Below are 55,344 nucleotides of genomic sequence, written 5' to 3' on the forward strand. Positions count from 1 at the left end.
ACCGTGCACCAGGGTGGTCAGCTCCTCGGCGAGTGCGCGCTGAGCGAGACGGGCGGCCGGTCGCTCGGCGGTATCGCGCTCCAGCTCCTCGATCTCCTCCTTCGAGCGGAAGCTGAAGATCCGCAGGAAGTTGGAGACGTCGCGGTCGTCCGCGTTCAGCCAGAACTGGTAGAAGGCGTACGGGGTGGTCAGCTCGGGGTCGAGCCAGACCGTGCCGGACTCCGTCTTGCCGAACTTGGTCCCGTCCGCCTTGACGATCAGCGGCGTGGCCAGCGCGTGCACGGACTTGCCGTCGGCCTTGCGGATCAGGTCCGTCCCGGCGGTGAGGTTGCCCCACTGGTCGCTGCCGCCGGTCTGCAGGGTGCAGCCGTAGCGGCGGTTCAGCTCCAGGTAGTCCATGCCCTGGAGGATCTGGTAGCTGAACTCGGTGTAGCTGATGCCGGCGTCGGAGTTGAGCCGTCGGGCGACGGCCTCCTTGGCGATCATGTTGTTGACGCGGAAGTACTTGCCCACGTCGCGCAGCAGGCTGATCGCGGACATCCCGGAGGTCCAGTCCAGGTTGTTGACCATGCGCGCCGCGTACGGGCCGTCGAAGTCGAGGAAGCGCGAGATCTGGCCACGCAGGCGGTCGACCCAGGCGGCCACCGTCTCGGGGTCGTTGAGGACGCGCTCGGCGGTGGGCTTCGGGTCGCCGATCAGGCCGGTGGCGCCGCCGACCAGGCCGAGCGGGAGGTTGCCGGCCTGCTGGATGCGGCGCATGGTGAGGATCTGCACCAGGTTGCCGAGGTGCAGGCTGGGGGCCGTCGGGTCGAAGCCGCAATAGAACGTGACCGGGCCGTCCGCGAACGCCTTGCGCAGTGCGTCCTCGTCGGTGGACAGGGCGATCAGCCCACGCCACCGCAGCTCGTCGACGATGTCCGTCACGGTCACGCTTCTCCTTCGATCGGGCGTCCGCCCGTCTCGGGCCCGGTTCGGTCGGGCCCCGGTGCGGAACGACTCCAGCGTGTAGAGCCTACGCGGTCCCGGCCAGCGAGTTTCCGCGGAGGCGGCCGGCCGGAGTCCGCCGGCCCCGCTCGACCGGCCCGCGCACCGGCCCCCGACCCGTGAGCACCGCGGGCGTACCCCGCGTCGGCGGCGCGGCCGCCGGCCCGCCGCCCCCGCATGGCCACAGGTCCGTCGCCACTCCGCCGCCGCGCGGCCACCGCCCTTGTCCGACACCGGAAATTCCGTTGTTCGTCGGCCCGGAGCCCCTTCAGAGTGGTCCCACCGCCGCGCGGCGGCAGTGACGTGTGTGGAGACGGTCGTGCCGCCGTGGCACGCCCGCGGAAAGGGTTGGCCGAGGTGCGCAGCACGCTGGTTCTGAATGCAAGCTACGAGCCCCTGACGACGGTGTCGCTCCAGCGTGCCGTCGTCCTGGTGCTCCAGGACAAGGCGGTGGTGGAGCAGGCGCATCCGTTGCGCACGGTCCGCGGTACGGGGGTGACCGTGCCGGTGCCACGGGTGATCAGACTGCAACGGTACGTACGGGTGCCGTTCCGACAACAGGCCCCGTGGTCGCGTCGCGGTGTCCTGGTCCGTGACCAGCACCTCTGTGCCTACTGCGGGCGCCGGGCCACCACGGTGGACCACCTGCAGCCGAAGTCGCGGGGTGGGGCGGACAGCTGGATGAACACCGTCGCCGCGTGCGCCGAGGACAACCAGCGCAAGGCCGACCGGACTCCGGAGCAGGCGGGGATGCGGCTGCTGCGCAAGCCGTTCGTGCCGACGCCGCAGGCCACCCTGATGATGGCGCTGGGCCTGCGGGGCTCGGAGGTCCGGGAGCTGGCCGACTGGCTCCCGGCGGCCCCGATGGCGCCCGCGCCCTCCGCCGCCTAGCGAACGCGCGCACGCGACTCCCGCGAGGCCGGGACAGCGCGACGTCCGCCACTCCCGCGCCTTCGCGACGCGAGCCCTGCGGCCGGGTGCCGGGCCTCAGCCCCTGGCTTGGTACCCGGCCGCGGTGCCGAAGTTGGCCGCGTGCTCGGGCACCGCGACGACCTGGCCGCCGCCGACGAGCACCCGGCCGGAGACCAGCAGCGAACCGGTGCCCTGCGGGAAGTTGCCGCCGACGCTCTCCTGGCCGCCTGCCAGGGCGAAACGGCTGAGGTGGGCGGGCTGGTCGCGGCGCTCGTCGACGGCGAGCAGCAGCGCGCTGCCGTCGACGCCGACCGCCCGGACCTCGCCCTTCTCGCTCGCGGCGGTCTTCCAGCGCTGCTGCCCGGTGTCGAGGTCGTATCCGACCACCGAGGCCGGGCCGCCGGCGTTCACCGGGACCAGCAAGGTGACCATCGTCCGATCCTGGAAGAACACCCCGGGCGTGGCCGAGAACGTACCGTGGCCGACGTCCAGCCGGCCCTCCCCCGCGGCGACCGGGATCTCGGCGGCCGGGTCGCCTGAGGCGCCCCAGGCGAAGACCTTGTCGTCGGTGGGCTTCTCGCCGGTGGTGAGGACGACGGCCGGCTCGGCTGAGAGCACCGTCACGGTCTTCGGCTGGTTGTTCAGCCCGCGCCACCAGCTCACTTTCCCGTCGGCGGTGTTGAGCGCGACAGCCTGGTCGGTGGGGGTGGAGTCGGCGCAACTGCTGGCGATCACCACGGTCTTGCCCGCGGCGCCGCCGGAGAGGCTGCAGAACTTGCCCTGGCCGGTGTACTGCCAGACGTCCTTCCCGTCGGCGGACTCCCAGGCCACGGCGCGGTCGTCGCCGACGGCGATCACCTTGTCCTCGGTGACGCCGACGTGGGCGGTGTAGGCGCCCTTGGCGTCGGTGACGGACTTGGTCCAGGCGGTCTTGCCGGTCTTGGTGTCGACGGCGACCACCGAGGTACAGGGACTCTTCGGGTCAGCCTGAGGACGGAACAGGGCCGCGCCGACACCGGCCGCGTTGACGCTCGGGGACAGCCCGCAGGGAACGGCGCCGGCGGCCGGGGGCTCGACCGACCAGGTGGGCTTGCCGTCCGCCCGGTCGTAGGCGTGGACGCCGGTGGCGTCGGCGCGCACCACCGCGTCGGACAGCAGCCAGCTGCCGACCAGGGTGTCGTCGGTGCCGGACTGGAGAGCAGCGGCCGGCTGGGCGGACCAGGCCTTGGCGTGAGCGACCGCGAAGCCCGGCTCGCTGCCGGTGCCGTCGGCGGAGTCGGTACCGCCGTCCTCGGTGGCCACCAGAAGGGCTGCGGCGAGCAGCACGCCCAGCGCGGCGACGCCCGCTCCCGCCCGGATCGCCAGGGACCGCCGGCTCGGCGCGTGCTCTGCGGAGACCACCGAGTCGGCGGCGGCCCGGGCCCTCGCCGCAAGGCCGGTCCGGCCGTCGCCGGTGCGGGCCGGCTCGGCGACGGGCGCAGTCGACCCGCCGGACCCGCCGGACCCGCTCGCACTCCCGGAGCCGGCGCCCCGGTCCGGGCCCTCGTCGACGTCCCGGCCGGAGCCCCGGTCGGTGTCCGCCGCGGGCTCGGACTCCTGCTCGGGGTCGGGACGCAGGTATCCGTCGGCGGTGTACTCGGCGCCCACCGGGGCGTAGAGGTCGGCCCCGGCCGGGTGCTGCGGGACGGCGTAGTCGGCGTACTGCGGCTGTTGCTGCTCGTAGTCGGTGTACTGGTAGTACAGCTGCTGGTCCGCGCCGTAGACGCCCTGTCCGTAGACCGTCTGCCCGTAGCCGGTCTGCCCGTCCGACGCCGCGTATTCGGACGCGCCGTGGCCGGCCGTGCCGTAGCCCTGTTCGCCGTAACCGCCCTGCCCGTACGACCCCTGCCCGTACGCGGACCCGTGCCCGTACGCGGCCTGCCCGTCCCCGTGCCCGGTGCCGGCCTCGTACGGTCCGCTCCCCTGCCAGGGCTGCTGCTCGGGGTCGGCCGCCGGCCAGTCCTGCCGGTGGTCGGTCTGCTCCGGGTACCAGGGCTGCTGCTGGGCGCCGCCGAGGGGATCCTGAGCCATCCGTTCCGTCCCTCCCGCCGCCCGCCGTGGAGGGGCCAGCATCTCACGCCACCCGGAGCGTCCCGTTCCGCCCCGGGGAGAAGCCCCGGGAGAAGGGGGCCGGGACACCGTGCGGAGCGGGACCGCGGGCGGGACGGAGCCGGAGCCGGACCTCCGCGGTCAGGCGGACTCGGCGCGCAGGGCCGTGTCGATGCGTGCGGCGAGGGTGAAGTCGAGGGCGGTCAGGCCGCCGGCGCTGTGTGTGGAGAGGACGAACCGCAGGGTGCGCCAGCGGATGTCGATGTCGGGGTGGTGGTCCAGCGTCTCGGCCTCGCCGGCGACGGCGACGACCACCCGGATCGCCGCCGGGAAGTCCCGGGCGTCGGCGGTGCGGCTGATGGCGTCGCCGTCCCTGGTCCACTCCGGCAGGGCGGCCATGGCGGCGGCGATCTCGTCCTCGGTCAGGCGTGCTCTGCTGCTCATCGGACCGCTCCCACGGGTCGGAGTGTTGGGTGGCACCGCCCGCGGCGGGGCGTCAGGCCTTCCGGCGCGGACGCGGCACCAGTTCGCCGCCGCAGTTGGGGCAGCTGGCGGCCATGGCGTCGGTGCAGTCCGGACAGAAGGTGCACTCGTAGGAGCATATGGAGGCGGGGCCGTCCGCGGTCAGCGACACCTCGCAGCGCTCGCAGATCTCACGCATCTCCAGTGCCATGACGTCCTCCGGGTCGGTCGGTACAACTCTGCAAAGGCCGAGGTGTGACGGTCGATCAGCTGATCAGCAGCTTGGTGACGGCGATCAGGCCGACCACCACGATGACGCCCCGCAGCACCGGCGCCGACAGCCTGCGGCCCACCTTGGCCCCGACCAGGCCGCCGACCAGCGAGCCCGCCGCGATCAGACCCGCGGCGGCCCAGTCGACCGTCGAGGTGAACAGGAAGAAGAGGGCGGCGACGGCGTTGACGATCATCGCCAGGGCGTTCTTCACGGCATTGATGCGCTGCAGCTCCTCCTGGAGCAGCATGCCCATCAGGGCCAGCAGCAGGACGCCCTGGGCCGCACCGAAGTAGCCGCCGTAGATGCCGGTGAGGAAGACGCCGACGAGCAGTGCGGCGCCACCGTCCGGATCCCCGCCGGGACGGCGGCGGGCGGCGACCGCCTTGGCCACCCTCGGCTGGATCACGACCAGGACCAGGGCCAGCAGGATCAGTACCGGGACGATCGCGTCGAAGGCGGCGCTCGGCAGTTCGATCAGCAGTACCGCGCCGACCAGCCCGCCCAGCAGCGAGGCGGTGCCGAGGCGCAGCAACCGGCGGCCCTGGTCGGCCAGCTCGCGCCGGTAGCCGATCACGCCGCTGAGCGAACCGGGCACCAGGCCGAAGGAGTTGGAGACGTTGGCGGTCACCGGCGGGATGCCCACGGCGAGCAGGACGGGGAACGTGATCAGGGTTCCGGAGCCGACGATCACGTTGATCATCCCGGCTCCGACGCCCGCGACCAGGACGGCGATCGCCTCCCAGAGCGTCATGGGCCACCTCTCGTCTCGGTCCTGTCCGACGATCATGCCGGACTGCGGGCGCGGCCCACCAGACCCTCCCATCATTCGGGACGCACACCACATGCCGCCGCGCACCGAGCCCGCACGCCGAACCCGCACCGCCCGGCCGGGAAGCAGGCGTCCGCGGGAACGGCGACGGGCCCGCCCCCGGGTGGGGGCGGGCCCGCGCCGCACGGGTGGTCGGCCGGTCAGGCGGTCGACCGGCCGGTCGGACCGGTCACTCCGGGTCGATCTTGCGGTACTCGCGGGCCGGGTCGACCCGGGGGCGGGCGGCGCCCTTGGTGTCGGTGTCCAGTGGGCGCGGACCGGCCGCCGGGTCCAGCGGCACCTGGGTGGCGGCCGGTGCGACGGCGCTGGGGGCCGCGACGGCGGCACCGTTCACGCCACCGTTGCCGGTCAGACCGGTGAAGGCGCCGCCGAGGCCCTTGAGCGCGTCGCCGACCTCGCTCGGGATGATCCAGAGCTTGTTCGAGTCGCCCTTGGCCAGCTCGGGCAGGGTCTGCAGGTACTGGTAGGCGAGCAGCTTCTGGTCGGCGTCGCCGTCGTGGATGGCCTCGAAGACGGTCCGGATGGCGGCGGCCTCACCGTCGGCGCGGAGCACCGCGGCCTGGGCCTCACCCTCGGCCTTGAGCACCTCGGCCTGCTTCTCACCCTCGGCCTTGAGGATCTGCGCCTGCCGCTGGCCCTCGGCGGTGAGGATCGCGGCGCGCTTGTCGCGGTCGGCGCGCATCTGCTTCTCCATCGAGTCCTGGATGGAGGTCGGCGGCTCGATCGCCTTCAGCTCGACGCGGTTGACGCGGATGCCCCACTTGCCGGTGGCCTCGTCCAGCACGCCGCGCAGGCCGGCGTTGATGACCTCACGGGAGGTCAGAGTGGACTCCAGGTCCATCGAGCCGATGATGTTGCGCAGCGTCGTGACGGTCAGCTGCTCGATCGCCTGGATGTAGCTGGCGACCTCGTAGGTGGCGGCGCGCGCGTCGGTGACCTGGTAGTAGATGACCGTGTCGATGTTGACGACCAGGTTGTCCTGGGTGATCACCGGCTGCGGCGGGAACGGCACGACCTGCTCGCGCAGGTCGATCCGGTTGCGCACGCGGTCGATGAACGGGACGACGATGTTCAGCCCTGCGTTGAGCGTCCGGGTGTAGCGGCCGAAGCGCTCCACGATCGCGGCGCTGGCCTGAGGGATGACCTGAATCGTCTTGATCAGCGCGATGAATGCCACCACGACCAGGACGACCAGGACGATAAGGACGGGTTCCACGGACTCTCCCCTAGACGACCAGGGCGGTCGCGCCCTGGATTTCGACGACGTCGACCTGCTGCCCCGGCTCGTACACGCTGCCGGGGTGGAGCGCGCGGGCCGACCAGATCTCGCCGTTGAGCTTGATCCGTCCGCCCTCCCCGTCGACGGTTTCCGCGACGACCGCGGTGGCGCCCTGGAGCGCCTCGATGCCCATCTTGACCTGCGGGCCCTTCTGCAACTGCCGGTAGGCGATCGGCCTCACCACCACCAGCAGCCCGGTCGAGACCGCGACGAAGGCCAGCACCTGCCACACCACGTCGGCTCCCAGGCCGGCCAGGCCGGCGGCGGCGAGCGCGCCGACCGCGAACATGGCGAGCTCCGGCATCGCGGTGAGCACCAGCGGTATGCCGAGGCCGACGGCGGCCAGAAGCCACCAGATCCAGCTGTCCACGTGTCCATCCTAAGGAGGGCGGGCCTTCGAGGCGGAAGGTTCCCGCAGGTGGAGGGGCGGAAACCGGTCGCGCGTGCGACCGGTTCGGGACCGGCGGCGTTCGGCGCCCCCGGCGCGGGCCCGGGCGGGCGCCCCGCAGGGGCGCTGCGAGGTCCGGCAGGAGTGCGGCCGGGCTCGCCGACGGCCGGTCAGCGGCCCCGGCGGGGAACGGCGGTGGCTCAGCCGAGCGGCAGGCCCTGGGCCGACCAGCGGTCGCCGTGGCGCTCCAGGGTCAGCGGCAGGCCGAAGCACTTCGACAGGTTGCGCGCGGTCAGCTCGGTGTCGATCGGGCCGGCGGTGAGCACCTTTCCCCGACGGATCATCAGGACGTGGGTGAAGCCGGGGGCGATCTCCTCGACGTGGTGGGTGACCATCGCCATGGCCGGCGCGAACTCGTCCTGGGCCAGCGCGCCGAGGCGGCGCACCAGGTCCTCGCGGCCGCCGAGGTCGAGGCCGGCGGCGGGCTCGTCCAGCAGCAGCAGCTCGGGGTCGGTCATCAGGGCGCGGGCGATCAGGGTGCGCTTGCGCTCGCCCTCGGAGAGGGTGCCGAACTTGCGGGCGGTCATGCTGGACATGCCGAGCCGGTCCAGCAGGGCCAGGGCGCGGGACTCGTCGGACTGCTCGTACTTCTCCTGCCAGCTGACCGTCATGCCGTACGCGGCGGTGAGCACCGTCTGCAGGACGGTCTGCTCGGCCGGCAGCTTGTCGAACATGGCCGCGCCGGCCAGGCCGATCCGGGAGCGCAGCTCGAAGACGTCGATCTCGCCGAGCTTCTCGCCCAGGATGGTCACCTTGCCGGCGGTCGGGAACAGGTACGAGGAGGCGATCTGCAGCAGGGTGGTCTTGCCGGCGCCGTTGGGGCCGAGGATCACCCAGCGCTCGCCCTCGGAGATGGACCACGAGACCTGGTCGACCAGCGCGCGCTCCTCCCGGACCACGGATACGTCCACCAGCTCCAGCACGTCGCTCATGCCTACGCCTTCCCCAAAACAGAAATCACGGCCGTCGGTGCGGGCGGGCAGCCTACCCCGGCGGCCGGGTGGCACGGAGTGGGTGCGCCGCACACGCATGGGCAAACCTACGCCACGCGGATGACCGCCGATTCCGTAGGCTGGCCGGATGCTCTCGACTCCTGCCGACAATCCGTACGAAGAGCCCCGTTCGGGGAGGCTCACCGCCTGGGGCAACGCCCTGCTGGCCGGGCTGGCGGCGCCCGACGACGCCGCCGCGGCCGTCCTCGGGGCGGACGAGAGCCACCGCGTGACCGGGCTGCCCGGGGACGCGCCCGGCGAGCAGCACGGGCTGACCTGGGCGCTGGGGCGGCTCCGGGTGCTGGGCGTGAAGGGCCTGCGGCTGGCCCTGCCGACCGCCGGGCACCCGCTGGGGCTGACCGGCCCGGCGCCGTTCAACGAGCGCGCGATGGGCTCGGGCGAGGCGGTGCTGGCGGTCGGGCTGCCACTCGGGCTGGTGCCGGAGACCGAGGTCTTCGGCCCGGCCGGGGACCGCTCGGCGACGGTGTTGTGGCGGTGCTCCGAGGTGAACGACGCGCCGCCGGCCGACGTGCCGTCGCTGCACGAGGCCGAGCGCGAGCTGGCGGACGGGCTGCGCGAGGCGACCGTCCTGCTCACCCGGCTCGACGTGGCTGGTGCCGGGCCGGAGGCACTGCGTGCGCTGGACGCTTACCGGCGGCGCGGGAACGCCGAGCTGCTGGCACCCGGCTACCCGCCGCGGGCCGTGCGCGTGCTGGAGTCGGCCCGGCAGGTGTCGGCGCTGCTGTCGATCGCCTCGGGCGGCCACGGCGCCGCCGTCAGCGCGTCCGAGATGGCGGCGCGGCAGTCCGTCCTGGCGCCGCTGTGGCGCACCGCCCGGCGGGCCCAGGTGGCCGCCTACAACGCCCTCGTCGACGAGCGCGAGGACCGCTGACCGCTGACCGCTGACCGACCGCCGGCGCCGTGCGGGTGTTGCTAGGGTTCCCGGACGGCTCCGTTGCGCACGGCCCAGAGCGCCGCCTGCGTCCGGTCCGCGAGGTCCAGCTTCATCAGGATGTTGGAGACGTGCGTCTTCACCGTCTTCTCCGACAGGTGCAGGCTCCGGGCGATCTCCCGGTTGGAGCGGCCGTCGGCGAGGTGGCCGAGGACCTCGCGCTCGCGCTCGGTCAGGCTGCCGCCCCGCCCCTGCGGCGGGCGGGGCCCGTCGTCGGCGAGCAGGGCCTCGGCCAGCTCGGGCTGGAGCAGCACGTGGCCGGCGTGGACGGAGCGGATGGCGCCGGCCAGCGCCTCCGGGTCGACGTCCTTGTACACGTAGCCGGCGGCGCCGGCCCGCAGGGCGGGGACCATCGTGCGGTGCTCGGTGAAGCTGGTGACGATCAGGATCCGGGCCCGGCTGCCCTCGCCCTTGAGCGTGCGCAGCGCCTCGATGCCGTCGACGCCGGGCATCTTGAGGTCCATCAGGACGACGTCCGGGTCGAGCTCGCGGGCCCGGTCCACGCCCTCGGCCCCGTCGGCGGCCTCGCCGACCACCTCGATGTCGTCCTGCACCTCCAGGAAGGTGCGCAGGCCTCGGCGGACCACCTGGTGGTCGTCGACCAGCAGGACGCGGATCGCCGGCGTGGTGTCAGGCACCGGGGACCTCCATCTCGACGAGCGTCCCCCGGCCGGGGGCCGAGTCCAGGGTGAGCGTGCCGCCGACGGCGGCGGCGCGGTCGCGCATCGAGGCCAGGCCGAGGTGGCGGCCGGCCCGGCGGACCGACTCGGGATCGAAGCCGCGGCCGTCGTCGCGCACCCGCAGGACGGCGCCGCGCGCGGGGGTGCCGGCCAGCGTGACGGTGACGCGCCGGGCGTCGGCGTGGCGCAGCGCGTTGTGCAGGGCCTCCTGGGCAACCCGCAGCAGTGCCGCCTCCTGGGCCGGGGGCAGGGCACGGACGCCGTCGGCGGTGAAGGCGACGTCGGCGGTGTGGGCGCGGTCGAGAACCTGCACCTGGGAGGCGAGGGTGGCGCTGAGGCCGTCCTCCTCCAGTGCGGCGGGGCGCAGCTCGACGACGACGGCGCGCAGCTCGTCGGCGGCCTCGGCGGCGAGCCGGGCGACCTCGGCGAGTTCGGCGCGGGCGCGGGCCGGGTCGCGGTCGACCAGCTTGGCGGCGGCCTGGGCGGTGAGGCGCAGCGAGAAGAGCTTCTGCGAGACGGCGTCGTGCAGGTCGTGGGCGATCCGGGCGCGCTCGCCGGCCAGCGTGAGTTCGCGGCTGCGCTCGTAGAGGCGGGCGTTGGAGAGGGCGAGGGCGGCGTGTGCGGCGAGTATCCGCAGCAGTTCCTCGTCGTGGTCGGTGAAGAGTCCGCCGCCGCGCTTGTTGGCGAGGAAGATGACGCCCATGACCTGCGGTTCGTCCTCGGCGGCGTCGGTGTCCAGGATCGGCATGCCGAGGAAGGCGTCCATCTCCGGGTGGGCGGCGGGCCAGCCGCCGAAGGAGGGGGCGCGGCGGACGTCGGTGAGCCGGGTGGGGCCGGTCTCGTGCAGCATCGTGGCGAGGACGCCGTGCTGACGGGGCAGCGGGCCGATGGCCTTCCACTGCTCGTCGGTGATGCCGTCGACGACGAACTGGGCGAAGCCGCCGTGGTCGTCGGGCACCCCGAGGGCCGCGTACTCGGCGCCGAGCAGGCCGCGGGCGGAGGCGGTGATCCGGCGCAGGACCTCGCGCACCTCCAGGTGGCGGCTCATCGCGAGCAGGGCCCGGCTGACCGCCTCGATGCCGGCCAGGCAGGGGTCGCAGGCGGGCATCGGACCGCCGGAGGGCGGGCCGACCCGGAGGTGGGCGGTGGACGGGGTGGGCATACCGCCAAACTACCGCCGCCCGCCCGCCGCCCGCTTCGGTCGGTGGGTGTGCGGGCCGCAGGACCGCAGACCTAGGCCACGGGCCCCACGGGGGCGGGAACGCCGAGGGGCGGCCCTCCCCGTCTCCGGGGAGGGCCGCCCCTGGTGTGCGAGCGGCGAAGGGCTCAGCCCTTCTGCATGACCTCGGGCTCGTGGCGGCGCTGCAGGCGCGTGATGATGACGCCGAGGACGACCGAGATCACCACCAGCGCGCCGGCGTCGATCAGCAGCTGGGCGACGCTGTGGTCCCACAGCGGGTCGTAGTCGGGGTGGTTGAAGTCCTTGTTCCACGGACCGAGCAGGTGCGAGAGGTCCAGCGTGGTGGCGACCATGGCGGTGCCCCAGCGGGCCGGCATCAGCCAGGCGACCTGCTCCAGACCGGGCTTGCCGAAGATCTGGAAGAGGCAGCCGGTGAAGACGACCTGGACGATGGCGAACATGACCAGCAGCGGCATGGTCTTCTCCGCGGTCTTGACCAGCGCGGAGATCATCAGGCCGAACATCATCGCGGCGAAGCTCAGCAGGATCATGCCGACGGTCATCTCGATGATCGGCAGGTCCTTGACGATCAGGCCGTGCGCGGGAAGCTTGCGCGGCAGGAAGCCGACGGCGGAGATGATCGCGCCCTGGATCACGCTGAAGACACCCAGCACGATGATCTTGGACATCATGTACGCCGAGCGGGAGAGCCCGGTGGCTCGTTCTCGCTCGTAGATCGCGCGCTCCTTGATCAACTCGCGGACCGAGTTGGCCGCGCCGGAGAAGCAGGCGCCGATCGCCAGGATCAGCATGATCGTCGCGGCCCCGCTGTTGATCCCGAGCTGGTTCTTCGGGTTCGGCGCCAGGCCCGCCGCGTTGGGGATCAGCACGCTGACCGCGCCGATGACCGCGGGCAGCAGCACCGACAGCGCGAGGAAGCCGCGGTCCGAGGCGAGCACGGACATGTAGCGCCGCATCAGCGTCCACAGCTGGGAGCCCCAGCTCTGCGGCTTCGGCGGCCGGACGGCCTCCTGGGCCACCTGCACGTGCTGCACCTCGCCCGCCTCCACGGTGGGGGCGGAGTACTGCTGGTAGTGCACCGAACCGCGGTAGCGGCCGGCCCAGTCGTGGTCCGGGTAGTTCTCGAAGGCCTGGAAGACGTCGGCCCAGGTCTCGTAGCCGAAGAAGTGCAGCGCCTCGTCCGGGGGACCGAAGTAGGCCACCGAACCGCCCGGCGCCATCACCAGCAGCCGGTCGCAGAGGGCGAGTTCGGCCACCGAGTGGGTGACGACCAGGATGGTGCGGCCGTCGTCGGCGAGGCCGCGCAGCATCTGCATGACCTCGCGGTCCATGCCCGGGTCCAGGCCCGAGGTGGGCTCGTCCAGGAAGATCAGCGACGGTTTGGTGAGCAGCTCCAGGGCGACCGAGACGCGCTTCTGCTGGCCGCCGGAGAGCGCAGTGATCTTGTTGTCGGCGCGCTTGTCGAGGCGCAGCTCGTACAGCACCTCGTCGATCCGGGCCTCGCGCTCGCGAGCCTCGGTGTCGCCGGGGAAGCGCAGGCGGGCCGCGTACTTGAGGCCGGTGCGGACGGTCAGCTCCTTGTGCAGGATCTCCGACTGCGGCACCAGGCCGATGCGCGAGCGCAGCTCGGCGAACTGCTTGTACAGGTTGCGGCCGTCGTAGAGGACGTCGCCGCGGTCGGCCGGGCGGTAGCCGGTGAGGGCTCGCAGCAGGGTCGACTTGCCGGAGCCGGACGGGCCGATGACCGCGACCAGGGACTTCTCCGGGACGCCGAAGCTGACGTCGTTGAGCAGGACCTTCTTGCCGCTCTTGAAGTCGACCTCGACGGTCAGGTGGCGGGCCGAGAAGGAGACGGCGCCGGTGTCGACGAACTCCTGCAGCTGGTCGCCGACCAGGACGAAGCTGGAGTGACCGACGGTCAGACGGTCCTGCGGGCCCATCAGCTGGCGCTGGACGCGCTGGCCGTTGAGGAAGATGCCGTTGTGGCTGCCGAGGTCGACGATCTCGTAGCGGCCGTCGGGCAGCTGGCGCAGCTCGGCGTGGTGGCGGGAGACCTGGAGGTCGGAGACCACGATGTCGTTGTCGAGCGCGCGACCGATCCGGACGGTGTTCATCCCGGCGGTCAGGTTGCGGATCATCGTGGGCTGCGGGCCGCCGTCGTGCCGCGGGGCCGGCTGCTGCGGGCTCTGCTGCTGCGGGAAGGCGCCGTGCTGCGGGGCGTGTTGGGGGAAGCCCTGCTGCTGCGCGAAGGGCTGCTGCGGCGGCTGCTGGCCGCCCCACTGCTGCTGTGCCTGCGGCGGGACCGGCGGCTGCTGCGCGGGCGCCTGCTGCTGCGGTCCCGGCGCGTGGCTGCGGCTGGTCGCGGCCTCGTGCCAGGCGGGGGCCGGGGCGGCGGCCCGGGCCGGCGCCGAGAAGCTCAGGCGCGGGCCGTTCTCGGCGTTGCCGAGGCCGACCACCGTGCCGGGGAAGAGCTGGGCCTGCTGCGTGCGGGCACCGCCGGTGTAGGTGCCGTTGGTGCTCCCGTGGTCGTCCAGCTGCCAACCGGCCCCGTTGAAGGAGATGGTGGCGTGGTGCCAGGAAACCCGCGCGTCCTCGAACGGGAAGTCCGACTGCGGGTTGCGCCCGATGGTGTAGGACCGCCCCGGCTCCAGAGTCCGCTGCTGTCCGTTGATCTCAATGACGAGTTGCGGCACTGCGCGCCTGCCCCGCTCTCTCGGTCCCCCGATTTCGGCCCCCGACCGGGGCGGTGTCCTGCAATCTGACGGGGGAATCATTCCAGCCCGCCGCGTGTCGGTGAAAGTCACCCCCGGTGACTGTGACCGGTCGGCAACGATTCGCAGACGCCCCCACCACCGCTCCCCGATGTCACCTCTGCGCAACCACGCGGTCACCACGATCGTGCGCACACTTTCCACCGCCCCCGACCCGACCGGTCCACGACGCGGACGGGTGCCGTGGCCTCGCCGGACGCCCGGTAGCGTGGGAGGCATCATGAACGCATCGCCCTTGGCCGCCGAGCCGTTCCCCGCCCCGCAGCCCCGGACCGAGGACGAGCGCACCCTGCTCGTCAAGGTGTTCGGCAAGGACCGCCCCGGCATCACCGCCGGCCTCTTCGCCACGCTGGCCGGGTTCGACGTCGACGTGATCGACATCGAGCAGGTCGTCACCCGTGGCCGGATAACGCTGTGCGCCCTGGTCACCCCGCCGGCCGCCGGCGCCCCCGGTGCCGAGGGCGAGCTGCGCTCGACCGTGCACCGCTGGGCCGAGGAGCAGAAGCTCCAGGCCGAGATCATCTCCGGCATCGGCGACAACCGGCCGCGCCGCGAGGGCCGCTCGCACGTCACCGTGCTGGGCCACCCGCTGACCGCCTCGGCGGTCTCGGCGCTGACCTCGCGGATCACCGGGGCCGGCGGCAACATCGACCGCGTCTTCCGGCTGGCCAAGTACCCGGTGACGGCGGTCGAACTGGCCGTATCCGGGGTCGCCACCGAGCAGCTGCGTGCCGAGCTGGCCCAGGAGGCGGCCACGCAGCGGGTGGACATCGCCGTGATGGCGGCCGGGCTGGAACGCCGGGCCAAGCGGCTGGTGGTGATGGACGTCGACTCGACGCTGATCCAGGACGAGGTGATCGAGCTCTTCGCCGCCCACGCGGGCTGCGAGCAGCAGGTCGCCGAGGTGACGGCGGCCGCGATGCGCGGCGAGCTGGACTTCGCCGAGTCGCTGCGCGCCCGGGTGGCGCTGCTGGCCGGCCTGGACGCCTCGGTGACCGAGAAGGTGCGCACCGAGGTCCGGTTCACCCCGGGCGCGCGCACCCTGATCCGGACCCTGCAGCGGCTGGGCTTCCAGGTCGCGGTGGTCTCCGGCGGGTTCACCCAGGTCACCGACCACCTGGTGGAGCAGCTGGGCCTGGACTTCGCCGCGGCCAACACCCTGGAGGTGGTGGACGGCAGGTTCACCGGCCGGGTGGTCGGCGAGATCGTGGACCGGGCGGGCAAGGCGCGCTGGCTGGCCCGGTTCGCCGAGCAGGCCAAGGTGCCGCTGGAGCAGACGGTGGCCATCGGCGACGGCGCCAACGACCTGGACATGCTGAACGCGGCCGGGCTGGGTGTGGCGTTCAACGCCAAGCCGGTCGTCCGGGAGGCCGCCGACACCGCGGTGAACGTGCCCTTCCTGGACACCGTGCTCTACCTGCTGGGCATCACCCGCGAGGAGGTCGAGGCGGCCGACGCGCTCGACGGCACGCCGACCGAGTAGCCGCAGCCGAACGGGCGGGAGGGGCGCGCGCGGACGATCCGCGCGCCCCTCCCCCGTTCCGGTCGACCCGTCGCAGGCGCGGGCCCGCCTCGCTCAGTCCTGGGGCGTGTAGTACGAGACCAGCGCGGCCACGCCCGGCTCGACGCCCTTCCACGAGCCTCCGAAGCTGAGCACCGCGATGGCCGCGGTCGGGAAGCCGCCCAGCCGCAGCCGCTCCAGCGCGTCCCGGTCGCCCTCGTCGCCGGCCAGCACCTGGGTCAGCCCGAGCACACCGGGGTTGTGGCCGACCAGCACCAGGTCGGCGTAGTCGTCCGAGGTCTCCTGGAGGACGGTGATGATCTCGCCGGGGCTGGCCTCGTAGATCCGCTTCTCGTACACGGTCTTGCGGGAGCGCTTGGGCAGCTCGTGCGCGGCGAGCTTCCAGGTCTCGCGCGTGCGCAGGGCGTCGGAGCAGAGCACGTAGTCGGGGTTGATGCCGGAATCGGCCAGCCAGCGGCCGGCTTCCGGGGCCTGGTGGCGGCCCCGGTCGGCCAGCGGCCGCTCGTGGTCGTCGACGCCGTTGGGCCAGTCGGCCTTGGCATGGCGGAGAACGATGATCCTGCGGGGCGTGTCGGCGCTCATACCCAGCAAGCTTGGCAGAAAAGCCGCGCCGCGGCGCGATGCTCCCGGTTGCCGCCACTCGCAGGGGTGGAGGGTGCCGTCATGCGCCGTTCGCCGGGGCTTGGCCCGGTGGACCGCCGCCGGTCACCGCGGGTGCCGGCCGGTCACCGCGGGTACCGCGGCTGTGCTCCGGTCAGCCCAGGTTCTTGGCCACGATGGCGACGATGACGAGCGCCAGCACGATGCCGCCGATCGTCGCGGCGAGCAGGCCCAGCTTCTTGTGACCGTCGGTGGGGTTCGGTTCGAGTACGGGCATGACCGGATTCTCCCATCCCGAACGGGACCGCCCGCCACCGCCCCCGGCCCGGCCGGACCCCGCGGCGGCGGGATCAGGCCGGGCCGCCGTTCCCCGGCGGGTCAGGACCGGACGCCGGCGGCGACCGGGCGGGCCGCCTCGTCCTCGATGTGCCGGGCCATCGCCGCCCGCAGGCCGAACATCATCTGCGGCACCAGCAGCAGGGCCAGGAAGCCCAGCGGCAGGTACCAGGTGCCGGTGGCCTGGTAGAGCCGGCCGATCAGGATCGGGCCGGGGATGGAGATCAGGTAGCCGACGCCCTGCGCGAAGGCGGAGAGCTGCGCCACCCCGCCTGCGGTGCGGGCACGCAGGCCGATCATGGTGAGCACCAGCGGGAAGGCGCAGTTGGACAGGCCCACCAGGGTCGCCCAGAGCCAGGGCGCGGTGGACGGCGCCAGCGCCAGCCCGGCGTAGCCGGCGATGCCGCAGGACGCGAGCACCACCACGAAGAGCCGCTGGTCGCCACGGCGGGCGGCGAGGTTGGGCAGCACGAAGGAGACCGGGACGCCGATCACCATGGTCAGCGCCAGCAACACGCCGGAGGCGCCCTCGGAGACACCCGCGTCCTGGAAGATCTTCGGCAGCCAGCCCATCACCACGTAGGCGCCGGTCGCCTGGAGGCCGAAGAAGCAGGCCATCGCCCAGGCGGTGCGGCTGCGGGTGATCGGCAGCCGGTCCGCCGCCGCGCCGCCGGACCGCTCGCCGCGCTCGCGCCGGGTCACCATGACCGGCACCCAGAGCAGCAGGGCGAGCGCGCCCAGCCCGGCCCAGACGCCCAGGCCCACCCGCCAGTCGCCGCCGAGCGCGCCGGTCAGCGGCACCGTGACGGCCGCGGCGAGCGAGGTGCCGGCCGACAGCGACATCGAGTACAGGCCGATCATCGGACCGACCTTCTCCGGGAAGTACCGCTTGATCACCACCGGGATCAGCACGTTGGAGACCGCCACCCCGGCCAGCGCCAGCGCCGTGAGCAGCAGGAAGACCGCCGTGCCACCGGCGAACGAGCGGGCCAGCACGCCCGCGGTGATCGCGGCCATGCCGGCGGTGATCACTGCGATCGGGCCGATCCGCCGCGCCATGCCGGGGGCCGCGAAGCCGAAGAGCGCGAAGCAGAGCGAGGGGACGGCGGTGAGCAGCCCGGCCAGCGTCGGGTTCATCCCGAGGTCGGTGCGGACCTGGTCGAGCAGCGGCCCGAGGCTGGTGACGACGGGCCGGAGGTTGAAGGCGGCGACGGCGATCGCGACGGCGAACAGCCAGCCGAGGTGGCTGCTGCGGGCGGAGGCGGGCCGCTCGGCCTGCGGTCCGGCCCCCGTTCGGGGAGAGGTGGTGGTGTCTGCTGCGGGTGGCATGCGAGCCATCATAGAATGATGGGATGAATTAGCGCACCCTGGAGTTGGCATGATGTGCCGACCCGTCCGTGGCCGACCGCCCCGGCCAGTCACCCGCCCGGCGGCCCACCCCCGTGGGCCCGCAGGCACTGCCGACCCCCGAAGCCGCAAGGAGTCCCCCGTGGCGCTGTCCTCTCCGAGGCGCACCCCGCTGTCCGACCAGGTGATCGCGCAGCTGCGCGCCCAGATCACCTCGGGCGAGTGGCCCGTCGGCTCGCGCATCCCGACCGAGGCCGCCCTGGTCGAGCAGCTCGGCGTCGCCCGCAACACCGTCCGTGAGGCCGTCCGCGCCCTGGCCCACAACGGCCTGCTGGACATCCGGCAGGGTTCCGGCACCTACGTCCTCGCCACCAGCGAGCTGGCCGGGGTCATGCACCGGCGCTTCGCCGACGCCGACCAGGCACAGGTGGCCGAGCTGCGGGTCGCACTGGAGACCTCTGCCGCCGGCCTGGCCGCCACCCGGCGCACCGACCGCGACCTCGTCCTCCTGGAGGCCGCCCTGGCCCGTCGCGAGGGCGCCTGGCACTCCGGCGACGCCGAGGACTTCGTGCAGGCCGACGCCGCCTTCCACCAGGCCGTGGTCTCCGCCGCCCACAACGACGTCCTCGCCGCCGTCTACGCCGACCTGGGCGAGGTCACCCGGGCCCACCTGCGGCACGACGTCGGCCCCGAGCTGATCGCCGAGCGTTACCTCGGCCACGACACGATCCTGGACGCCATCCGGGCCGGGGACGCCGCCCGGGCCTCCCTTGAGGCGGGGCGCGCGATCGGCGCCTGTGCGACCGACACCGAGGCCTGACACCTGCCCGCGCCGGGGCCGCCCCTGCCCGGCGGCCCGTCCGGTTTGCCCGGGGGCTCCGGGGGGCGGGTTCCGACGACGATTCCACGGCGGATCCACCGTGGGTTCCGCACCGGACCACGAACGGGCGAACTGCGGCCGACACGCGGGCCGACGAGGGCTGACGTCCCGTAGCATCCGGACCGGTCAAGCATCTGCCGGGCACGCGCGAAGCGGGGAGATTCCGATGGCTGTTCCGGACGCCCCGCCCGGCGGGGTACCGACCAGGGTCTCCACCACCGCGCTCGACCGGGCCGCAGCCTCGCTCGGCGCCATCGCCGACGACAGCACGGCCGCCGGCCGGACCGCCGACGGCTCCACCGGGCACGCGGCGACGAAGCTGGGCGGGTGGGACACCGCGGAGGCCCTGCGCGGCACGCTGCGGGAGTGGCACGAGCAGGTCGCCCAGCTCAACGGCCGGCTCAACCAGGAGGCCGGGATGATGCGGCAGACCCACACCAACTACCTGAGCGTCGAGCACGGCATCGCCATGTCGTTCCCCGGGGGTGCGTGAGCGTGCCGGGCTTCGAGGACGTACTGAAGGCCGACCTCTCCGGCCTGGCCCGGGCCGCCGCCGACTGGACCGCGATGGCCGGAGCGTACGAGGCCGTCCAGCACCGGCTGGAGCGCGAGGTGCTCCCGGTCACCGGGGGCAGCCTCTGGACCGGCCCCACCGCGGCCGCCGCCGACCTGCACCTGCGGCCCACCCGGCAGCAGACCGTCGACGCGCAGACCGAGGCCAGGGCCGTCGCCTCGATCATCGCGGACGCTCACGGCGACTTCGCGTCCGCGCAGGAGAGGCTGCGGCGGACGGTCCGGGCCGCGGAGGCCGACGGCATGCGGGTGACCGGCACCGGCGCCGTGGTGTTCGACCTCGGCGGCCTCGACCCGGCGCTCCGGGCCGACTACCGCCACGACGCCGACCAGCAGCGCGAACGCGCCGCGGCGGCCGGCCGGTGGGCCCGGCAGATCGAGGTCTGTCTGGAGGAGGCCACCGCCGCCGACCGGCGCGCCGCACTCCGGCTCCGCCGGGCCGCGAAGGTCGGCGACCCGGTGAACACCTTCAACGGCCGCGCGGTCGGCGGCGGCGACGCGGCCGACGCCGCGCGGGCCGCCGAGCTCGCCCGGCGGCTCGCCGACGGCGGCCGGCTCGGCCCGGAGGAGCTGGCCGAGCTGGCCGACCTGATGAAGGCCGACTCCGGCAGCCCGGAGTTCGGCCGGCCCCTGCTCACCACGCTCGGCCCCACCGGCCTGCTGCGGCTCGCCGACGAGCTGGACCTGCGGATCAACGCCCGCGGCGGACCGCCCGGAGCCCGGTACGAGGCGCTGCGGACCAGCCTCGCCGACACGGTCGCCGGCGCCACTCGTGATCCCTCCGGCGGGTTCTACCGGGACTTCCGCGCGGGCCTGCGGGAGGCCGGCCTCCGGAGCGTGAACGGGCACCGGCCCGGCGGCGGCGCGGAGCCCGTCTCCGGCTACCAGGCCCTCGCCACCCTGCTCCGGCACGGCGGCGCGGGCTACGGCAAGGACTTCCTGAACGACCTCGGCACCGACCTGCTCGACGCCGAGCGCAGCGGCCGCAGCCGCCCGGCGCACCAGTTCAACGGCCCGCGCCCGGACCTCGTGCACGACCCCCTCGACGGCGTGCTCGGGCTGATGGGCCGCAACCCGGAGGCCGCCGCCCTGTTCCTGGACCCGCAGTCCCCCGGCGCCCGGGACCGCCTGGCGTACCTGCTGCGCGACCGCACCTGGCCGTCGATGTCCGCCACCACCCTGTACGGGCCGCCGGTCGCCGATCCGCACACCCACCGGACCGGCCTCGCCGCCGCCCTGGTGGCGGCCGCCACCGGCGACGTCGCGGGCGGGACCTCCCGCCACGGCGGCCCGCACACCCCGGCACAGGCCCGCGTCCTCCAGGGCGCGATCGACGCGCTCGACGCGGACGGCCGGGGCACCGAGATCCACGAGGACCTCCGGGGGCCGCTGGCCGGAGCGCTCGCCGACTACGCGCAGGACACCCACCGGATCCTGAGCGAGCACGTCGGCACCGCCGCGCACGCCGGGGCCTGGGAGGAGGGCGGCGCCGGCAGGCTCGGCGGCACCAGCGACCGCCTGGTCCGGGTCCTGCGCGGCGTCGCCGAGGAGCCCGAGGCCTACGCGGCGCTCTACCGCGCCGAGCGCGCCGAGGCGGCGCGGACCGTGGCGGCGCTGCCGTCCGACCCGGGGGCGGACGACGCCGACCGCACCCTGCCCGGCCAGCGGGTCGGCACCGCGCTCGGCGCCTACGACGCCGTGCGCGCCTCGGTCCTGCTGGACGGGCAGGAGGACCGGATGGCGTGGGCGGACCGGACCGGCGCCCTGGTCTCCGCCCTGGGCGGCACCGCGGCCGGGTTCGTCCCCGAGGGCGGCGAACTCGCGGGCGCCCTGGCCGAGCACGGCGCCGGGGCCTGGGCCGAGCACGTCAAGGAGGAGGCGCAGCACCGGGGCAATCTGGACACCTCCGACAACCACACGGCCGGCCTGGTCCAGAGCCGGCGGATGGTGCTGGAGTGGGGCCGGGTGCACGGGTACGGCGCGGACGACCCGGTGGTCGACCGGATCTCCGCCGCCATGGACACCGGCCACGACACCGGCTACCACAACGCGGCCGTCGCCCTGGGCCGCAACGGCCGGAAGTGAGCCCGGGCCGCCGGCGGTGGCGGGCCCGGGAACGCGGGGTGCCCGGCACCCCGCGAGGGGTACCGGGCACCGCGGCAGCGGGACCGGGCCGTCAGGCGCCGATGGCGTGCAGGCCGCCGTCCACGTGGACGATCTCACCGGTGGTCTTCGGGAACCAGTCCGACAGCAGCGCGACGACGCCGCGGCCGGCCGGCTCCGGGTCGCTCAGGTCCCACTTCAGCGGGGAGCGCGCGTCCCAGGTGGCGGCCAGGTCGGGGAAGCCCGGGATGGACTTGGCGGCCATCGAGCCGATCGGGCCGGCCGAGATCAGGTTGCAGCGGACGCCGCGCTCGCCCAGGTAGCGCGCCAGGTAGCGGTTGGTGGACTCCAGCGCGGCCTTGGCCGGGCCCATCCAGTCGTACTGCGGCCAGGCGTACTGCGCGTCGAAGGTCAGACCGACGACCGAGCCGCCGTCCTGCATCAGCGGCAGCAGCGCCATCGTGAGCGACTTCAGCGAGAACGCCGAGACGTTCATCGCGGTGGCCACGGACTCCCACGGGGTGTCCAGGAAGTTGCCGCCGAGGGCGTCCTGCGGGGCGAAGCCGATCGAGTGGACGATGCCGTCCAGGCTCGGCAGGTGCTCGCGGACCTGGTCGGCGATGCCGGCCAGCTGCTCCTCACTGGAGACGTCCAGCTCCAGCACCTTGACCGGCTTCGGCAGCTTCTTGGCGATCCGCTCGGTCAGCGTCGGGCGCGGGAAGGCGGTGAGGATGACCTCGGCGCCCTGCTCCTGGGCGAGCTTCGCGGTGTGGAAGGCGATGGAGGACTCCATCAGCACCCCGGTGATCAGGATCCGCTTGCCCTCAAGGATTCCACTCATGTTCAGTGACCCATGCCCAATCCGCCGTCGACGGGAATGACGGCTCCGGTGATGTACGCGGCCTCGTCCGAACCGAGGAACCGCACGGTGTTGGCGACCTCGGCGGGCGCCGCGTAGCGGCCCAGCGGCACGCCCGCGACGATCTCCGCACGGCGCTCGTCGCTGAGCACTGCGGTCATGTCGGTGTCGACGAAGCCGGGGGCGACCACGTTGACGGTGATGTTGCGCGGGCCGAGCTCGCGCGCCAGCGAGCGCGCGAAGCCCACCAGGCCCGCCTTGGAGGCGGCGTAGTTGGCCTGGCCCGGGGAACCGGAGAGGCCGACCACCGAGGAGATCAGCACGACCCGGCCCTTGCGGGCACGCATCATCAGCTTCGACGCGCGCTTGACCACCCGGAACGCGCCGGTGAGGTTGGTGTCCACGACGGAGGTGAAGTCGTCCTCCGACATGCGCAGCAGCAGCGTGTCGTTGGTGATGCCGGCGTTGGCGACCAGCACCTCGACGCCGCCGTGCTTGGCCTCGATCTCGGTGAACGCCGCGTCGACCTGGGCGCTGTCGGTGATGTCGCAGCGCACCGCGAGCACGTCGTACTTGGCCAGTTCCTCGGGCACCTCGCCCGAGCGGCTGGTGATGGCGACCTTGTCGCCCGCCTCGGCGAAGGCCAGGGCGATCGCGAGGCCGATGCCCCGGTTTCCTCCGGTGACGAGAACCGAGCGGCTCAACGATCCACCTCTCTCCGTAAGTGTGCGTACGTCGGAATGCGCACGCAGTGTGACGCTATCGGTCGGTACCGGACGGAGACGCATCGGGCTCCCACAGCGCCTCACCGGCGGAACTGTCGCAATCCGACAATCCGTGACGGCGCCGGTCCGGCGGCGGCCGTGCTCGCGCCGGGCGGGCCCCGCCCGGCGCGAGCGGGCCGTCCGGGCCCCGGTGACGGAACTCCGCCGGGCCCGGTCACCCACGTGCCGCGGGAACACCCGGACGGACGCACCCGTTGCCCCCGGTGGTGCGGCACCACCGGGGTCGACCGTACCGCTTCCCCTGGACCGGCCCCGGCGCACGCGTGGCCCCGTGGCCCGCGGCGAGCACCGCAGACGAGCGAAGGCGGACCGCGGATGAACGAGGCACGGCCCGGAACCACCCACCGGCGAGGACGACTGCTGGCCCTGGCCGCCCTGGTGGCCGGCGCGGGGGCGGCGGCCTGGTCGCTGCGCGACCTGCCGGCGGCGTTCGGACGCCGGCCGGACGGCGAGCACGACGAGCGGGTGCGCAACTCGCCGCAGTACCGGGACGGCGTCTTCCACAACGCGCCCTCCACCGTCGCCAGGACCGAGGCCGCCCCCGGCATCGACCGGGACGGCATGCGCCGGATGCTGTTCCAGCGCGAGGGCCGGGTGCCCACCCGCCCGGTGCCGACCGTCCGCCCGGCCGGCGGGCCGCGGCCGGCCGCCGAGGGCGTCGAGGTCACCTGGTACGGGCACGCCTCCGCGCTGGTCGAGGTCGAGGGCGCCCGGGTGCTGCTCGACCCGGTCTGGAGCGACCGCTGCTCCCCCGCCGCGCACGTCGGTCCGAAGCGGCTGCACCCCGTGCCGGTGGAGCTGGAGGAGCTTCCGCAGGTCGACGCGGTGCTGATCTCGCACGACCACTACGACCACCTGGACATGGCGACGGTCAGGCGGCTGGTCCGCAGCCAGTCCGCGCCGTTCGCCGTCCCGCTCGGCATCGGCTCCCACCTGCGCCGCTGGGGCGTCCCGGAGCACCGGATCATCGAGCTGGACTGGGACGAGACCTGCACCCTCGGCGAGCTGACGGTCACCCTGACCGCCGCCCACCACTTCTCCGGCCGCGGCCTGACCCGCAACACCACCCTCTGGGGCTCCTGGGTGATCGCCGGACCGACCCGTCGGGTCTTCTACACCGGGGACTCCGGCTACTTCGAGGGCTACGCCAGGATCGGCGCCGAGCACGGCCCGTTCGACGCCGCGCTGGTCCAGATCGGCGCCTACGACACGGCCTGGGCCGACATCCACATGACGCCGGAGGACGCCGTCCGCGCCCACCGCGAACTCGGCGCCGGCCTGCTGGTCCCGGTCCACTGGTGCACCTTCAACCTGGCCCCGCACCCCTGGTCCGAGCCGATCGAGCGACTGCTCGTGGAGGCCAAGCAGCAGGCCGTCCCGATCGCCGTGCCGCGCCCCGGCGAGCGGGTCGACGTCGACAACCCGCCGGAGCTGGACGGCTGGTGGGAGGGCGTCGTCTGACGCCGCGCCGACCGGCGCCGCACCGCCGCGGGAAAGCCCGGCGGGTCACGCGGAAATGCGCTGGCCCAAACCCCCTGGACCGGACATGATGCGGTGCGGGCACCCCTGTGCAGGGGCCGCCCGCACCGCCGTCCCCCCGATCAGGGAGTCCGATTGCCCGCGATGCCCCCGACCAGCAGCGCCGGCGTCCCGCACGGACGCGCCGTCGACCCGCTGTTCCTCGCCTACCCGCTGCGCGCCCTGGCCGACGCCGCCCTCACCCGGGCGCGCGAACTCGGCGCCTCGCACGCCGACTTCCGCCTGGAACGGGTCCGCAGCGCCTCCTGGCGGCTGCGCGACGCCCGGCCGGCCGGGACCTCCGACAGCGTCCAGCTCGGATTCGCCGTCCGGGTGCTGCTGGACGGCGCGTGGGGCTTCGCGGCCGGGGTGGACCTCACCACGGCCGCGGCGGCCGGGGTGGCGGAGCAGGCCGTCGCCGTGGCCCGCCTCTCCGGCGGGATCAGCCGCGCGGCCGGGTCGACGGAGCGGGTCGAGCTGGCGGACGAGCCGGTCCACCGGGACGTCACCTGGGTCTCCGCGTACGAGGTGAACCCCTTCGAGGTGCCGGACGCGGAGAAGACCTCGCTGCTCGCCGACTGGAGCTCCCGGCTGCTGGCCGCCGGGGGCGTCTCGCACGTCCAGGCCACGCTGCTGACGGTGCAGGAGAACAAGTTCTACGCCGACACCGCCGGCACCGTCACCACCCAGCAGCGGATCCGGCTGCACCCGGAGCTGGAGGCCACCTCGGTGGACGAGCGCACCGGGGCCTTCGACTCGATGCGCACCCTGGCCCCGCCGGTCGGGCGCGGCTGGGAGTACCTCGCGGGCTTCCGGGGGGCGTCCCCCGGCGGGTCGGGGCAGCAGGGCGGCGTCTGGGACTGGGACGCCGAACTCGCCGAACTGCCCGTACTGCTGGCGGAGAAGATGAAGGCGCCGAGCATCGAGGCCGGACGCTACGACCTGGTGATCGACCCGTCCAACCTCTGGCTGACCATCCACGAGTCGATCGGCCACGCGACCGAGCTGGACCGCGCGCTCGGCTACGAGGCCGCCTACGCCGGAACCTCCTTCGCCACCTTCGACAAGCTCGGCTCGCTGAAGTACGGCTCCGAGCTGATGCACGTCACCGGCGACCGCACCGCCGAGCACGGGCTCGCCACCGTCGGCTACGACGACGAGGGCGTCGCCACCCGGTCCTGGGACCTCGTCAAGGACGGTGTGCTGGTCGGCTACCAGCTGGATCGCGCGATGGCCCGGCTGAAGGGCTTCGACCGGTCCAACGGCTGCGCCTTCGCCGACTCCCCCGCGCACGTCCCGGTCCAGCGGATGGCCAACGTCTCGCTCCAGCCCGCCGCCGACGGGCCGTCCACCGAGGGTCTGTTCGCGGGCGTGGAGAACGGCCTCTACATCGTCGGCGACCGCTCCTGGTCGATCGACATGCAGCGGTACAACTTCCAGTTCACCGGCCAGCGCGCGTACGCCATCAAGAACGGCGAACTCGCCGGCCAGGTGAAGGACTTCGCCTACCAGGCCACCACCACCGACTTCTGGGGCTCGATGGCGGCCGTCGGCGGCCCGCAGACCTACGTCCTCGGCGGGGCCTTCAACTGCGGCAAGGCGCAGCCCGGCCAGGTCGCGGCGGTCAGCCACGGCTGCCCGTCGGCGCTGTTCCGCAACGTCAACGTGCTCAACACCCAGCAGGAGGCGGGTCACTGATGGCCGCGACGCAGCCCCACGAACTCGTCGAGCTGGCACTCGGCCTCTCCCGCGCGGACGGATGCGTGGTGATCGCCGACGAGGAGTCCACCGCCAATCTCCGCTGGGCCGGCAATGCGCTGACCACCAACGGCGTCACCCGGGGCCGCCGGCTCACCGTGATCGCCACGGTGGCCGGCGCCGAGGGCACCGCCTCCGGGGTGGTCTCGCGCGAGGCCGTCGTCCCGGACGAGGTGGAGGGCCTGGTCCGGGCGGCGGAGGAGGCCGCCCGGGCCGCCGGACCGGCCGAGGACGCCCAGCCGCTGATCGCCGACCGGCCGTCCTCGCCGGACTTCACGGCCCCGCCCGCCGAGACCTCGATCGAGGTGTTCGCGGCCTTCGCCCCGGCCCTCGGCGAGGCCTTCGCCCGCGCCGCCGCGCAGGGCGAGCTGCTCTACGGCTTCGCCCGGCACGAGCTGGTCTGCAGCTACCTCGGCACCTCCACCGGCCTGCGGCTGCGCCACGACCAGCCCACCGGCATGGTCGAGGTGAACGCCAAGACCGCCGACCTCTCCGGCTCGGCCTGGGCCGGCGCCGCCACCCGCGACTTCTCCGACGTCGACGTCGCCGACCTGCACGCCCAGCTCACCCGGCGGCTCGCCTGGGGCGCCCGCAAGGTCGAGCTTCCGGCCGGCCGGTACGAGACGCTGCTGCCGCCCTCGGCGGTGGCCGACCTGATGGTCTACCTGAGCTGGTCCGCGGGCGGTCGCGACGCCTTCGAGGGCCGGACGGTGTTCTCCAAGCCCGGCGGCGGCACCCGGATCGGCGACAAGCTCAGCGGGCTGCCGCTGACCCTGCGCTCCGACCCGGCCGAGCCGGGGCTGGAGACCTCGCCGTTCGTGCTGGTGCACTCCACCGGCGGGGACGCCTCGGTGTTCGACAACGGCGCCGGGCTGAGCGCGACCGACTGGATCCGCGACGGCGAGCTGGCCGGCCTGGTCACCAACCGGTTCTCCGCCGGGCTGACCGGCCTGCCGGTGCGCCCGGCCGTCGACAGCCTCGTCCTGGAGACGGCCGACCAGGCGGCCGCGCCGACCCTGGACGAGATGATCGCCCGCACCGAGCGCGGCCTGCTGCTCACCTGCCTCTGGTACATCCGCGAAGTGGACCCGGCGACGCTGCTGCTCACCGGACTCACCCGGGACGGCGTGTACCTGGTGGAGAACGGCGAGGTGGTCGGCGCGGTCAACAACTTCCGGTTCAACGAGTCGCCGGTCGAGCTGCTCGGCCGGATCACCGAGGTGGGCCGCACCGAGCGCTGCCTGCCGCGAGAGTGGAGCGACTGGTTCACCCGGACGGCGATGCCGCCGGTGCGGGTGCCCGACTTCAACATGAGTTCGGTCAGCCAGGCCTCGTAGGCGGTCGCGGCGGGCCTGGCCCCCGGGGGGAAGGATCGAGAGAGTGGACGAGAAGCGCACGGTCAGGACCAGCAAGATGCTGTCGCGCATCCTGCGGCACGATCCGGGCCGGGCCGGGATCACCCTGGACGCGGCCGGCTGGGTCCGGGTCGACGTACTGCTGGCCGGCCTGGCGGCCCGCGGCTCCAGGCTGACCCGGGCCGAGCTGGACCACGTGGTCGAGACCAACAACAAACGCCGCTTCGCCTACTCCGAGGACGGCCTCTCGATCCGGGCCAGCCAGGGCCACACGGTGGCGGTCGACCTCGGTCTGGCCGCCGCCGAGCCGCCGACGGTGCTGTTCCACGGCACCGCCACCCGGAACCTGGGCCCGATCTTCCGGGAGGGCCTGCTGCCGATGGCCCGGCAGGACGTCCACCTCTCCGCCGACACCGAGACGGCCGTACGGGTCGGCTCCCGGCACGGCCGCCCGGTGGTGCTGACGGTGGACGCGGCCGCGATGGCGGCGGCCGGCCACCAGTTCCGGATCAGCGCGAACGGCGTCTGGCTGACCGACGCCGTCCCGCCGGAGTACCTCTCCCAGCCGCAGTAGCGCGTGTCCGTCCGACCCGGTCTCGTCGCCGGCCACCTCGCGGCGTACCGTGAGGAGGCCGTGCGACGAGTGCGGGTGCTTGGACGAGGACGGTTGGACATGGACAGAAGCTCCGGCAGCGGACCGGTCTACCGGATCACGGGGGCGCGCAGCAGTCTCACCGAGGACGTCCGCGGGCGGCAGCGCCGCTATGTGGCCTCGATGCTCCTGCGCACCCTCTGTGTCCTGGCGGCGGTGGTGCTGTGGGACATCCAGCGGTGGCTGGCGTTCGCCGCGCTCGCGGGCGGGGTGCTGATGCCGTACTTCGCCGTGCTGATAGCCAATGCCGGCCGGGAGAAGGCCCCGGGGCTGCCGAGCACCTTCGACATGCCCCCGGACGTCCCGCTGATGCTCGGCCCCGGTGGGACGGGTGGGGCGGGCGCGACGCACGGGACCGGAGCGACGGACGGTGCTGCCACCGATTCTTCACAGAGCTCAACCTGACCGACCGTTTTGCGGTGGCCTGCGGCGACTTGTCGAGCAGAAACCTCAGGAGAAGCTCAGATTAATCATGCAAGACCTCCCCAAACCGGGGCTCGGTCGTGACATACTGCGTACGCGCTCCGCATCCCCCGTCGGAGCGACGGACCGACGCCGGGCGGCTCCCCCCGTGGCTGCCCGGCGTCGCCATGCCCTCGTCCGGGCAGGGCGCGGGGGCGTACCCGCACGCGTGAAAGACTGGCGGTGCAGACCCACCCGCCACACGTTCGAGGACGGCTCCGATGGACACCCCGCAGACCGCCATCTGCTCCGCCAAGGGCTGCCGGGCGGACGCCCTCTGGGTGTTGGTCTGGAACAACCCCAAGCTGCACACCCCGGACCGCCGCAAGACCTGGGCGGCCTGCGACGAGCACCGCGAGCACCTCTCCCAGTTCCTGGGCGTGCGCGGCTTCCTCAAGGAGGTCGTCACCGTCGCGGACTGGACCCCCGAGGACGCGCGCGACGCGTCCTGAGCGGCCGGCCCGGCAGCACTGCCCGCCCGGCACGCCGATCCGCCAGGTCCTGTCCGGGCGCTCCGGCCGTGTCGCCCGGCAGGACCGACCGGACACGGACTAGCCGCCGATCGCCGACATCGGCCGCTCGGGCTGGTGGAACTCCGGGGCGTCGATCCCGGCGCCGGCCTTCTTGCCCCACATCGCCGCACGCCAGAGCTCACCGATCTCGGCGTCGCCGGCGCCCGAGCGCAGGGCGGTCCGCAGGTCCGTCTCCCCGGTCGCGAAGAGGCAGTTGCGCACCTGGCCGTCGGCGGTCAGCCGGGTCCGGTCACAGGCGCGGCAGAACGGGCGGGTCACCGAGGCGATCACCCCGACCCGGCCGGGGCCGCCGTCCACCAGCCAGCGCTCGGCCGGGGCCGCCCCGCGCCGGGCGGAGGGCTCGGGGGTGAGCGCGAACCGGGCCGAGAGCCGCTCCAGGATCTCTTCCGCGGTGATCATCGACGAGCGGTCCCAGCCGTGCTGGGCGTCCAGCGGCATCTGCTCGATGAACCGCAGCTCGTAGCGGCGCTCCAGGCACCAGGCGAGCAGGTCGGGCGCCTCGTGGTCGTTGATCCCGCGCATCAGCACGGCGTTCAGCTTGACCGGCAGCAGTCCGGCCGCCTCCGCGGCGGCCAGGCCGTCCAGCACGTCCTGGTGCCGGCTGCGCCGGGTGAGGATCCGGAAGGTCTCCGGGTCGAGTGTGTCGAGCGAGACGTTCACCCGGTCCAGCCCGGCGGCCCGCAGCGCCTCGGCGGTCCGGGCGAGGCCGACGGCGTTGGTGGTGAGGGAGAGCTCGGGGCGGGGTTCGAGGTCCGCGCAGGCGGCGACGATGCCCACCAGCCCCGGCCGCAGCAGCGGCTCGCCGCCGGTGAACCGGACCTCCCGGACACCGAGGTCGCGCACGGCGATCTCCACCAGCCGGACGATCTCCTCGTCGGTGAGCAGCTCCGGCTTGGCCAGCCACTGCAGGCCCTCCTCGGGCATGCAGTAGGTGCAGCGCAGATTGCACCGGTCGGTGAGGGAGACCCGCAGGTCGACGGCCTGCCGGCCGAAGGTGTCGAGGAGCACGGCAGTCCCTTCCCGAGTGTGGTGGCCGATGACACGGCCGGCCCGGCCGCCGCAACGGCGGGCCGGGCCAGCTTAGTCATCGTGTGCCCGTCAGTGGGCGCCCAGTCCGGTCAGTGAGCGGACCTCCAGTTCAGCGTACTTCTCCCCGTCGGCCCGCTCCTTGGAGAGCAGGGTTCCGATCCAGCCGGCCAGGAAGCCGACCGGGATGGAGACCAGGCCGGGGTTCTCCAGCGGGAACCAGTGGAAGTCCGAGTGCGGGAAGAGCGCGTTCTTCCCGCCGGAGACCACCGGGGAGAAGAACACCAGCGTCACCGAGGTGATCAGGCCCGCGTAGACCGAGCTGACCGCGCCCGCGGTGGTGAAGCGCTTCCAGAACAGCGAGTAGAGCAGGGTGGGCAGGTTGGCCGAGGCCGCCACCGCGAAGGCCAGCGCGACCAGCGCCGCGGTGTTGAGCTTGCCCGCGAAGAGGCTGAGGACGATCGCGACCGCACCGATCGCGACCGCCGCCCACTTCGCCGACAGCACCTCCTCCTTCTCCGTGGCCCGCCCGCGCCGGATGACGTTGGCGTAGAGGTCGTGAGCGAAGGAGGCCGAGGAGGCCAGGGTGAGGCCGGCCACCACGGCCAGGATGGTGGCGAAGGCGACCGCGGAGATCACCGCGAGCAGGATCGCGCCGCCGGTCGACCCCGCGCCGCCGCCCAGCACCTCGGCCAGTTGCGGCGCGGCCGTGTTGCCGGACGGGCTGACGCCCTTGATCGCCTTGGGGCCGACCAGCGCCGCTGCGCCGAAGCCGAGCGCCAGGGTCATCAGGTAGAAGCCGCCGATGATGCCGATCGCCCAGAGCACCGACTTCCGGGCCGCCTTGGCGGTGGGCACGGTGTAGAAGCGGACCAGGATGTGCGGCAGGCCGCCCGTACCGAGCACCAGCGCGATCCCGAGGCTGAGGAAGTCCAGCTTGCTCGTCCCGCTGGCCCCGTACTTCAGCCCCGGCTCCAGGAACGCGGCCCCCTTGCCGCTGGCGTCGGCCGCTGCGCCCAGCAGCTCCGAGGGGTTGAAGTGGTACTTGGCCAGCACCAGGACGGTCATCAGCCCGGTGCCGGCGATCAGCAGCACCGCCTTGACGATCTGCACCCAGGTGGTGCCCTTCATCCCGCCGATCACCACGTAGATCACCATCAGCGCGCCGACCGCCACGATGGTGCCCTGCTTGGCGGTTTCCCCGCTGACGCCCAGCAGCAGCGCCACCAGCGACCCGGCGCCGACCATCTGGGCGAGCAGGTAGAAGATCGACACGACGATGGTGGAGATGCCGGCCGCGGTCCGCACCGGCCGCTGGCGCATCCGGAACGCGAGCACGTCCGCCATGGTGTAGCGGCCCGAGTTGCGCAGCGGCTCGGCGACCAGCAGCAGCGCCACCAGCCAGGCCACCAGGAAGCCGATCGAGTAGAGGAAGCCGTCGTAACCGGAGAGCGCGATGACCCCGGCGATGCCGAGGAACGAGGCGGCGGACATGTAGTCGCCGGAGATGGCCAGGCCGTTCTGGAAGCCGGTGAATCCGCGGCCGCCGGCGTAGAAGTCGGAGGCGCTCCTGGTCTGCCGGCCGGCCCAGATGGTGATGGCCAGGGTGGCCGCCACGAAGAGCCCGAAGAGGGTCAGCGTGAGGACGCGGTGCTCCGAGGCGGAGGCGGCGAGGCTGGAGGGGACGAGGCCCGCGGCGAGCGGGGAGTCGGCGGACTGCGTCATTCGGCGGCCTCCCGAGGGGCGTGGACGACCGCGCCGCGCGCCTCGCGGATCGCGGCCGCACGCGGGTCGATCCGCCGGTCCGCGTAGCGGGCGTACCAGGCCGCGATGGCGAAGGTGGTGACGAACTGCAGCAGGCCCAGCACCAGCGCGACGTTGATGTGCCCGGCCACCTTGGTGCCCATCAGACCGGGCGCGTAGCTGGAGAGCAGGACGTAGAGCAGGTACCAGAGGACGAATCCGATGGTGACCGGGAAGGCGAAGCTCCGGAACGAGCGCCGCAGGGCGCGGAACTCCTCGCTCTCCTCGATGAGTTGGACTTCCGTAGGGGCAGTGGTGATCGGCGGCGATTCCACTCTGTCTCCTCACTCCTTCGGCATAGTGGTCGCACCAGTGGAACGATCCGACGTGAGTGGCGTCACAGTCCGGATACGCGCCGCGCAATGCTAGGAGCGTCATGCCCGACCCGAAAGGGGTTGACCGCGATCAGCCGGCCGTTCACCCCCTCGCACTATTCAATTGGCCGAAAATCACCGCACGAACCATGCCGAAGGGGCGGCACCGGGCAACGGTGCCGCCCCTGGTGACGATACGTCAGAAGGCGATCCGGACCTTCAGCGCCGAGCGGTCGTCCATCGCGCGGTAGCCGTCCGGGACCTCCTCCAGACCGACCGTGCGGTCGAAGACCAGGCCGGGCTCGATGACGCCGTTGAGCACGTCCGGCAGCAGCTCGGGGATGTAGGCGCGGGCCGGCGCGACGCCACCGTTCAGCGACACGTTTCGGCCGAACATCTGACCGATGTCGACGCCGGCGCTGCCGCCGTGCGGTACGCCCACGTAGCCGACCGCGCCGCCGTCGCGGGTGATCGAGATCGCCGTACGCATCGACTCCTCGGTGCCCACCGCCTCCAGCACGGCGTGCGCGCCCTGGCCGCCGGTCAGCTCCCTGACCGCCTCGATCGCGGCCTCGCCGCGCTCGGCGACCACGTCGGTCGCCCCGAACCGGCGGGCCAGGTCGGTGCGGGCGGTGTGCCGGCCGAGCGCGATGATCCGGCCCGCGCCGAGCCGGTGGGCCGCCAGCACCCCGCACAGGCCCACCGCACCGTCGCCGACCACCGCGACCGTGGCGCCCGGGCGCACCCGCGCGGAGACGGCCGCGTGGTGCCCGGTGGCCATCACGTCGGAGAGCGCGAGCAGACTGGGCAGCAGCTTCTCCTCGCCCACCGCCTCCTTCGGCAGCGCGACCAGCGTGCCGTCGGCGAAGGGGACGCGGACGGCCTCGCCCTGACCGCCGTCCGAACCGACCTGGCCCCAGAACCCGCCGTGCGGGCACGAGGTGTGCAGGCCTTCGCGACAGAAGTCACAGGTGCCGTCCGACCAGACGAACGGCGCCACCACCAGGTCGCCGGGTGTGAAGCCGGTCACCTCGGAGCCGACCGCCTCCACCACGCCGAGGAACTCGTGCCCGATCCGCTGACCGGCCACCCGGGCCGCCACGCCCCGGTAGGCCCACAGGTCACTGCCGCAGATGCAGGCGTTGACCACACGCACCACGGCGTCCGTCGGGTGCTGGACGACCGGGTCCGGCACGTCCTCGATCCGGATGTCGTTGGGGCCGTGGATCACGGTGGCGCGCATGGTGGTTCGCCCTTCGGGGGGAGACGGCCGCACGGGGGTGCTGGGCGGCCGGGAGAATTCGACTGGATGTACGACGAATACCCTGACCACTCTATTCCGGCCCGGCCTGCGCAACCTTCCGAGCCGGTCCGCCCCCGTCTGCCGCTTATTCTGTTGGACCATGCATGCGATCCAGCCCGAGACGTCCGGCGCGCCGTGGGCCGTCCCCCTCCCCGCCCAGCGCACCGCCGCCCCCGTCGAGGGCTTCGCGGTGGTGGACGTCGAGACCACGGGGCTCGGCCGCTCGGACCGCGTCATCTCGGCCGGCGTCTACCAGCTGGACGCCGAGGGCGACGTCACCGACCACTGGTACACCCTGGTCAACCCCGAGCGGGACCCGGGACCGGTCTGGATCCACGGCCTGACCCGCGAGGTGCTGGCCGGCGCGCCGACCTTCCCGGAGATCGCCGGAGAGTTCGCCGAGCGGCTGCGCGACCGCGTACTGGTCGCCCACAACGCGCTCTTCGACTGGAACATGATCTCCCGCGAGTTCTCCCGGGCCGGCCTGCGCGCCCCCGTGGACCAGCGGATCTGCACCATGGTGCTCTCCCGTGACCTGCGGCTGCCGCTGGCCAACGGGAAGCTGGCCTCGCTCGCCGCCCACTTCGGCGTCCAGCAGCGCCAGGCGCACAACGCGCTCGACGACGCCCGGGTGCTCGCCGAGGCCTTCCGCCCGAGCCTGCACCTGGCCCGCTCCGGCGGCGTGCCGCTGCCGCTGCAGAACTGCGTCGCGGTCACCGACCTCGGCGAGGACGAGCCGGCCTCCGCCGCCCGCAGCTCGTGGACCGGTTCCTCCTACCGGCAGGCCAGGAAGCGCCCGCCGTGCCCGTACCCCAACCCGGGTCGCTGGGAGGACGGCAAGCCGCTGGTGCAGGGCATGCGGGTGGCGTTCACCGGTGACACCGCCACCGACCGGGAGCTGCTGGAGGACCGCGCGGTGGAGGCCGGCCTGCACATCGCCACCTCGGTGAGCCGGCTCACCAGCCTGCTGGTCACCAACGAGCCCGGCAGCTGGAGCGGGAAGGCCCGCAAGGCCCGCGAGGTCGGCACCCCGGTGGTCGGCGAGGACGCCTTCCTCCAGTTGCTGCGCGAGGTCGCCCCGCACCCCGGTGCGTGAGGGAGTCGTGAGGTGGGCGTACGGTGCCCATGTGTACCGTTTTCTGCTCTCCCGGCGCTGGCTGATCACCCTGCTGATCGCCCTGCTGCTGATCCCCACGACGATCAGGCTGGGGCTCTGGCAGTACCACCGCCACGAGGCACGGGTGGCCCGCAACGACCTGATCGCCCAGTCCCTCGCCGACCGGCCGGTGGCGTTCGACTCGCTGTCGACCGCGCCCGGCTTCACGGTGCCCAAGGGCCTGACGTGGCGGGCCGTGACGGCCACCGGGCAGTACGACCCCGAGCACGAGTTCGTGGTCCGCAAGCGGACCGACTCCAGCGGGGACAAGATCGGCTACTTCGTCGTCACCCCGCTGCGGCTCGCGGACGGTGAGGGCACCGTCCTGGTGAACCGCGGCTGGGTGCCGTCCGGCGACTCCGCCACCGCCTACCCGCCGGTGCCGGCCGCCCCGGCCGGCGAGGTCACCCTCACCGGCCGGCTGCGCGCCGACGAGACCTCGGCCGGCAGCGGCATCCGCGACCGGGCCGGCCTCCCCGACCGGCAGTTCAACCTGATCAGCACCCCCCAGCAGGCCAAGGAGACCGGTGCCGTCCTGCTCGGCGGCTACCTGGAGCTCACCGCCACCACCCCGACCCCGGCCGACCAGCCGGAGCTGCTCCCCGAGCCCAACCACTCCGACATCGGCCCGCACATGGCGTACGCGATCCAGTGGTGGCTGTTCACCGCGATGATCCCGGTCGGGGTCCTGGTGCTGGTCCGCCGCGAGGCGAAGGACCGCGCCAAGGCGGCCGCCGAGGCCGAGCTCCCCCCGGTGGCCGTGCCCGCGTAGCGTCCCGGCGCCCCGGGACTGCGCGCACCGTCCGGGCCACCGGCCGACCGCACTACAGGACGTCGTCCAGCTCGCGCAGCAGTCGGGCCTTGGCCCGGGCGCCGACCACGGAGCGCACCGGCTCACCGCCCCGGAACACCATCAGCGTCGGCATCGACAGCACGCCGTACCTGGCCTGCGTCTCCGGATTGCGGTCGACGTCCAGGCTGACCACGGTCAGCCGGTGCGCCTCCTCCCGCGCGACGTCCGCCAGCACCGGCACCATCTGCCGGCACGGCGGGCACCAGTCCGCGGTGAAGTCCACCAGCACCGGTCCGTCCGCGGCCAGCACCTCGCTCGCGAACGTCGCGTCCGTGACCTCCGCGACCCCTGTGATCCGCATCGTCTACCGTCCCTCCCACTCGATCGCCAACTCGCACCGCGGCGGTTCGGCGACGGCCCCGGCGGCCAGCTCGTCACGGGCCTGCTCGGCCCGCCCGAACTGCTCGGCCACCTGGGCACGCACCTCCTGCAGCCGGGCGATGCACCCGTCCAGCTCGGCCAGTTTGCGCCGGTAGACCTCCAGCGAGGCCGGGCAGGAGTCGCCCGCCGGGTGGCCCGCCCGCAGGCACTCCACGAACGGGCGGGTCTCCTCCAGCCCGAAGCCGAAGTCCTGGAGGGAGCGGATCTGCTCCAGCAGCCGGAGGTCGTCCTCGCCGTAGGCGCGGTAGCCGTTGCCGGCCCGCCGCGCGGGCAGCAGCCCGAGCTGCTCGTAGTACCGCAGCGCGCGGGTGGTCGTCCCCGCCCGCTGTGCCAGCTCACCGATCCGCATGACCGCACCCTGCCTTCCGGCCACCGCCGTCCGAACGCCTTCGGGAACGACGGTAGACCTTGACCCGGACGTCAAGGCCAGCACGTCCGACGCCCGGCCCCGCCGGGTGCCGGGTGGGGCCGGGCGGCGGATGTCGGGGCCGCGCGCCGGTGCCGGGCGTCAGTGCCGGGTGTTGTAGAAGCCGATCAGGACGGCGCCCCACCAGCCGGCCTGCGAGACCGCCGCCGAGGCGGCGCCCCGGGCCAGCAGCCGGACCGGCGGGCGGATCCCCTCGTACCCCTCCAGCCGGCGGTGCAGGGTGCTCGCGTACACCCCGTTGAGCGCGATCAGCAGGACCAGCCCCAGCTTCACCTGGGTCAGCCCGGACGAGAACTGCGGTTCCAGCAGCACGCCGCTGAGCACCAGCCCGGTCAGCCCGCCCCAGACCGGGACGTGCAGCGGGGCGGTGAAGTCCACCACCTGACGCAGCGTGCGGCGGCCGAGCATCCAGAGCAGGCCGTAGTAGTCGATCGCCAGCACTGCGCCGAAGCCCACCACCAGTGCGGCGAGGTGCAGGAACAGGGCCACGGTGTGCAGCGCCGGGTCGGTGTGCAGGTGCGCGGCGGTCCAGGCGCTGGCCCCCCAGACCACCAGGACGGCCACGACGGCTCCGGCGAGCCGGAGTCTGCGCCGGGCGTCCTCCGAGATGTCCGCGGCTCCCCCCTGAGCCGGGACGGTGGCGTGGTACTCGGGCATGACGGTGCTCCGCGATCGTGGGGGGTAAGGGTTGGCTAAGCAAGGGTAGGTTTCCCTAACTTCGTTCTGCCGTCAACTTTCGGCCAGCCGTCGAACGACTTCGGCCACTGACGACCGGGGCCGCCCCCGCCGCGAGCGGGCACGCCCCGGCACGCCCACCGGCCCGCCCCTACCCCGTCCGCCCGCCTACCGGCAGGATGGGCCCATGGATCTCGGACTGAAGGACAAGGTGTACGTGGTCACCGGCGCCAGCCGCGGCCTCGGTTTCGCCGCCGCCCGCGAACTGGCTGCCGACGGCGCCAAGGTGCTGGTCAGCGGCCGGAACAAGGAGAGCGTCGACGCCGCCGTCGCCGAGCTCGACGCCCTCGGGGGCCCGGCCACCGCGCACGGCGCGGTGGCCGACAACGCCGACCCCGAGGCCGCCGGGCACCTCCTGGCCGCGGCCCTCGAACGGTTCGGCCGCCTGGACGGCGTACTGATCAGCGTCGGCGGCCCGCAGGCCGGCCCGGTGGTGGCGACCGCCGAGGACGCCTGGCGCGACGCCTTCGAGTCGGTCTTCCTCGGCGCCCTGCGGATCGCCCGCGCGGCGGCCGACGCACTCGGCGAGGGCGGGGTGATCGGCTTCGTGCTCTCCGGCTCGGTCCGTCAGCCCATCGCCGGCCTCGGCATCTCCAACGGCCTGCGCCCCGGCCTGGCGATGGCCGCCAAGTCGCTCGCCGACGAGCTGGGCCCGCGCGGGATCCGCGTGGTCGGCCTGCTGCCGGCCCGGATCGACACCGACCGGGTGCGCGAGCTCGACGCCCTCGGCGGCGATGCCGACGCCGCCCGCCGGCGGAACAGCGACCAGATCCCGCTCGGTCGCTACGGCACCCCGGAGGAGTTCGGCAAGGTCGCCGCCTTCCTGCTCTCCCCCGCCGCCTCGTACCTGACCGGTGTGATGGTCCCGGTCGACGGAGGGGCCCTGCGCGGCCTCTGACTCCCGCTCGCGGGCTACGTCACCCTCGGGTGCTTGCGCCGGCCGCCGCGCCTGCGGGCGGCCGGCCGCTTCGCCCGCACCACCGTGACCCGCAGCTCGGCGGGGAGCTCGGGGAGGCCGAGGCTGGTCCGCGCATCGGTGCGCGGGCCGGTCTCGAAGTGCTCGACCAGCGCCGCCGGTTCACCGCCCGGGGTCAGCCGGACCGCCACCCGCAGCCGCGGCCGCCCCGGTCCGCGGATCAGCCGCACGTTCGCACGGCCGACCTCCGGGAGCGCGACCGTGCCGGTCTCCAGGACGTCCTCCAGCGCCCGGGTGCGCAGTCGCAGCCGCAGGCCCCGCGAGCCGGGGGTCGGCACGAGGACGGTCGCCGGGCCGCTGCGGTGCAGCTGGGCGAGGAGCCACCAGGCCGATCCGGCCACCGCGAGGGAGAGGCCGCCGATCACCGCCGGCCACCACCACTCCTCGTCGACCCAGCGGGTCCGCGACCGGGCGCTCACCACCGGCTGGTCCGGCGAGGCCAGCGGCCACCAGCTCGGCGGATCCGCCCCCAGGTGCCCGTACAGGTCGAGGCCCCCGGCCAGTACCAGCAGCCCGACCGCGAGCAGCACCACTGCGGCCGCGCCCAGCAGCACCCGGTTGACGGTGGCCCGGTTCACTCGGCCCCTCCCGTTCCGGACCTCCTGGACGTCCCGAACGCCCCGGACGCGGTTGCCCCCGACCCGGGCCCGGCAGGACCGGGCCCGGCAGGACCGGGCCCGGCTGCCCCGGCGCCCGTGGCACCGGCCGCACCGCCGTCGGCAGGTCCTCCGCCGGGCCCACCGCCCGGCCCGACGTCCTGCGCGCCGCCGTGCCCGCGCTGCCCCCCGGTCCGGACGTCGAGCCGCAAGGGGTTGGCCAGCGTGACCCTCGCCAGCTCCTCGCGCAGCTGCCGCTGCACGCTCGCCGGATCGGCGGGGCCGACGAGGGTGGCCTTCGCCCGGCGGCGGCCGACCCGGACGGTCAGGTGGTCCACTCCCGGCAGCCCCGCGCCCCGGTCCAGCAGCAGGATGCGGACCCCGGCCTTGTCGATGGCGGCGGTGGTGTCACCCTGCGGGCGCAGCGGGAGCCAGCGGCGCAGCCCGGGGGCGAAGGCGAGCCAGAGCAGCCCGCCGCCGAGCAGTACGGCGACTCCGGCGCCGAGCAGCACCCAGGTGTCGTCCAGGTGTCGGGTGGCGAGTTCGTCGGCCGTTTCGGCGCGCCACCGGCGCGCGGGGTGTCCGGTCCGGACGGCGATCGCGTCGTAGAGCAGCGCCACGCCGAGCACCAGGACGGCGGTGGCGACCAGCGCGGCCGCGGCCGTCCGTGGCGCCCGCAGCCTGGGCACCTTGACGGGCTCCGGCTCGGGTCCGGGTTCCGGCTCCGGAGCGGGCTCCGCCCCGGCGGGTGCGACGTCCTCGGCCGCCACGGCCGGCCCGCCGGGGGCGACGGGCTCCGTCGGCTCACCGGGACCGGGCGGCTGCTCGGTCATGCCCCTCCCCCGGCCACCAGCCGCTCGACGACCACCACCACCTCGGTGACCCGGGTCCCGGTCAGTGCGCCGACCTGTGCGGCGATCCGGTCCCGCACGGTGCGGGCGAGCGCCGCGAGGTCGGCCGGGAAGGGCAGGTCGACGGAGACCCGGACGCTGACGGTGGAGCCCGGCGCCGAGACCGAGACCTTCGGCGGCCCGCCGCGCTCCGCCCGCCCGCGCCAGGCGTCGGCCAGCGCGTCACGGGCGGCCCGGGCGGCGATCCGGGCGTAGACCCGGTCGGCGACCCGCAGCCGGCCGCGGGCGCCGGGTTCGCGGCGGGCGGGGCCGGCGGAGGGGGTGGCGACCGCTGCCATCAGCGGCGCCGGTCGCGGCCGCGCAGCAGGTCACCGAGGTCGCCGAGGTCGATGTCACCTTCCAGCAGCCGCCCGGCCACGAAGCCGACCGCGCCCAGCGCGGCCACCAGCAGGAACGCCGCGAACCCGCCGAAATAGCCGGCGAAGCCGAGGCCCATTCCCACCGCGATGCCGAGAACGGCCAGGTTCATCCACTCCACCTCGTCTTCCGCTGCGTCCCGCCCCACCGGCGGACTACTTCAACTTGGGCCGCTGTCCGGACGGGACGCTCGCCTCTTCCTCCTCCTCGACCTCCGGCTCGTCGGGGAGGTGGACGTCGTTGACCGCGATGTTGACCTCGACGACTTCGAGACCGGTCAACCGCTCGACCGAGTCGATGATGTTCTCCCGCACCTGGCGGGCCACTTCGGGGATGACCGCGCCGTACTCGACGACCAGCGCGATGTCGATGGCGGTCTGCTTCTCCCCCACCTCGGCCTTGATGCCGCGTCCCACGCTGGACCTGCCGCCGGGCACCCGGTCGCGCATCGCGCCGAAGGTCCGGGCGAGGCCCGAGCCGAGGGCATGGATGCCGGAGACCTCACGGGCGGCCATGCCGGCGATCTTCTCGACCACACCGACGGCCATCGCCGTGCGGCCGCGCTCGGCCGTCGGCTTGATGCTCCCGCTGCTGGAGGGCATCGCGGCGGGGGTGACTGCCGAGGCGGGCTTGTGAAGGGTGGCGGGCGTCGGAGTGTCAGGCATGGGCGCATCTCCCGTCGTACGGCTCCAGCTATATCGCAGATCCCTCCAACTCTGGCATTTCGCCACGGTTCGCGCGCCCGGAGGACCGCCGGACGCGGGCCCGGACGGCGGAAGGCCCGGCTCCGGGGGTGGACCCCCGGAGCCGGGCCTTCGGCGGGTGACGGCGGTCAGTCGCCGATGCCGGCCAGGTCGCGCAGCCGGCGGGCCTGCGCCACCCGTTCGGCGGAACGCTGCTCGTCGTAGGAGCGACCGCCGGCGCCCTGGAGCAGCGCCTTGGTCTCGATGACGGCGCTGCGCGGGGCGGCCAGCAGCGCGGCGGCGAGGTCGCGGGCGGCGGCGTCCAGGTCCGCGGCGGGAACCGCCAGGTTGGCCAGGCCGATGGCCGCGGCCTCCTCGGCACCGACCCAGCGGCCGGTGGCGCAGATCTCCAGTGCCCGCGCGTAGCCGACGAGTTCGGTGAGCGGCTTGGTGCCGGCCAGGTCGGGGACGAGGCCGAGCGAGGTCTCCTTCATGGAGAACTGGACGTCGTCGGCGACCACCCGCAGGTCGCAGCCGAGGGCGAGCTGGAAGCCCGCGCCCACGGCGTGGCCCTGGACGGCCGCGATCGAGACCACGTCGGGGCGGCGCCACCAGGTGAAGGCCTCCTGGTAGGAGGCGATGGTCTCGTCGAGGTCCTTGTCCTCGGCGGCGGCCAGCTGGAGGAAGTTGCGCTCGCCGGGGATGCCCTCGGCGGTGAACATCGCCCGGTCCAGGCCGGCCGAGAAGGAGACACCCTCACCGCGCAACAGCACCACCCGGACGCTGCCGGGCAGTTCGCGGCCGACGAAGCTCAGGGCGCGCCACATCGCGGGCGACTGGGCGTTGCGCCGCTTGGGCTGACAGAGGGTGACGACGGCGAGCTCGCCGTCGATCTCCAGGCGGACGCCGTCCTGCTCCCAGGGGGAGGCCTGCGGGTCGGTGACGGGGGCGGTCATGCGGGGACCTCCGGTGGCGAGGGACTTGGCTACCGGAGAGTAACAAAACCGGGCGCGTGACGGCAGAGCGGCGGCGCGCACCGATGAAGGAGCAGGGGGGCATCCGCCCGGGGCGTCGGCGGGCATGACGATCGGCGGCCGGTTCGCACGGGCCGAGGACGGACGACCAACCGCCGCATCCCCGGTCGGCGCCCTGCCGCCGAGTCATCCGCCAATCGACTGACGGACCGTCAGGAGTTCGCTCCAGCAGTAGCTTTGTTCTTGCCCCGCGTGGCACCACCGCGGCCCCGGAGGATCACTCCGGACTCGCTCAGCATCCGGTGCACGAAGCCGTACGAGCGACCGGTCTCCTCCGCGAGAGCGCGAATGCTCGCCCCGGAGTCGTACTTCTTCTTGAGATCGGCCGCGAGCTTCTCACGCGCGGCACCGGTCACCCGGCTGCCCTTTTTCAGAGTCTCGGCCACCCGTGCCTCCTCGTAGCGTTGCTCGGTCAGATTCCCATGATCACCCATCCACAGCGTCCTGGCCACCCATTCGGCAAGGTCGGTGTCGGGAATGCGTGGTCATTCGGTGGTGATCCGAGCGCACAAGGGCGCTCACGCAGAGTGCACGCCCCCGGGCGGCTTCCGCCGTTCGACGCGAAAGAGCTGATCAGCAGCGTCGGCCCGACCACGATCGAGTGGCGGGCCGACGGAAGCTCCTCAAACGGAATCCAGGACCCCTTCATTCCCGGACACGCCGTAAGGACTGGATTTTCTGGTCCAAAGAGGGGACCGCGCGTCTACCCGTCAGATCAGGCGAGCGAGACCAGGTCGGCGTACGCCGGGCTCCAGAGGTCCTCCACACCGTCCGGCAGCAGGATGATCCGCTCCGGCTGGAGCGCGTCGACCGCGCCCTCGTCGTGGGTGACCAGCACGACGGCGCCGGTGAACTCGCGCAGCGCGCCGAGGATCTCCTCCCGGCTGGCCGGGTCGAGGTTGTTGGTGGGCTCGTCGAGCAGCAGCACGTTGGCGCTGGAGACCACCAGCGAGGCCAGCGCGAGCCGGGTCTTCTCACCACCGGAGAGCACCCCGGCCGGCTTGTCGACGTCGTCGCCGGAGAACAGGAAGGAGCCGAGGATCTTCCGGATCTGCACCAGGTCGGTGTCGGGTGCCGAGGAGCGCATGTTCTCCAGCACCGTGCGGTCCGGGTCCAGGGTCTCGTGCTCCTGGGCGTAGTAGCCGATCTTCAGGCCGTGGCCCGGGATCACCTCGCCGGTGTCCGGCTGCTCCACCCCGGCCAGCATTCGCAGCAGGGTGGTCTTGCCGGCGCCGTTGAGGCCCAGCACGACGACCCGCGAGCCGCGGTCGATGGCCAGGTCCACGCCGGCGAAGATCTCCAGCGAACCGTAGGACTTCGAGAGGTCGCTGGCGGTCAGCGGGGTCTTGCCGCAGGGGGCCGGGTCGGGGAAGCGCAGCTTGGCGACCTTGTCGCTCTGCCGGACCTGCTCCAGGCCGGAGAGCAGCTTCTCGGCACGGCGGGCCATGTTCTGCGCGGCCACCGTCTTGGTCGCCTTGGCGCGCATCTTGTCCGCCTGCGCGTTCAGGGTCGCGGCCTTCTTCTCCGCGTTGGCCCGCTCGCGCTTGCGGCGCTTCTCGTCGTCCTCGCGCTGCTGCTGGTACTGCTTCCAGCCCATGTTGTAGACGTCGATGGCGGAGCGGTTGGCGTCCAGGTAGAAGACCTTGTTGACGACCGTCTCGACCAGGTCGACGTCGTGCGAGATGACGATGAAGCCGCCCTTGTAGGTCTTCAGGAAGTCCCGCAGCCAGGCGATCGAGTCGGCGTCGAGGTGGTTGGTGGGCTCGTCGAGCAGCAGCACGTCGGAGTCGGAGAAGAGGATCCGGGCCAGCTCGACGCGGCGGCGCTGACCACCGGAGAGGGTGTGCAGTTGCTGGCCCAGGATGCGGTCCGGCAGGCCCAGCGCGGCGGCGATGGTGGCGGCCTCGGCCTCGGCGGCGTAGCCGCCCTTGGTGAGGAACTCGGTCTCCAGCCGGGCGTACTTCTTCATCGCGGTGTCCCGGGTGGCGCCCTTGCCGTTGGCCATCCGGTCCTCGTTCTCGCGCATCTTCTTCAGCACGGTGTCGAGGCCGCGCGCGGAGAGGATGCGGTCCTTGGCGAGGACGTCCAGGTCGCCGGTGCGCGGGTCCTGCGGGAGGTAGCCGACCTCGCCCGAACGGGTCACCGTGCCGGCCGCCGGCAGGCCCTCGCCCGCCAGCACCTTGGTGAGCGTGGTCTTGCCGGCACCGTTGCGCCCGACCAGGCCGATCCGGTCGCCGGGGGCGACCTTGAAGCTCGCCGACTCGATCAGGATCCGGGCACCGGCGCGCAGCTCTAGGGCGTTGGCGGAAATCATGGCTGGGTACTTCTCCTGGGACGTGGGCGGGCCCTGGACGGGTCACAGGGCCGGGGCAGCGGATGGGGGCGTCGTCGCGGCGGTCGGCTCACCGCACGAGGCGGCGGCGCTCGCCCGCTAGTGCCCGGAGAGAACAGCCATGGCGGCAAGTCTACCGGGCCCACGGAAGGGCCCGGGGAACCACCGTCCGGGGTACCTTCCCGACCCGGTGCCACCGGGCCCAGCTCCGGCTACCGCTCGGCGCCGGCGGCCTCCGGGAACGCGCAGGAGCCCTGCGGGCGGACGGCCGCGAACGGCTCCGTCGCACTGCCGCAGGCCGACTCCGGGGCGGCGGCCTCGGTGTCGAACACCTTGGGGCCGACGATCGGGCCGTCCGAGATCAGCACCCGACGGCCGTCCAACGCCTTCAGCGCCACCGCCGGACCGGCGTTGAGCTGCCAGCCCGTGCTGTCCAGCCGGTAGCCGGAGATGCCGCCGGAGACCGGCTGGCCGCTGCTGTTGGTGCAGCTGCGCGGGACCAGCACGGCGTAGTCGGTGCCCACCGTGCGGGTCGGGTCGTAGAGGCAGTTCCCGGCCGGCTTGGAGTTGTAGCGCAGGTCGCCGTCGGCGTCGCGGAAGCCCATGGTCAGGTTCGGCGTGACCACCGCCACCCAGGGCGAGGACTGCCGGACGGTGTGCAGGGCCGCGGCGGCGCGCTCGGTGGCCAGCTGCCGGCGCTGCTCCTCGGTGCGCTTGTCGGCGCCCGGCTCGCCCTCGCCGCGCAGCCAGTCCGCCAGGCCGGGCACCGCGCGGTGCCAGCGGACCTCCTGGTCGCCCGGCCGGGCCGAGGTCACCAGGCCGTCGTCCCAGACCACCACGGCGCTCTCGCCCGCCATCGACAGGTACAGCGCGGTGGCCCCCTCGCGGCGGTAGGACCAGGTGTGCTCACCGGTGGCGCGGTTGTAGGCCTCCAGGCCGGGGCCGACCTTCAGCTCCAGGTCGGCCGCGCTCACCGACTGCGCGTTGACCGGGCTGGCCTCCGCGCCGCCCGGCCCGGCGACCCGGTCCCCGAACGGAACCGGCTTGTTGGCGTGCGCGGCCGCGCCCGCCACAAGGACCAGCAGGACCGCCAGGGCAGGGAGGATCGATCGGGGGGTGAGTACACGCAGCGGCTTCCAGGACACGGGCGGAGCGTACCTTTCACCACCCACGCGAGTCAGCTGGACTCGGCCGTCCGTCCGGGCGGCGGGACCGTACGCGGCCGATTCGCGACCTTCGTCCGGACCTGCCCGCCGACCTGCGCCGTCGGGGCCGTCGCTGCGTCGACCGGCCTTCCGACGGGCGGGCCCGGTAGCGCCCCCGCGGCCGGACGGACTGTTACAGAGGTGATACACGACGCGGTTGCGGTGGACGGCGTTCGAAGACCGCCCACTTTAGGGTGACATTCTGCTTAATCCTCCTCCGCCGGGCCTACTGTTCGGCGCACGGGGCAGAGCGGTCCGTCCACCCGGCCCCGCGCCCCCGTGGAGCCCGAGGAGAGACCATGCGAATCGGCCGCCTGGCGCTGGCCGCCGCCGCCCTGTTGCTGCTGACCACGGCCGGCGTCCCCGCCGGGACCCCGCTCAGCCAGACGGAACGGCACAGCCTCTCCTCCGACGCCTTCCGGCCGCGCGGCGCCGCGCCCCGACCGGTCGTCCAGCGGCCGAGCCACGAGCCGCCGTTCGGCGCCTTCGTCGGCTCCTGGGACGAGTACATCCCGCAGATCGGCCGGTACGCCCAGTGGCTGGGCAACGCCAATCTCCAGGTCGGCCACACCTACCTGGCCGGCAACGGCTGGGCGGACATCGAGGGCGAGCCCGTGGTGCTCGGCCTCTGGTCGCAGTGGCGGCTGGCCGACCCGTCCCGGATGCTCGTGCTCGGCGTGCCGATGCTCGTGCCCAACGAGTCCGACGTCCCGGACGGCGAGGTGGCCCGGCTGCTCGGCCAGGGGGCGCGGGGCGACTTCGACCAGCACTTCCTCAGGCTCGCCCGACGGCTGGTCGCACTCGGCGGGGCGGACACCGTGCTCACCCTCGGATGGGAGATGAACGGCGTCACCTACACCCACCGCTGCAAGCCCGATCCCACGGCGTGGAAGGCGTACTGGCGGCGGATCGTCTCGGTGATGCGCTCGGTGCCCGGGCAGCGGTTCCGCTTCGACTTCGCCCCGAACCGGGGGCTGGACGCGATCCCGTGGACCAGGTGCTACCCCGGTGACGACGTGGTCGACATCATCGGCATGGACAGCTACGACCAGCCCGCCGGCGCCACCTTCGACGACTACGTGCGCGAGCCCTACGGGCTGCAGGACCAGGTGGAGTTCGCCGCCAAGCGGGGCAAGCCGGTCTCCTACCCGGAGTGGGGGCTGTTCCGGAACGGCGACAACCCGCAGTTCGTCCAGCGGATGGTGGAGTGGATCCGCACCCACGACACCAGCTACCAGACCGTCACCGACTACTGCCCGCACGGCTTCTGGCAGTGCGGACAGAACCCGCGCTCCAGCGCCCTGTTCAAGCAGCTGATGACCGGTTCGAAGGGGGCGCCGGCCGGCTCGCAGCCGACGCCCCCGGCGCCCACCCCGAAGATCACCCCGGCCCCGGCGGCGCCGGCCTCCCCGAGCGCGCCGCCTTCGCCCACGGCCCCGGCCTCCCCTGCGGCCACCGCCTCGCCCACGGCGTCCGCCTCGCCCACGGTGCCCGCCTCGTCCACGGCGTCCGCCTCCGCCGAACCGGCCCCGAGCAGTCGGCCGGCCCGGCGCTGAAGCGGGCGGCGGCCGGTCAGCTCCGGCGGCGGGCCAGCAACACCTGCTTGAGCCCGGGCATCCGGTCGTCCAGCACGTGCACCGCGGCCTGGCGGGCCCGCACCGCGCCCGCCCGGGCGGTGAGCGCCGGGGCCGGCCCTCGCGGGCCGAAGAGCAGCCGCTGGTTCGGCAGTCGGTCCGGGCGCCAGCGCTGCTTGTACGGCTCCTGGCCGCGCAGCAGGCCTATCACCGGGATGCCGGCCGCGACCGTCTCGTCCAGCGCCGCGCCGAACAGCAGTCCGGCGATGTCGAGCCGCTCGCGCAGCTTCGGGTGCGCGCCGTACAGGTAGAGGCCGCTGAAGGACGGGCAGAGCAGCAGCACGTTGACCGCGACCAGCTCGCCGTCCAGCCAGAACCGGTGCACGACAGCCAGGCCCCCGGCGACCAGGCCCGTGGTGGAGTCGGCCAGGTGGCGGGCGAACCGCTCGGTGCGGTGCTCCGGGGTGACGCCGCGCTCCTGCCACTGCAGGAAGTGCAGCCGCAGCAGCTCGGCGAGCGCCTGCGGCACCTCCTCCGGCGGCGTCGTGCGGACCTCGACCCCGGCCTCGGCGATCCTGCGCTGCTTCACCCGGTTGCGCTGCGCGGTCTTGCCCTTCAGCCGCTTCAGCAGCTCGTCCATCGGCACGCCCGGCAGGTACTGGCAGACCGAGTCGTCGAACCGCCGGCGGCGGCCGGACCAGTGTGCGTACACCCGCTGCACGGCGGCCTCCGGATGCACCTCGCGCAGCTCCAGGGTGTGCCAGGGGCGGGTGAGCGGGAGGGCCGCGGCGAACTCGGCAGCGGCCCGGTCCGCGCATTCGTCGTCCAGCAGGACGTCGGTGAAGTCGGCCAGACCGCCGCCGAGCCCGGTCAGGCCGCCGAGCGGACCGCCGCGGCGCCGGAACGCGCCCGCACCGACCAGCCGGCCGTCCCGGCGGACCAGCACCACCAGCAGGTCGCCCGGGCGGCCGTACTGGCGCCACCAGGAGCACTGCCAGACGGCGGCCTGGAAGAAGGTGGCGGTCCGGCAGCGGGCGGCCAGGTCGTCCCACTCCCCGGCGAGGACGTCCAGGGCGTCGTCCTCCCGGCGCAGCTCGGTGGTCCAGCACGGCGGACCGGGCTCACCTGGCTCACCTGGCTCACCTGGCAGGCCCGGAGCGACCCGGGCCTCGGTGCTCATCGCCCGCCCCCGGCGGCGGACTTCTGCGCAACCGTGGGCTTCTCCGCGGCGGTCTTCTCCGAGGCCTGGTCCGGGGCGCCGCGCTCCGCGGCCCGCTCCGGGGCGGCCGGCGTCGGCACGGCGGCCACCGGCTCGGCCACGGCGGCCACCGGCTCGGGCGCACCGCCGCCCCGGCGGCGGGTCATCATCACCAGCGCACCGATGAGCAGGCCCGCCGCACCGCCCACCGCCACGTCCAGCTGCGCCGAGGGGGTGGTCGGCTTGTCCGGCTCGGCGGCGGGAGCGAGCGGGACGAGCCGCACCCCGGTCTCCTTGCTGCTGGCGTTGGCGAAGGAGACCAGCGAGCTCGCCACCGCGTCGGCCGCATCGACCGCATCGCGCGGGCTGGCGCCGGTCCCGGTGATCTCGATCATCGGCGCGTCCGGCGAGGTGGTGCCGTGCACCAGCGCCTCCAGCTCGGAGCGGGTGCGGCCGGTTTCAGCGGCGGCGGCCGAGAGCACCTGCGGCTGCCCGGCCAGCCGGCCGTACGCCTGTGCGAAGTTGACCGCGGTCGCGCTCTCCCCGGGGTTCTGCGGCACCACGATCACATAGGAGTTGGCGGCGTACGAGGGCGGGGCCACCGCGGCGTACCCGGCGCCGGCGGCGGCGCCGAGCGGCACCGCGAGGGCGACCGGCCACCACCGGCGAGCCAGGCTTCGGGCGCTTCGGCGCGGTTCGGACATGGGGGGCTCCTTGGGTGTGCGGGCCGCCCGGCCGGCGGCCCGGCGGTTCGGACGCCGGCGGCTCAGGCGGCGGCCAGGCGGTCGTAGAGGGCGCCGAGGGCGGCGGCCACCCGGGCGATGTCGTAGTGGCCGACGGCCGGCGGCCGGGGCAACGGGTCGGTGCCGTGGTCGTTCAGGTGGCGCAAGTCGCACAGCGCCGCGGCGTAGGCGGCGGCGTCGGAGGGGATCCGGCGGGCCTGCGGGGCGGCGGTGGGCGGCAGTTCGTCCAGCGCCGGACAGGCGCTGTGGCGGACCGGGAGCCCGGCCGCCAGGCCCTCCAGCACGCCGAGGCCGAAGGTCTCCGCGGTCGACGGGGCGGCCAGCACGTCGAGCGCGGCGAGGAGTTCGGGGACGTCGTCGCGCTCGCCGGTGAACAGCAGGCGCCCCCGGACGCCGAGTTCGGCGGCCCGCCGCTCCAGGGCGGCCCGTTCGGGGCCGTCGCCGACCAGCACCAGCCGGGCGGCGCCGTCCAGCTCCGCCAGTGCCTCCACCAGGACGTGGAAGCGCTTGCCGGGGACCAGCCGGCCGACCCCGCCGACCACCCAGTTCTCCGGCCGGAGGCCGAGTTCGGCGCGCAGCCGGGCCCGGTCGGCGGCCCGGGCGGCGTCCGGGCGGTGGTGGCGGGCGGCGTCGATGCCGTTGGGGATCAGCTCGATCCGGGCCGGCGGGACGCCCCAGGCGTGCAGGGTCTGGGCGACCTGCCGGGAGACCGCGACGGTCGTGGTGCCCAGCCGCTCGGCCGCCAGGTAGAGGGCCTTGACCCCGCGGGTGACCGGGCGGCCCTCGATCACCCCGGCGTGCAGCGAGTGCTCGGTGGAGACCACGGCGCGGACCCCGGCGAGCCGAGCGGCCAGCCGCCCGTACAGCTGGGCCCGGTAGAGGTGGGTGTGCACCAGGTCGTAGCGGCCGGACCGGATCAGCCGGACCAGCCTGGGCAGCGCCCCGAGGTCCCGGTTGCCGCGCATCGCCAGGTGGTGGACGGTCACGCCCTCGGCGCGCAGCGCGGTGGCCACCGCGCCGGGGTTGGTCAGCGCGGCCACCTCGCAGTGCTGGTGGGCGGGCAGGTGCCGGAGCAGCAGCTGGAGCTGCCGCTCGGCACCGCCTGAGGCGAGCCCGGTGACGATGTGCAGCACCCTCATCGGGCACCCCCGGCACCGCTGTTGGCGGTGCCCGTGGTGCTGCCGCCGGCGCGCTCGCCGCCGGCGCGTTCCGGGCGCCCGGGCCGGGCCGCCGGATCGGGCCGGGCCCCGCGGTCGAGGCGGGCCGCGAGGCGGCCGCGGCGCAGTTCGGTGACGGTGTCGCGGAGCCGGTGCCGGCCGCGCTTGGCGCGCAGCCGCCAGGCGCCGTCGCGGTCGCCGACGTAGCAGCGCGGCAGCGCGTACCGGCCGGTGAGCGGGGAGTGCGCGATGGCGCAGGCGTAGTCGTAGCCGGCGTCGCGGACGGCCAGGGTGGCCGCCAGGTCTACCGCGCCGTACGGATAGCAGAAGCCGGTGACCGGGCCGCCGACGACCTCCTCCAGGGCCCGGCGGCTCTCCCGGGTCTGGACGGCGAGGGCCTCGGGGGACAGACCGGGCAGCGACTGGTGGCCGAGGCCGTGCGAGCCGATCTCCCAGCCCGCGGCGGCCAGTTCGGTGACCTCCTGGACGGTGAGCAGCGTCTTGCGCGGGCCCTTCACGTCCCAGTCGTTGGCCCGGCCGAGAAGATCGGCGACCACGTAGGCGGTGGCGGTGAAGCCGTACGCCTGCAGGATCGGCACGGCGTGGCGGGCGAAGTCCGCGTAGCCGTCGTCGAAGGTGAGGCCGACCAGGTTGTCGGCCTGCCCGGCGGCCCGGGCCCGCATCAGCTCGCGGACCGAGACCCCGCGCCGGCCGCGCCGGTGCAGCCAGGCGATCTGCTCGGCGAACCGCTCGGGGCTGACGGTCAGTTGGTACGGGTCCTCCTTCTCGACCGCCACCGAGTGGTACATCAGGATCCACGGCGAGGAGGTCTCCGGGGCGATCGCCTGGTGGGCCGGGCGGCGGCTTCCGGGAAGCTGCGCCTGGGGCCGGCGGGCCCCCGTGCGCGGGGCGTCGGCGAATGCGCCGACCGTGCGCGGCACGGCGGTGCGGAGCACGCCCGACAGGGCCGAACGGACCGATCCCCGTTCAACGTCCATGGGGAAGCTTCCCTTCATCGGCAACGGCTGGCGAGCTCAGGGCCCGGACGGCGGCGAGGACCGGTCCGCGCACCTCGCGGGCACCGAGGACGGTGCCGAGGGCGGCGAAGGCCAGCGCCACGGTGAGGCCCCCGAGCAGGGTCGAGAGCAGGGGGTCGGTGACGAGCCCGGCCGCGAGGGTGCCGAGGCCGGCCGCTCCGGCGGCCGCGCCGAGCAGCCGGGCGTGGCCGGCGAGGACGAGCCGCAGCCGCAGCGCGATCCCCCGCAGGACCAGACCGTGCAGCAGCAGCACGGCCGTGGTGGTGATGCCGGCCGCGTTCCCGGCGGCCAGGCCGAGCTCGCCGAAGCGGTCGGTGGCGGCCAGGCCGACGGCGGCGGTGACGACGAGGCCGAGCGCCATGGCAGCGGCCGGGTACCAGTCGAGCAGTCGACGGCCGCCGTCGTCGCACGGGTCGCCGGCCCGGCGGACCACCGGGCGGAGCGAGAAGTAGGGTCGGATCATCACTCCGATCAGCGCCTGGGCGGGCAGCCCGAAGCTGTAGACCCGGATGACGGCGGCGGTGGCGGCGGCGTCCCGGGGGCCGAAGGCACCGCGCTGGAAGAGCAGGGCGACCACCGAGGGGGCGCAGGCCATCAGGAAGGCGGTGCCGATCAGGACGAGCGCGGCGCCCTGGCCGAGGTCCCTCTCCACCCGGTCGCGGGCGGCGTCCATGTCCCCGGCCGCGAGCGCGCGGGCGACCAGCGGGAAGGTCACGGTGACCAGCAGGATCGCCACGGTCATGGCCAGTTGGGAGATCTTCGCGGCGTAGTTGAGGTGCGAGATGCTGCCCGGGGGCAGTCCGGACCCGAGGTACCGCTCGACGAAGACCTGCGCCTGCCGGGTCAGGGTGAAGGCGACCGCCGGGAGCACGGCCAGCGGGATCAGCACCAGACCCTGGTCGGCGAGCGGGGACCGTGCCGGGCCGCGGTGGCCCTGACGCAGCCGGCGTCCGATGGGCACGGCCACCACGGCGGCCATCAGGAGGCTCCCCGCGGCCACCCCGATCGCGGCCGACTCCACCCCGAGCAGGTCGTGGCCGGTGAGCAACGCGGCCAGGATGGTGAGGTTGTACGCGACGTAGATGCCGGCGGGGGCGGTGAAGCTGTGGTGCGCGCGCAGGGCGGAGCCGAGGTAGCCGGCGAGGCCGAACGGCAGGATGGTGCACGCGGTGATCCGGGTGCAGGTGACGGCGAGCTCCGGGTCGGCCAGCCCGGGGGCGAGCAGCCCGACGAGCTGACGGGCGCCGAGGACGACGCCGAGGGTGAGCGCACAGAGCACCAGCAGCAGTCCGGGGAGCGTCGCCCGGGCCAGCTGCCGGACCGGGTCGGGGCCGTCGGGGCGCTCCTCGCGCAGGACCATGGCGAGGCTGAAGGCCGGGACCATCAGGAACGCCATGCAGTCCTCGATCAGCAGCGGCGCCGCCGTCTCCGGGACGGTCCAGGCGACCAGGAAGGCGTCGGTGCCCTGGTTGGCCCCGAAGAAGGTGGCGAGCAGCAGGTCGCGGAACATGCCGAGGACGGAGCCGGCGGCGGTGAGGACGGCGGTGACGCCGAAGGCCTTGGCGACGAAGCCGTGCCGGAGGTCGCCGACGGCCGGGGCCCCGGCGGCGGGCGGCGCGCTGCGCGGGGCGGGGAAGGCGGGGGTGAGCGCGGCCGGTGGCTCGGTGGTCATCGCTCGCCTCCGGGGCTGACACTCGCCCGCTCGCTTCCGGGGCGCCCGGACCCGCTGCCGGCGCGCCGGCCGTGGGCGGTGCGGGCGGCGAGGCCGAGGACGACGGAGGTCAGCACGGTGGTGGTGCCGCCGATGTCCGCGTAGAGGAAGTCGACCAGCACCCAGACCAGCAGGGCGAGCGCGGCCAGGCCGGTGCCGCTCGCGCGCCGCAGGCAGCGCAGCAGCAGGCCGAGGAAGAGCACCGCGTACGCGGTGATGCCGATCAGGCCCTGCTCGCTGAGGACCAGGAAGTACATGTTGTGCGGGGAGAGCAGGGGCTCGCGCCGGAAGCCGATGGTGGCGTCGGCGGCGTCGCTGCCGGAGGAGAGCCGCAGCGGGGCATGGCTGTCGCGCAGCTGCTGGAAGGCCTTGGGTCCGGCCCCGGCCGCCGGGTGGTCCTGCCAGATCCGCCCGGCGGTGGCCCAGAGGTCGTAGCGGTCGGAGACGGACTGGTCGGGGGCGGCGGATACCGAGCCGATGGAGCTGAGCCGCTCGGTGACGCCGGAGGCGCCGAGGCCGAGGCCGCCGACCAGGACGACCGCCGCGGCCAGCGCCAGGACGGCGCTGCGCACGGCGAGCCGGGCGTCGGCGCGCAGCAGCAGGACGGCGGCGGCGGCGCCGGTGGCGATCCAGCTGCCGCGGCTGAAGGAGACGGCGAGCGGGAAGGCGAGGAAGGCGGCGGCCGCGTACATCGCCCGGCGCAGCCCGGCGTTCCCGCCCGGCCCGCGCTCGCCGAGGGCGAGGGCGAGCGCCGCCAGCAGGCCGTAGGCGACCACGGTGGACATCGCCATGACGTCGAGCGCGCCGAAGGTGCCGACGGCCCGGATCGGCTGACCGGCGTAGGAGGCGCCGGTCCGGGTGAGGTACTGCTGGGCACCGACCACGCCCTCGATCAGCGCGGCGGCGACGAAGGAGCCGAGCACCAGGCGCTGGTCGGTGCGGTCGCGCAGCGAGCAGAGGACGGCGGCGGGGACCAGGACGAAGACCTGGGTGAGCCGGACGAAGCCGGTGAGGCTGGTGGCCGGATCGATCGAGCCGATGGTGGCGACGGCGGCGGCGGCCACGACCGCGCCGAACTGGAGGGCCGCGGTCCGGCCGATCGCGGGGGTGCGGCCGCGCAGGAGGTGCACCGCGGTGAGGCCGACCAGGGCGAGCGAGGCCAGGTCGGCGGCGGTGATGTGGACGGCGGCCGCGACGTCCTTCTCGCCGGTGGGGACGCAGACCAGCAGGACGGTGGCCGCGGCGAGCAGGCTGGGGCGCTCCGGCAGGGCGGCTGCGGCCCGGCGTAACACCCGGGCCGGGCCGGGGACGGCGGTGAGGGGGAGGGCCACGCCGGTTCAGCTCCCGTCCGGGTGGAGCATCAGGGCCGCGGTGCGGCACAGGATCTTGACGTCCTGCCAGAGGCTCCAGCTCTCGATGTAGCGGTTGTCGAAGCGGGCCCGGTCCTCGATCGAGGTGTCCCCGCGCAGGCCGTTGACCTGGGCGAGGCCGGTGAGGCCGACCGGGACGCGGTGGCGGTCGGCGTACTCGGGGTAGGCCTGGCTGAACCGCATGACGAAGTACGGGCGTTCGGGCCGCGGGCCGACCAGGCTCATGTCGCCGCGCAGGACGTTCCACAGCTGGGGCAGCTCGTCCAGGGAGCTGCGGCGCATCAGCTTGCCGACGGTGCCCATCCGGTGGTCCTGGGCGATGTTCCAGCGGGTGGCAGACTCGTGCTCGTTGCTGGGCCGCAGGGTGCGGAACTTGAGGACGGTGAAGACGCGGCCGTCGAGCCCGGTGCGCTGCTGGCGGAAGAGCACGCCGGGGCCGGTGTCGAAGCGGACGGCGAGGGCGCAGAGGGCGAGCACGGGAGCGAGGGCGATCAGGCCGAGTCCGGCGGCGGTGACGTCGAGCGCGCGCTTGGCGGCCCAGCCGGGGCGGCCCATCGCCGGGCGGCCGACGCGCAGACAGGGGAATCCCCAGAGCTGGTCGCCGCCGGGGATCCGGCCGGTGGCCAGCGAGCCGTACTCGCGCAGCGCGGGCACCAGCCAGACCTGGCAGCCGAGCCGGGCGGCGTCGCGCAGTGCGGCGGCGGTCTCGGCCTCGTCGGCGGCGCCGGCGGTGGCCACCACGTGGTGGATCCGGTGCCGGCGGACCTCGCGCTCCAGCACCTCGCGGCCGCCGAGCACCGGCAGGTCGGTGTCGCCGGAGAGCAGCGGCGGGTCGGGGTCGACGAAGCCGACCGGGCGCATGCCGTACTCGCCACGGGCGGTGAGGGCGGCGGCGACCCGGCGGCCGAGCCGGCCGGCGCCGAGCACCAGGACGGGGCTCGGGCGGTTGCGCCGGATCCGCCGGACCAGGTGGTAGAGCAGGGCGCGGCCGCAGACTGCGAGCAGCAGTTGGGTGCCGAGCAGGACGGTCAGCCGGCCCGGGGTGGCCGGTCCGCTGTCGGGCCAGCGGCCGTCGAGGCAGCCGGCCAGGGTGACGGCGAAGGCGGCGGCGACCACGGCGCGAACGGCCAGCGCGGGCAGCTCGTCGAGGACGGAGAGGGTGAGCCGGGTGCGGTAGAGGCCGCCGGCCAGGTTGAGCAGGAGCAGCAGCGGCAACAGGGCGGCCACCCCGAGCAGCGGCTCGACCCGGACGGCCGGGTCGAGCACGCGGTTGGCGATGCCGGTGGCGGTGCAGAGGGCGACTGCGT

At 74.0% G+C, this 55,344-nt stretch carries 55 protein-coding genes (2 of these 55 running past the window's edge); 16 read left to right on the forward strand and 39 right to left on the reverse strand.

The window, feature by feature from the left end; genetic code table 11:
- Nucleotides 1-924 carry the 5' portion of a tyrosine--tRNA ligase gene (gene tyrS / locus ACF9IK_RS09770; protein ID WP_395298529.1) on the reverse strand. The gene continues 345 nt to the left of window position 1, outside the view, so 924 of the gene's 1,269 nt are visible here — the first part of the coding sequence; its start codon is at nt 922-924; its stop codon lies off the left edge, out of view.
- 417 nt (nt 925-1,341) lie between these two features.
- Here tyrS and ACF9IK_RS09775 point away from each other — a divergent pair, with 417 nt between their 5' ends.
- Nucleotides 1,342-1,875, forward strand: coding sequence for an HNH endonuclease (locus tag ACF9IK_RS09775; RefSeq protein ID WP_395293841.1), 534 nt, complete (start codon nt 1,342-1,344; stop codon nt 1,873-1,875).
- A 96-nt stretch (nt 1,876-1,971) separates the two neighbouring features.
- Here ACF9IK_RS09775 and ACF9IK_RS09780 read toward each other — a convergent pair whose 3' ends face one another.
- The 7 genes from ACF9IK_RS09780 to ACF9IK_RS09810 form a co-directional block, all read right to left on the reverse strand.
- Nucleotides 1,972-3,966 (reverse strand): PQQ-binding-like beta-propeller repeat protein, encoded by a 1,995-nt coding sequence (locus tag ACF9IK_RS09780; protein WP_395293842.1) that lies wholly within the window; start codon nt 3,964-3,966, stop codon nt 1,972-1,974.
- A gap of 159 nt (nt 3,967-4,125) precedes the next feature.
- Complete coding sequence (locus ACF9IK_RS09785) at nt 4,126-4,428, reverse strand: 4a-hydroxytetrahydrobiopterin dehydratase (RefSeq protein ID WP_395293843.1); 303 nt, start codon at nt 4,426-4,428, stop codon at nt 4,126-4,128.
- 52 nt (nt 4,429-4,480) lie between these two features.
- Nucleotides 4,481-4,657 carry a DUF1272 domain-containing protein gene (locus ACF9IK_RS09790; protein WP_395293844.1) on the reverse strand — a complete coding sequence of 59 codons (177 nt, stop codon included), beginning with the start codon at nt 4,655-4,657 and terminating at the stop codon, nt 4,481-4,483.
- Nucleotides 4,658-4,712: 55 nt separating this feature from the next.
- Nucleotides 4,713-5,471 (reverse strand): sulfite exporter TauE/SafE family protein, encoded by a 759-nt coding sequence (locus ACF9IK_RS09795; protein ID WP_395293845.1) that lies wholly within the window; start codon nt 5,469-5,471, stop codon nt 4,713-4,715.
- Nucleotides 5,472-5,718: 247 nt separating this feature from the next.
- On the reverse strand, nt 5,719-6,765 hold the full coding sequence (locus tag ACF9IK_RS09800; protein ID WP_395293846.1) for an SPFH domain-containing protein: 1,047 nt from the start codon (nt 6,763-6,765) through the stop codon (nt 5,719-5,721).
- Between the two features lie 10 nt (nt 6,766-6,775).
- Nucleotides 6,776-7,198, reverse strand: coding sequence for an NfeD family protein (locus tag ACF9IK_RS09805; protein ID WP_395293847.1), 423 nt, complete (start codon nt 7,196-7,198; stop codon nt 6,776-6,778).
- 218 nt (nt 7,199-7,416) lie between these two features.
- Nucleotides 7,417-8,208: an ABC transporter ATP-binding protein gene (locus ACF9IK_RS09810; protein WP_395293848.1), complete on the reverse strand. Its 792-nt coding sequence runs from the start codon at nt 8,206-8,208 to the stop codon at nt 7,417-7,419.
- 148 nt (nt 8,209-8,356) lie between these two features.
- On the opposite strand from ACF9IK_RS09810, the gene ACF9IK_RS09815 reads away from it, so the two are divergent.
- Nucleotides 8,357-9,160, forward strand: a complete 804-nt coding sequence (locus ACF9IK_RS09815) for a hypothetical protein (protein WP_395293849.1) — start codon at nt 8,357-8,359, stop codon at nt 9,158-9,160.
- Nucleotides 9,161-9,201: 41 nt separating this feature from the next.
- Here ACF9IK_RS09815 and ACF9IK_RS09820 read toward each other — a convergent pair whose 3' ends face one another.
- From ACF9IK_RS09820 to ACF9IK_RS09830, 3 genes are all read right to left on the reverse strand, one after another.
- Nucleotides 9,202-9,858, reverse strand: coding sequence for a response regulator (locus tag ACF9IK_RS09820; protein WP_395293850.1), 657 nt, complete (start codon nt 9,856-9,858; stop codon nt 9,202-9,204).
- A complete protein-coding gene (locus ACF9IK_RS09825; RefSeq protein WP_395293851.1) occupies nt 9,851-11,062 on the reverse strand; it encodes a GAF domain-containing sensor histidine kinase in 1,212 nt (403 codons plus the stop codon). Before ACF9IK_RS09825 ends, ACF9IK_RS09820 begins: the two co-directional genes overlap by 8 nt.
- 164 nt (nt 11,063-11,226) lie before the next feature.
- Nucleotides 11,227-13,794: an FHA domain-containing protein gene (locus tag ACF9IK_RS09830; protein ID WP_395293852.1), complete on the reverse strand. Its 2,568-nt coding sequence runs from the start codon at nt 13,792-13,794 to the stop codon at nt 11,227-11,229.
- A gap of 298 nt (nt 13,795-14,092) precedes the next feature.
- Here ACF9IK_RS09830 and serB point away from each other — a divergent pair, with 298 nt between their 5' ends.
- Entirely contained in the window at nt 14,093-15,355 is a 1,263-nt protein-coding gene (gene serB / locus ACF9IK_RS09835; RefSeq protein ID WP_395293853.1) for a phosphoserine phosphatase SerB, read from the forward strand.
- Nucleotides 15,356-15,448: 93 nt separating this feature from the next.
- On the opposite strand, the gene ACF9IK_RS09840 is transcribed toward serB, so the two are convergent.
- The 3 genes from ACF9IK_RS09840 to ACF9IK_RS09850 all read right to left on the reverse strand — a co-directional run bounded on the left by ACF9IK_RS09840 (nt 15,449) and on the right by ACF9IK_RS09850 (nt 17,659).
- Nucleotides 15,449-15,976 carry a SixA phosphatase family protein gene (locus tag ACF9IK_RS09840; protein ID WP_395293854.1) on the reverse strand — a complete coding sequence of 176 codons (528 nt, stop codon included), beginning with the start codon at nt 15,974-15,976 and terminating at the stop codon, nt 15,449-15,451.
- A 172-nt stretch (nt 15,977-16,148) separates the two neighbouring features.
- Nucleotides 16,149-16,271 (reverse strand): SGM_5486 family transporter-associated protein, encoded by a 123-nt coding sequence (locus tag ACF9IK_RS09845; RefSeq protein WP_395293855.1) that lies wholly within the window; start codon nt 16,269-16,271, stop codon nt 16,149-16,151.
- 101 nt (nt 16,272-16,372) lie between these two features.
- A complete protein-coding gene (locus ACF9IK_RS09850) occupies nt 16,373-17,659 on the reverse strand; it encodes a CynX/NimT family MFS transporter (RefSeq protein ID WP_395293856.1) in 1,287 nt (428 codons plus the stop codon).
- 160 nt (nt 17,660-17,819) lie between these two features.
- On the opposite strand from ACF9IK_RS09850, the gene ACF9IK_RS09855 reads away from it, so the two are divergent.
- The 3 genes from ACF9IK_RS09855 to ACF9IK_RS09865 all read left to right on the forward strand — a co-directional run bounded on the left by ACF9IK_RS09855 (nt 17,820) and on the right by ACF9IK_RS09865 (nt 21,215).
- Complete coding sequence (locus ACF9IK_RS09855; RefSeq protein WP_395293857.1) at nt 17,820-18,497, forward strand: FadR/GntR family transcriptional regulator; 678 nt, start codon at nt 17,820-17,822, stop codon at nt 18,495-18,497.
- 226 nt (nt 18,498-18,723) lie between these two features.
- Nucleotides 18,724-19,050, forward strand: coding sequence for a WXG100 family type VII secretion target (locus ACF9IK_RS09860; protein ID WP_395293858.1), 327 nt, complete (start codon nt 18,724-18,726; stop codon nt 19,048-19,050).
- Nucleotides 19,047-21,215: a hypothetical protein gene (locus tag ACF9IK_RS09865; RefSeq protein ID WP_395293859.1), complete on the forward strand. Its 2,169-nt coding sequence runs from the start codon at nt 19,047-19,049 to the stop codon at nt 21,213-21,215. Before ACF9IK_RS09860 ends, ACF9IK_RS09865 begins: the two co-directional genes overlap by 4 nt.
- A gap of 91 nt (nt 21,216-21,306) precedes the next feature.
- Here ACF9IK_RS09865 and fabI read toward each other — a convergent pair whose 3' ends face one another.
- Together fabI and fabG are read right to left on the reverse strand one after the other, a co-directional pair.
- Nucleotides 21,307-22,074, reverse strand: a complete 768-nt coding sequence (fabI, locus tag ACF9IK_RS09870; RefSeq protein ID WP_395293860.1) for an enoyl-ACP reductase FabI — start codon at nt 22,072-22,074, stop codon at nt 21,307-21,309.
- A gap of 2 nt (nt 22,075-22,076) precedes the next feature.
- Nucleotides 22,077-22,796 (reverse strand): 3-oxoacyl-[acyl-carrier-protein] reductase, encoded by a 720-nt coding sequence (gene fabG, locus ACF9IK_RS09875; protein ID WP_395293861.1) that lies wholly within the window; start codon nt 22,794-22,796, stop codon nt 22,077-22,079.
- A gap of 396 nt (nt 22,797-23,192) precedes the next feature.
- Between fabG and ACF9IK_RS09880 the strand changes: the two genes are divergently transcribed.
- The 6 genes from ACF9IK_RS09880 to ACF9IK_RS09905 all read left to right on the forward strand — a co-directional run bounded on the left by ACF9IK_RS09880 (nt 23,193) and on the right by ACF9IK_RS09905 (nt 29,074).
- Nucleotides 23,193-24,338 (forward strand): MBL fold metallo-hydrolase, encoded by a 1,146-nt coding sequence (locus ACF9IK_RS09880; RefSeq protein WP_395293862.1) that lies wholly within the window; start codon nt 23,193-23,195, stop codon nt 24,336-24,338.
- Between the two features lie 162 nt (nt 24,339-24,500).
- Nucleotides 24,501-26,093, forward strand: coding sequence for a TldD/PmbA family protein (locus tag ACF9IK_RS09885; protein WP_395298530.1), 1,593 nt, complete (start codon nt 24,501-24,503; stop codon nt 26,091-26,093).
- Nucleotides 26,093-27,490, forward strand: coding sequence for a metallopeptidase TldD-related protein (locus ACF9IK_RS09890; protein WP_395293863.1), 1,398 nt, complete (start codon nt 26,093-26,095; stop codon nt 27,488-27,490). The genes ACF9IK_RS09885 and ACF9IK_RS09890 overlap by 1 nt, the downstream gene beginning before the upstream one ends.
- 43 nt (nt 27,491-27,533) lie before the next feature.
- The gene (locus ACF9IK_RS09895; protein ID WP_395293864.1) at nt 27,534-28,082 is read left to right on the forward strand and encodes an RNA 2'-phosphotransferase; all 549 of its coding nucleotides are present in this window, start codon (nt 27,534-27,536) and stop codon (nt 28,080-28,082) included.
- 99 nt (nt 28,083-28,181) lie between these two features.
- Entirely contained in the window at nt 28,182-28,565 is a 384-nt protein-coding gene (locus ACF9IK_RS09900; protein WP_395293865.1) for a DUF3099 domain-containing protein, read from the forward strand.
- 278 nt (nt 28,566-28,843) lie between these two features.
- On the forward strand, nt 28,844-29,074 hold the full coding sequence (locus ACF9IK_RS09905) for a hypothetical protein (protein WP_395293866.1): 231 nt from the start codon (nt 28,844-28,846) through the stop codon (nt 29,072-29,074).
- A 99-nt stretch (nt 29,075-29,173) separates the two neighbouring features.
- Here the strand turns inward: ACF9IK_RS09905 and moaA are convergent, their stop codons facing one another.
- From moaA to ACF9IK_RS09925, 4 genes are all read right to left on the reverse strand, one after another.
- A complete protein-coding gene (moaA, locus tag ACF9IK_RS09910) occupies nt 29,174-30,163 on the reverse strand; it encodes a GTP 3',8-cyclase MoaA (RefSeq protein ID WP_395293867.1) in 990 nt (329 codons plus the stop codon).
- A gap of 90 nt (nt 30,164-30,253) precedes the next feature.
- Complete coding sequence (locus ACF9IK_RS09915; RefSeq protein WP_395293868.1) at nt 30,254-31,906, reverse strand: solute symporter family protein; 1,653 nt, start codon at nt 31,904-31,906, stop codon at nt 30,254-30,256.
- Nucleotides 31,903-32,259, reverse strand: a complete 357-nt coding sequence (locus ACF9IK_RS09920) for a DUF485 domain-containing protein (RefSeq protein WP_395293869.1) — start codon at nt 32,257-32,259, stop codon at nt 31,903-31,905. The genes ACF9IK_RS09915 and ACF9IK_RS09920 overlap by 4 nt, the downstream gene beginning before the upstream one ends.
- A gap of 238 nt (nt 32,260-32,497) precedes the next feature.
- Nucleotides 32,498-33,541 (reverse strand): zinc-dependent alcohol dehydrogenase family protein, encoded by a 1,044-nt coding sequence (locus ACF9IK_RS09925; RefSeq protein ID WP_395293870.1) that lies wholly within the window; start codon nt 33,539-33,541, stop codon nt 32,498-32,500.
- Nucleotides 33,542-33,701: 160 nt separating this feature from the next.
- On the opposite strand from ACF9IK_RS09925, the gene ACF9IK_RS09930 reads away from it, so the two are divergent.
- The gene (locus tag ACF9IK_RS09930) at nt 33,702-34,697 is read left to right on the forward strand and encodes a DEDDh family exonuclease (protein WP_395293871.1); all 996 of its coding nucleotides are present in this window, start codon (nt 33,702-33,704) and stop codon (nt 34,695-34,697) included.
- A gap of 31 nt (nt 34,698-34,728) precedes the next feature.
- The gene (locus ACF9IK_RS09935) at nt 34,729-35,529 is read left to right on the forward strand and encodes an SURF1 family cytochrome oxidase biogenesis protein (protein ID WP_395293872.1); all 801 of its coding nucleotides are present in this window, start codon (nt 34,729-34,731) and stop codon (nt 35,527-35,529) included.
- A 52-nt stretch (nt 35,530-35,581) separates the two neighbouring features.
- Here the strand turns inward: ACF9IK_RS09935 and trxA are convergent, their stop codons facing one another.
- The 3 genes from trxA to ACF9IK_RS09950 form a co-directional block, all read right to left on the reverse strand.
- Entirely contained in the window at nt 35,582-35,911 is a 330-nt protein-coding gene (trxA, locus tag ACF9IK_RS09940; protein WP_395293873.1) for a thioredoxin, read from the reverse strand.
- Nucleotides 35,912-35,914: 3 nt separating this feature from the next.
- Nucleotides 35,915-36,340 (reverse strand): MerR family transcriptional regulator, encoded by a 426-nt coding sequence (locus ACF9IK_RS09945; RefSeq protein ID WP_395293874.1) that lies wholly within the window; start codon nt 36,338-36,340, stop codon nt 35,915-35,917.
- 159 nt (nt 36,341-36,499) lie between these two features.
- Nucleotides 36,500-37,075: a hypothetical protein gene (locus ACF9IK_RS09950; protein WP_395293875.1), complete on the reverse strand. Its 576-nt coding sequence runs from the start codon at nt 37,073-37,075 to the stop codon at nt 36,500-36,502.
- 205 nt (nt 37,076-37,280) lie between these two features.
- Here ACF9IK_RS09950 and ACF9IK_RS09955 point away from each other — a divergent pair, with 205 nt between their 5' ends.
- Complete coding sequence (locus ACF9IK_RS09955) at nt 37,281-38,051, forward strand: SDR family oxidoreductase (protein ID WP_395293876.1); 771 nt, start codon at nt 37,281-37,283, stop codon at nt 38,049-38,051.
- 14 nt (nt 38,052-38,065) lie between these two features.
- On the opposite strand, the gene ACF9IK_RS09960 is transcribed toward ACF9IK_RS09955, so the two are convergent.
- The 9 genes from ACF9IK_RS09960 to ACF9IK_RS10000 all read right to left on the reverse strand — a co-directional run bounded on the left by ACF9IK_RS09960 (nt 38,066) and on the right by ACF9IK_RS10000 (nt 45,187).
- On the reverse strand, nt 38,066-38,707 hold the full coding sequence (locus ACF9IK_RS09960) for an alkaline shock response membrane anchor protein AmaP (protein WP_395293877.1): 642 nt from the start codon (nt 38,705-38,707) through the stop codon (nt 38,066-38,068).
- Nucleotides 38,704-39,558: a DUF6286 domain-containing protein gene (locus ACF9IK_RS09965; RefSeq protein ID WP_395293878.1), complete on the reverse strand. Its 855-nt coding sequence runs from the start codon at nt 39,556-39,558 to the stop codon at nt 38,704-38,706. The genes ACF9IK_RS09960 and ACF9IK_RS09965 overlap by 4 nt, the downstream gene beginning before the upstream one ends.
- On the reverse strand, nt 39,555-39,914 hold the full coding sequence (locus ACF9IK_RS09970; protein ID WP_395293879.1) for a hypothetical protein: 360 nt from the start codon (nt 39,912-39,914) through the stop codon (nt 39,555-39,557). Before ACF9IK_RS09970 ends, ACF9IK_RS09965 begins: the two co-directional genes overlap by 4 nt.
- A complete protein-coding gene (locus tag ACF9IK_RS09975; RefSeq protein ID WP_395293880.1) occupies nt 39,914-40,105 on the reverse strand; it encodes a hypothetical protein in 192 nt (63 codons plus the stop codon). The genes ACF9IK_RS09970 and ACF9IK_RS09975 overlap by 1 nt, the downstream gene beginning before the upstream one ends.
- 43 nt (nt 40,106-40,148) lie before the next feature.
- Complete coding sequence (locus tag ACF9IK_RS09980) at nt 40,149-40,658, reverse strand: Asp23/Gls24 family envelope stress response protein (protein WP_395293881.1); 510 nt, start codon at nt 40,656-40,658, stop codon at nt 40,149-40,151.
- A 167-nt stretch (nt 40,659-40,825) separates the two neighbouring features.
- Nucleotides 40,826-41,632, reverse strand: coding sequence for an enoyl-CoA hydratase/isomerase family protein (locus tag ACF9IK_RS09985; protein WP_395293882.1), 807 nt, complete (start codon nt 41,630-41,632; stop codon nt 40,826-40,828).
- A 230-nt stretch (nt 41,633-41,862) separates the two neighbouring features.
- Entirely contained in the window at nt 41,863-42,096 is a 234-nt protein-coding gene (locus ACF9IK_RS09990) for a helix-turn-helix domain-containing protein (protein WP_196951009.1), read from the reverse strand.
- Nucleotides 42,097-42,425: 329 nt separating this feature from the next.
- Nucleotides 42,426-44,024 (reverse strand): ribosomal protection-like ABC-F family protein, encoded by a 1,599-nt coding sequence (gene abc-f, locus ACF9IK_RS09995; RefSeq protein ID WP_395293883.1) that lies wholly within the window; start codon nt 44,022-44,024, stop codon nt 42,426-42,428.
- Nucleotides 44,025-44,254: 230 nt separating this feature from the next.
- Nucleotides 44,255-45,187, reverse strand: coding sequence for a hypothetical protein (locus ACF9IK_RS10000; RefSeq protein WP_395293884.1), 933 nt, complete (start codon nt 45,185-45,187; stop codon nt 44,255-44,257).
- A gap of 359 nt (nt 45,188-45,546) precedes the next feature.
- Here ACF9IK_RS10000 and ACF9IK_RS10005 point away from each other — a divergent pair, with 359 nt between their 5' ends.
- Nucleotides 45,547-46,803, forward strand: coding sequence for a glycoside hydrolase family 26 protein (locus tag ACF9IK_RS10005; RefSeq protein ID WP_395293885.1), 1,257 nt, complete (start codon nt 45,547-45,549; stop codon nt 46,801-46,803).
- A 16-nt stretch (nt 46,804-46,819) separates the two neighbouring features.
- Here the strand turns inward: ACF9IK_RS10005 and ACF9IK_RS10010 are convergent, their stop codons facing one another.
- From ACF9IK_RS10010 to ACF9IK_RS10040, 7 genes are all read right to left on the reverse strand, one after another.
- Entirely contained in the window at nt 46,820-48,001 is a 1,182-nt protein-coding gene (locus ACF9IK_RS10010; RefSeq protein ID WP_395293886.1) for a GNAT family N-acetyltransferase, read from the reverse strand.
- Nucleotides 47,998-48,723 carry a Wzz/FepE/Etk N-terminal domain-containing protein gene (locus ACF9IK_RS10015; protein ID WP_395293887.1) on the reverse strand — a complete coding sequence of 242 codons (726 nt, stop codon included), beginning with the start codon at nt 48,721-48,723 and terminating at the stop codon, nt 47,998-48,000. Before ACF9IK_RS10015 ends, ACF9IK_RS10010 begins: the two co-directional genes overlap by 4 nt.
- A 62-nt stretch (nt 48,724-48,785) precedes the next feature.
- Complete coding sequence (locus ACF9IK_RS10020) at nt 48,786-49,901, reverse strand: glycosyltransferase (protein ID WP_395293888.1); 1,116 nt, start codon at nt 49,899-49,901, stop codon at nt 48,786-48,788.
- The gene (locus ACF9IK_RS10025; RefSeq protein ID WP_395293889.1) at nt 49,898-50,917 is read right to left on the reverse strand and encodes a polysaccharide deacetylase family protein; all 1,020 of its coding nucleotides are present in this window, start codon (nt 50,915-50,917) and stop codon (nt 49,898-49,900) included. Before ACF9IK_RS10025 ends, ACF9IK_RS10020 begins: the two co-directional genes overlap by 4 nt.
- Complete coding sequence (locus ACF9IK_RS10030) at nt 50,907-52,628, reverse strand: lipid II flippase MurJ (protein WP_395293890.1); 1,722 nt, start codon at nt 52,626-52,628, stop codon at nt 50,907-50,909. The genes ACF9IK_RS10025 and ACF9IK_RS10030 overlap by 11 nt, the downstream gene beginning before the upstream one ends.
- Nucleotides 52,625-53,998, reverse strand: a complete 1,374-nt coding sequence (locus tag ACF9IK_RS10035) for an O-antigen ligase family protein (protein ID WP_395293891.1) — start codon at nt 53,996-53,998, stop codon at nt 52,625-52,627. Before ACF9IK_RS10035 ends, ACF9IK_RS10030 begins: the two co-directional genes overlap by 4 nt.
- A 6-nt stretch (nt 53,999-54,004) precedes the next feature.
- Nucleotides 54,005-55,344, reverse strand: partial view of a sugar transferase gene (locus ACF9IK_RS10040; RefSeq protein ID WP_395293892.1) — the 3' portion only. The gene runs 181 nt beyond the window's last position; only the last 1,340 of its 1,521 coding nucleotides appear in the window; its start codon lies beyond the right edge, outside the window — the gene reads right to left on this strand; it ends in the stop codon at nt 54,005-54,007.

The organism is Kitasatospora hibisci (assembly GCF_043950205.1).
In the GTDB taxonomy this organism is placed as follows: Bacteria; Actinomycetota; Actinomycetes; order Streptomycetales; family Streptomycetaceae; genus Kitasatospora; species Kitasatospora hibisci.

Bases quoted from the DNA above. Each gene is read 5' to 3' on its own strand.
- ACF9IK_RS09780 (WP_395293842.1), bottom strand. From the start codon at position 3,966: ATGGCTCAGGATCCCCTCGGCGGCGCCCAGCAGCAGCCCTGGTACCCG.
- ACF9IK_RS09785 (WP_395293843.1), bottom strand. From the start codon at position 4,428: ATGAGCAGCAGAGCACGCCTGACCGAGGACGAGATCGCCGCCGCCATG.
- ACF9IK_RS09790 (WP_395293844.1), bottom strand. From the start codon at position 4,657: ATGGCACTGGAGATGCGTGAGATCTGCGAGCGCTGCGAGGTGTCGCTG.
- ACF9IK_RS09795 (WP_395293845.1), bottom strand. From the start codon at position 5,471: ATGACGCTCTGGGAGGCGATCGCCGTCCTGGTCGCGGGCGTCGGAGCC.
- ACF9IK_RS09810 (WP_395293848.1), bottom strand. From the start codon at position 8,208: ATGAGCGACGTGCTGGAGCTGGTGGACGTATCCGTGGTCCGGGAGGAG.
- ACF9IK_RS09815 (WP_395293849.1), top strand. From the start codon at position 8,357: ATGCTCTCGACTCCTGCCGACAATCCGTACGAAGAGCCCCGTTCGGGG.
- ACF9IK_RS09825 (WP_395293851.1), bottom strand. From the start codon at position 11,062: ATGCCCACCCCGTCCACCGCCCACCTCCGGGTCGGCCCGCCCTCCGGC.
- serB (WP_395293853.1), top strand. From the start codon at position 14,093: ATGAACGCATCGCCCTTGGCCGCCGAGCCGTTCCCCGCCCCGCAGCCC.
- ACF9IK_RS09840 (WP_395293854.1), bottom strand. From the start codon at position 15,976: ATGAGCGCCGACACGCCCCGCAGGATCATCGTTCTCCGCCATGCCAAG.
- ACF9IK_RS09845 (WP_395293855.1), bottom strand. From the start codon at position 16,271: ATGCCCGTACTCGAACCGAACCCCACCGACGGTCACAAGAAGCTGGGC.
- ACF9IK_RS09850 (WP_395293856.1), bottom strand. From the start codon at position 17,659: ATGCCACCCGCAGCAGACACCACCACCTCTCCCCGAACGGGGGCCGGA.
- ACF9IK_RS09860 (WP_395293858.1), top strand. From the start codon at position 18,724: ATGGCTGTTCCGGACGCCCCGCCCGGCGGGGTACCGACCAGGGTCTCC.
- fabI (WP_395293860.1), bottom strand. From the start codon at position 22,074: ATGAGTGGAATCCTTGAGGGCAAGCGGATCCTGATCACCGGGGTGCTG.
- ACF9IK_RS09880 (WP_395293862.1), top strand. From the start codon at position 23,193: ATGAACGAGGCACGGCCCGGAACCACCCACCGGCGAGGACGACTGCTG.
- ACF9IK_RS09885 (WP_395298530.1), top strand. From the start codon at position 24,501: ATGCCCCCGACCAGCAGCGCCGGCGTCCCGCACGGACGCGCCGTCGAC.
- ACF9IK_RS09890 (WP_395293863.1), top strand. From the start codon at position 26,093: ATGGCCGCGACGCAGCCCCACGAACTCGTCGAGCTGGCACTCGGCCTC.
- ACF9IK_RS09900 (WP_395293865.1), top strand. From the start codon at position 28,182: ATGGACAGAAGCTCCGGCAGCGGACCGGTCTACCGGATCACGGGGGCG.
- ACF9IK_RS09905 (WP_395293866.1), top strand. From the start codon at position 28,844: ATGGACACCCCGCAGACCGCCATCTGCTCCGCCAAGGGCTGCCGGGCG.
- ACF9IK_RS09915 (WP_395293868.1), bottom strand. From the start codon at position 31,906: ATGACGCAGTCCGCCGACTCCCCGCTCGCCGCGGGCCTCGTCCCCTCC.
- ACF9IK_RS09925 (WP_395293870.1), bottom strand. From the start codon at position 33,541: ATGCGCGCCACCGTGATCCACGGCCCCAACGACATCCGGATCGAGGAC.
- ACF9IK_RS09930 (WP_395293871.1), top strand. From the start codon at position 33,702: ATGCATGCGATCCAGCCCGAGACGTCCGGCGCGCCGTGGGCCGTCCCC.
- trxA (WP_395293873.1), bottom strand. From the start codon at position 35,911: ATGCGGATCACAGGGGTCGCGGAGGTCACGGACGCGACGTTCGCGAGC.
- ACF9IK_RS09945 (WP_395293874.1), bottom strand. From the start codon at position 36,340: ATGCGGATCGGTGAGCTGGCACAGCGGGCGGGGACGACCACCCGCGCG.
- ACF9IK_RS09950 (WP_395293875.1), bottom strand. From the start codon at position 37,075: ATGCCCGAGTACCACGCCACCGTCCCGGCTCAGGGGGGAGCCGCGGAC.
- ACF9IK_RS09955 (WP_395293876.1), top strand. From the start codon at position 37,281: ATGGATCTCGGACTGAAGGACAAGGTGTACGTGGTCACCGGCGCCAGC.
- ACF9IK_RS09965 (WP_395293878.1), bottom strand. From the start codon at position 39,558: ATGACCGAGCAGCCGCCCGGTCCCGGTGAGCCGACGGAGCCCGTCGCC.
- ACF9IK_RS09970 (WP_395293879.1), bottom strand. From the start codon at position 39,914: ATGGCAGCGGTCGCCACCCCCTCCGCCGGCCCCGCCCGCCGCGAACCC.
- ACF9IK_RS09975 (WP_395293880.1), bottom strand. From the start codon at position 40,105: ATGAACCTGGCCGTTCTCGGCATCGCGGTGGGAATGGGCCTCGGCTTC.
- ACF9IK_RS09980 (WP_395293881.1), bottom strand. From the start codon at position 40,658: ATGCCTGACACTCCGACGCCCGCCACCCTTCACAAGCCCGCCTCGGCA.
- ACF9IK_RS09985 (WP_395293882.1), bottom strand. From the start codon at position 41,632: ATGACCGCCCCCGTCACCGACCCGCAGGCCTCCCCCTGGGAGCAGGAC.
- abc-f (WP_395293883.1), bottom strand. From the start codon at position 44,024: ATGATTTCCGCCAACGCCCTAGAGCTGCGCGCCGGTGCCCGGATCCTG.
- ACF9IK_RS10005 (WP_395293885.1), top strand. From the start codon at position 45,547: ATGCGAATCGGCCGCCTGGCGCTGGCCGCCGCCGCCCTGTTGCTGCTG.
- ACF9IK_RS10010 (WP_395293886.1), bottom strand. From the start codon at position 48,001: ATGAGCACCGAGGCCCGGGTCGCTCCGGGCCTGCCAGGTGAGCCAGGT.
- ACF9IK_RS10015 (WP_395293887.1), bottom strand. From the start codon at position 48,723: ATGTCCGAACCGCGCCGAAGCGCCCGAAGCCTGGCTCGCCGGTGGTGG.
- ACF9IK_RS10020 (WP_395293888.1), bottom strand. From the start codon at position 49,901: ATGAGGGTGCTGCACATCGTCACCGGGCTCGCCTCAGGCGGTGCCGAG.
- ACF9IK_RS10025 (WP_395293889.1), bottom strand. From the start codon at position 50,917: ATGGACGTTGAACGGGGATCGGTCCGTTCGGCCCTGTCGGGCGTGCTC.
- ACF9IK_RS10030 (WP_395293890.1), bottom strand. From the start codon at position 52,628: ATGACCACCGAGCCACCGGCCGCGCTCACCCCCGCCTTCCCCGCCCCG.